Raw genomic sequence first — 55,240 nt, 5'->3', positions numbered from 1 at the left:
GGGGGTTCGCCGTGCCAGCGGATGGTCGCGTCGGCGTCCCGCTTGTCGACGCCCCCGCCGGGGAAGACGGTCATGCCGCCCGCGAAGGCCATTCCCAGCACCCGGCGGAGCAGGAAGACCTCCAGGCCGTCTCCGCCGGTCGTGCCGTCGCGGACCAGCACCACCGTCGCGGCGTCGCGCGGGACGGCGGGCGGTCCCGGCAGTTCCGGTGAGACGAACCCGTCCGGTAGGACCAACTCCTCGGGCAACTCGTGCACGATCTGACCTTAACGGGCGACGCTGCCCGACCAGGACACGAACGGAGCGCCGAATGCCCCACCCCGCCTACGGTGTATCGCGCCAGGTGACGCCGTTCGCCACCGTGCTGCTGGAGGACAACCCCGGCCCGTTGACGCTGGACGGCACGAACACCTGGCTGCTGCGGGCCCCCGGCTCCACCCGGTCGGTCGTCGTCGACCCCGGCGAGGCCGACACCCCGCACCTGGAGCGGGTGCTGGCCGCGGCCGGGGAGATCGACGCCATCCTGATCACCCACCACCACCTCGACCACGTCGGCGGCGCCACCTGGCTCGCGGACCGCGCGAACGCGCCCATCAGGGCGTTCGACCCCACCCTGTGCCGCGACGACGCCCCGCTGCGCGACGGTGACGTCCTGCGGCTCGCCGGGCTCGACCTGGAGGTCCTGCACACCCCGGGCCACTCTGCCGACTCGATCTGCTTCGCGATCGACCACGCGGGTAGCTCCGCCGTGCTCACCGGCGACACCATCCTGGGCCGCGGCACGACCGTCATCTCACCCCCCGACGGCAAGCTCGGCGCCTACCTGGATGCGCTAAGAGCTCTCGCCGACCGCAAACCGGGCACGGCGGTGCTGCCTGGCCACGGTCCAGAGCTGCCAGATCTCGTCACAGTGGCCCAGGACTACCTCGCCCACCGCGAACAGCGCCTAGAGCAGATTCGGGCCGCTCTGGCGCAGATAGGCCCAACAGCGACCCCTCGCCAGATCGTCGAGGTCGTCTACGCGGACGTGGACCAGTCCCTCTGGGGCCCGGCCGAGTGGTCCGTGCAGGCGCAGCTGGAGTACCTGCGCGACCAGCCGTGAAACGACGGAGACCGCCGGGCCATCAGCGGCCGGGCGGTCTCCGGGTTCACACGGTCTAGGGCACCGGCGGGATGATCGTGAACGTCGGATCACCCGGCCTGCCCGGTCCTGGTCGACCTGGTTGCCCGCCGCCGTTGTCGCCGGGGATCGTCGGATCCGTGCCGCCCGGCGGCGGGATGGTCGGGTCGGTCGTGCGCGGCGGCGGCACGTACCCGGTGCTGACCTGCAGCGTGATCGTCTCGCCCGCCAGCGCGGCACCCCGGGGCGACTGCCCGACGACGGTGCCCTTCTTGCGCGCGTCGTTGCGGTCCTTGACGACGACCTTGTACCCCGCCTCCTGCAGGACCCTGGTCGCCTCCTCCTGGCTGAGGTTGATCACGTCGGGCACCTTGATCTCCGGGCCGCCGTCGACGTAGCGCGGGTCGATCGGGGGCAGCTCGGCCCGCGGCTGGCCCTCCATGTACTTCTTCATCATCGAGAACCAGGTGCGCGCGGGCACCTTGCCGCCGTAGATGTTGCCGCCGGTGCCGCACAGCCGCGGCGGGTCGTAGTCGCAGATGCCCTGCGGCTTGGGGCTGTCGTTGAAGGTCAGCACCGCCGCGGCGTACTGCGGGGTGGCGCCGATGAACCCGGCCGACTTGTGCTCCTGGGTGGTGCCGGTCTTGCCCATCATCGGCCGGTCCCAGCCGACCGCCTGCGCCGCGGCGCGCGACGTGCCGCCCGCCAGGGTGTCGTCCTTGGACAGGCCGGTGACCAGCGTGTTCGCCAACGGCTCCGCGATGGCCTGCTCGCAGGGCTGCTCGTTGACGTCGACCTTCTTGCCGTTGCGGTCGAGCACCTCCAGCAGCGGCGACGGCGGGCACCAGACACCGCCGCTGACCAGGGTGGCACCGACGTTGGCCAGTTCCAGGGTGCTGACCGGGCCGGGGCCGAGGGTGAACGACGCCTTGCCCGCGCTGTTGCCGCTGGGCTTGAAGAAGTCGCTCTGGCTGAGCCGGTACTCGGCCTCGGTGCGGCTGGGGTCCGGGTCGACGCCGCCCATGCTCGACGCCATGGTCTCGCGCAGGCCGAGCCTGCTGGCCATGTCGACGACCGGGGCCATCCCGATGCGCTCCTCCAGCTGCACGAACGCGGTGTTCGGCGAGGTCGCGAGCGCGTCGGTGAGCAGCATCTTGTCGCTGTAGTTGCCCGCGTTCTTCAGGCAGTACAACCGGGTGTCGCCGTCGTTGGGCGCCGGGGTGCGCGGGCAGGTCTTACCGCCGCCGGTGAAGACGTTGGAGGTGAAGGTGCCCGGCACGTCCACGATGTTGTTGATGCCGCCGCCCTTCTCCAGGTAGGCCGCGGCGGTGAAGATCTTGAAGATGGAGCCCGCGCCGAACTTGTTGGCGATCCGGCTCGGCAGGCCGTAGGTGGTCTGGCCCGCGCCCGCGTCGAGCCCGTAGTCGCGGTTGGCGACCAGCGCGAGCACTTGGTGGCGCTCCTTGCCGGGGGCGACGATGGCCATCGTGTTGGCGATGCCCGGCTGGGTCTTGGGCACCTCGGCCTCGGCCGCCTCCTTGGCCAACTGGGTGGCGCGGGCGTCGAAGCTGGTTTTGATCGTGTAGCCGCCGGTCTTGATCTGGTCGTCGGTGAACCCGAGCTTGGCCAGGTACTCGAACACGTACTGGCAGTAGAAGCCGTACTGCGGTCCGGCGCCGACGCAGTTCGCGGCGGGCTTCTTCGGGCTGGGCAGGATGCCCAGCGGCTCCTTCTTCGCCGCCTCGGCCGCGTCCTGCGACAGCTTCTGGTTCTCGACCATCTTGTCGATCACGAAGTTGCGCCGCTGCAGCGTCTCGGCGGGCTTGCGCCACGGGTTGTAGAGCACCGGGTTGTTCACCGCGCCTGCCAGCAGCGCCGCCTGGGCCACGGTCAGCTTGTCGGGGGTGGTGCCGAAGTACGCGCTGGCCGCGGCGCCGATGCCGTAGACCTCGTAGGCGAACTCGACCACGTTGAGGTAGCCGGTGAGGATCTCTTCCTTGCTCATCTTCTGCTCGAGCTGGATGGCGATCCGCGCCTCGCGCAGCTTGCGCGCGATGGTCTGCTCCTGGGCCTTGCTCTGCTCGGTCTTGTTGTCCCGGTTGACCACGTTGATCAGGTAGTTCTTGACGTACTGCTGGGTCAGCGTGGAGGCGCCCTGGGTGTCGCTGCCCGCCTGGTTGGAGATGGCGGCGCGGATGGTGCCCTTCCAGTCGACGCCGTGGTGCTCGTAGAAGCGGCGGTCCTCGACCGAGATCAGCGCGGCCTTCATCGTCGGCGAGATCTGCTCGGCGGTGACCGGGATGCGGTACTGGTCGTACAGGGAGGCGATCGGGGCGCCCGCGCTGTCGGTGATCGTGGTGATCAGCGGCTGCGGCGTGGACACCAGATCGGCCGACACGCTGTCGATGGTGTCGCTGGCCCGGTTCGAGGCCACTCCGAGGGCACCGACGACCGGGAACATCATCCCGGCCACCAACACCCCCGCGAGCAGGCAGAGACCGAGCAGTTTCAACAGGCTGTCTCCCACACGCACGGGGACCAGCGTACGCGTGACCCAGTCGGACCACCGTGAAACCGTCACGCGAAGTGCCGTTCGGACGACACCACCTGGCGTATTGACTTTCTGTAACGCCTGCGTCCATTGCCGTACTGGATGGAACCGGGACCCGGTAAAGTTCGTCAACGTCTCACGACAGCGCCGAACAGGTCCCGCAGGTGGAGCTGGAAGGCACCGGTACCGGGGGGTATCGGGTTTCAGGGTCGCGACGACGACAGGGGTGGGGGATATGCATCTCGAAACTCAAGCGCAGGCCGACTGGCGTGTCCGGGCCACGTGCCGGGACGAGGACCCCGACGGGCTCTTCGTCCGGGGTGCGGAGCAGCGCAAGGCCAAGATGGTCTGCATCGCGTGCCCGGTCCGCACCGAGTGCCTCTCCGAGGCGCTGGACAACCGGATCGAGTTCGGCGTGTGGGGCGGTATGACCGAGCGGGAGCGCAGAGCGCTGCTCCGCCGCAGGCCAGACGTGGGCTCGTGGCGGGAACTGCTCGACGACGCCCGCCGCAGGCACACCTACGACGACGTGGACGCCGCGGTCGGCTGAGCCGACCGCGGACCACCGCCGCGCCCGCCGCAGGCAGGTGCGGGGAGCCGTCCCGCCCGCCGAGGGGCCGACCCGACGCGGGCCGGTGGCCTACCCGCGACCGTTCGCCAAAGCGATCGTTGTGCGGTGCCGTCGAACAATTCACCGGACAGATCCTGGACAGTTCCGGTGGGGCGACCACCGGGGGGTTGTTGCCCCACCGGGGCAATTCCGCGAATCGCGGTCATATCCGGTCCGGAGTCAGGCACCCGCTAGTTGATCACCGATCTCGCGCAGCCCGGCGAGGTCGTGCACATCGGCGGCCAACGCGGGAACGTGCGCGAGAGCGACCGCCGGATGTGCTTTCGTGAAGCGGGCGATCAACCGGCGTTCCCGCTGCGCGAGCGCGACCCGGTCGGCGTGCAGGCGCAGCACGGCGGCGGCCAGCGGCGCGCCACCGGCGGCCTCCAGGTTCTCCGCCGCGCCCAGCGCCTTGGCCGCAGGCAGCTCCGCCAGCACCGGGTGGGTGCGGTTGACCACCAACCCGGCCAGCGGCATCTCCTCGTCGGCCAGCCGCTCGACGAAGTAGCTCGCCTCGCGCAGCGCGTCCGGCTCGGGGGCGGCGACCACGACGAACGCGGTCCCGCTCGAGCGCAGCAGCTCGTAAGTGCGGCGGGCCCGCTCGCGGAAGCCGCCGAACATGCCGTCGAAGGCCTGCACGAACGCCGAGGCGTCGGCCAGCAGCTGACCGCCGACGATGGTGGACACGGCCTTGGCGAACAGGCCGAACCCGGCGCTGACCACCTTGCGGATGCCCCAGCCGCTGGCCCGGGCAGGCGCGGTCAGCAGCTTGATCATCCGGCCGTCGAGCGCGGTGGAGAGCCGCTGCGGCGCGTCGAGGAAGTCCAGCGCGGAGCGCGAGGGCGGGGTGTCGACCACGATCAGGTCCCAGGTGCCGTCCGCGGCGAGCTGGCCGAGCTTCTCCATCGCCATGTACTCCTGGGTGCCGGAGAACGACGACGAGATGGTCCGGTAGAACGGGTTGGCCAGCACCTCCTCGGCCCGCTTCTCCCCCGCGTGCGCCAGCACCATGTCGTCGAACGTGCGGCGCATGTCCAGCATCATCGCGCTGAGCGACCCTTTGGGCTCGAAACCCGCGACGCTGACCGACCTCGGGACGTTGCCCAGCTCGGCTAGCCCCAGAGCCTGCGCGAGGCGCCGCGCCGGGTCGATCGTGAGCACGACGGTCGCGCGACCGCGCTCGGCAGCCCTGACCGCGATGGACGCGGCCGTGGTGGTCTTACCCACACCGCCGGAGCCGCAGCAGACGATGACGCGGGTGTCGGGGTCGTCGATGAGCGAGTCGACGTCGAGGGTGCTCATCGGACCCCCTGGTCGACCAAGACCTCGGCCAGTTCGTAGAGCGTGCCCACGTCGATGCCGTCCACCTGCTCCGGTAGCTCTACCGCTGGCAGGTCGATCTCGGCTAGCTGCTCACGGGCTCGCTGTTCTGCCTGTACGCGGATCGCGTGCTCCACGGTCTCCTCGACCAACCCGTCCAAGTCCGCCTCGGACAGCGCCAACCCGGCCGCTTGCAACCCAGCGCGCACTCTCGACGCGTCAACCCTGCCGTCCGCGGCAGCGGTAACCGACCGCGCGGGCAGGCGGGGTGGACGGACCCGGTTGAGCAAGATCGCGCCGGGGCGGAGATCGGCGCCGTCGAGCTCCTCGACCGCCTCGATGGTCTCGCGCACCGGCATCTCCTCCAGGAGGGTCACCAGGTGCACGGCGGTGTCACCGGAGTGCAGCAGCCGCACGACACCGTCGCTCTGGCCCTTGATCGGCCCGACCTTGGCCAGGTCGGCCATCGCCTTGGTGACGTCGAGGAACTTCACGATCCGGCCGGTCGGCGGGGCGTCGACCACCACCGCGTCGTAGACGTGCCGCCCGCTGTCGTCGGTGCGCGTCACGCACTCCTTGATCTTCCCGGTGAGCAGCACGTCGCGCAGGCCGGGCGCGAGCGTGGTGGCGAATTCGATGGCGCCCATCTTGCGCAGCGTGCGGCCCGCGAAGCCGAGGCTGTAGAACATCGACAGGTACTCCAGCAGCGCCGCCTCGACGTCCACGTGCAGCGCCCGCACCTCACCGCCGCCCGGCGCGGAGGCGACCTTCTCCTCGGAGTACGGCAGCGGCTGGGTGTCGAACAGCGCGGCGATGCCCTGCCTGCCCTCGACCTCCACCAGCAGCACCCGCTTGCCGCCGGTGGCCAGCGCCAGCGCCAGCGCGCCTGCCACGGTCGACTTGCCCGTGCCGCCCTTGCCGGTCACCACGTGCAGCCGGGCTCGCGCGATCTGCTCGGTCCAGCCGACTACGGGGGTGGTCACCGATTCAGCGTAAATGCCCGGTTGCCCCGAGCGCCCCCCGAGTACCGGGTGATCAGCACCGCTTCTCAGCCCACCAGCAGCAGCGCGGAGGTGACCACGCCGACCACGATCACCGCGCCCCAGGCGACCCCGGCCGGGAGCACGGTGACGGTCAACACACACAGCAGCACCAGCGCGGTGAAGGCGACCGCGCCGGAGATGGCGACCGTCCCCGACCGCCCGCTGCGGTCGCGCACCTTGGCCATCGTCAGCAGCACCAGCACCAGGCCGCCGCCCCCGAGCAGCGCGGTGGCGATGATCCGCCAGGACTCCATGGTCGAACCGTACCGACCGGCGCCGGGGCGGTGGGTTCCACAGGTCGACGCGGGGTTCCACAAAGGCCGCCACCGACTAGGGTGAGCCCCGATCTGGTCGCTCGACCGGGTCGTCCGCGACGAGGTGAGGAACGGCGTTGGCTGAGTTGACCAAGTGGGAGTACGCCACCGTCCCGCTGCTGATCCACGCGACCAAGCAGATCCTCGACCAGTGGGGCGAGGACGGCTGGGAGCTGGTCTCCGTGCTGCCCGGCCCGACCGGCGAGCAGCTGGTCGCCTACCTCAAGCGCCCGAGGGGTGCCTGATGACCTGGAGCGCGCGACTGGCCGAGCTCGGCGTCGAACTCCCCCCGGTGGTGGCCCCCATCGGGTCGTACGTGCCCGCCATCAAGGCCGGGTCGCTGGTCTACACCGCCGGTCAGCTGCCGGTCGTCAACGGTGAGGTGATCGCGACCGGCAAGGTCGGCGCCGAGGTGAGCCCCGAGGAAGCCCAGCAGCTGGCCAAGCTCGCCGCCCTCAACGCACTCGCCGCCGTGCACGACCTGGTCGGCGTGGACGCCGTGGTGCGCGTGGTCAAGGTCGTCGGCTACGTCGCCTCCGCGGAGGGCTTCACCGGCCAGCCCGTGGTGCTCAACGGCGCGTCCGACTTCCTCGGCGAGGTCTTCGGTGACGCGGGCGCCCACGTGCGCTCCGCGGTCGGGGTGAGCGAGCTGCCGCGCGGCGTGCCCGTGGAGGTCGAGCTGGTGGTGGAGGTCGCGTGAGCGCGCACGAACTGCTCCTGCGGCTCGCCGGGCGGCTCAGCGACCGCCAGCTGTGGCGCTTCCGCGACTGGCTGGCCGCCGACGCCGTCGACGCGGTGGCCAGGGCGCTGCCGCTGACCCTGCTGCGCGAGCGGGTGGCGATCACCCCCGAGGAGTACCGGCTCGCGGTCAACGCCCTGATGAGCAACGGCGCGGACGCCGAGAAGCTCAACGCGCTCGCGTGGGTGGACGAAATCGCCGAACTCGACTACACCTTCTCCGCAGAGTCGCCCGAATGGGTGAGCATGGGTGACTCGGTGGCCGTGGTGCTCAGCGCGATGCTGCGCGGTCGACCCGAGGTGGTCGAGGCGCGGTCGAGCTGGCGCCGGGGCCGCACGGCCGGGTCGGTGGCGCGGGTGGTGCTGGTCACCACGACCGGGGACGCGCCGAGGCTGACCGGGGAGCTGCAGCGGGTGCTGCGCGCCCTGGGCACCTACGAGCCCGCCGTGGAGGTGCTGCCCAGCGGCACCGAGCTCCCCGGGTACCACCGGGCCGCCTTGGCGGCCTCGGAACCGCTGGTCGCCGAGGGCCACCTGGTTCCCAGCTAGGCGCTGCACGAGTGGGAGGGGTCAGAACGTGACGCAGGTCTCGCCAGGCAAGGGTTCGTGGGCGGGGGTGGCCCTGCCGATCCGGGTGCACGACCTCCTGCTCGTCTTCGCGGGCAGGCTCGACGACGACGCGCTCGCCGACGCCAGGGAGCTGCTGGCCTCCGCCGAGGTCGACCGCGCCCTCGAGCTGATCGCGGGCTGCCTGGTCGCCGGTCCGGTCGGGGTCGGCAAGGGCGAGCGCGACGAGCTGCTGTCGCTGTTCGCCGCCGCCAACGCCGACCCGACCGTGGTCGAGCGGCTGCGCCTGGTCGAGCCGGAGATGATGACCCGGCACCGGTTCGCCGCGGGCAAGGTCGACGGCATCGGCGCGGAGCAGGGGGTGTCCGACGCCATCAACCGGGTGCTCGACGCGCTGCCCGACATCCGCGCCGTGTGGGCCGTGTGGCGGCTCACCCCGGCCGGTGCCGCCACCGGGGCCGTCCCGCACCGGGTGATCCTCATCGGCGTCGGGCCCACCGGGTCGGCCGCCGCCACCGCGTACCGGGTCGAGCACGCGCTGCGCCGCGCCGGGCTCACCGCGTCGGTCGAGGTGCTGCGCGACGGCACCGAGCCGACCGACTACCACCACACCGCGATGCGCTACGCCACCGAGGTCCAGGTGCCCCGGACGCCGCCCGCGGTCGTGGCGAAGGTCGTGAAGAAGCCGGAGCCGTGGGTCACCGAGGAGCCGGTCGACGACTCCCTCAACGACCAGGAACTCGGCCTGCTGCGGCAGCTGCAGGAGGAACTGGCCCGCCGGGAGCAGACCGACCCGGCCCAGCCGGACTGGCACGGCGAGCTCGGGGCCGCGGAGGGCCAGTCGTTCGACTGGCACGAGGCCAACAGCTCGACCATGGTCAACGGGATGCCGTTGCAGCCACCGGACAACCGGAACTAGTCGTTCGTGGTCAGGGCAGGCACCTCAGGCGCCTGCCCTGATCGCTTTTCCCGGCGCGGTGGACCGTGGTCTGGCCAGTCCGAACTGGATCGCGGCCGGTGGCAGGCCCTCGCTCTCGCCACAGTGGAGACGACATCGCGGCGCGTGTCAGCCCGCGAGCTTCGCCTTGACGATCCCCGCGACCCTGCCCGCGTCAGCCCTACCGGCGACCTTGGCGCTGGCGGCCTTCATGACCTGGCCCATCTGCCGCTGCCCGGGAGCCTCACCCAGCTGGGTGGCGACCTCGGCGATGGCCTGCTCCACCAGGGCGGTGATCTCGGCGTCGTCGAGCTGCTTGGGCAGGTACTCGTTGAGGACCTCGGCCTCGTCCAGCTCCAACTGCGCCTGCTCGGCCCGGCCCGCGCCCGCGAAGGCCTCCGAGGCCTCCTTGCGCTTGCGGACCTCGCGGGCGAGGACCTTGAGGACCTCGTCGTCGGTCAACTCGCGGGCCTCGGTACCCGCGACCTCCTCTTTCGTGACCGCCGCCAACGCCATGCGCAGGGTCCCGAGCCGGATCTTCTCCTGGCCCTTCAACGCGGCGGTGAGGTCTGCCCTGAGGCGGTTCTTCAGCTCGGCCATGGGGGGAACAGTACTGATCGTCGAGTGCGGTCGCGGCGAACCCGTACGCTCGTGGGTGTGAGTGACGCAGTGAGGACCCTCGGTCGCATCGCCATCGGCACGACCGCGCTGGGCGCGGCCACCATCGCCTACGCGGCGGGGTACGAACGGACCAGGTGGACCCTGCGGCAGGCTACGCTGCCGGTGCTCGCCGAGGGCGCCCGACCACTGCGCATCCTGCACATCTCCGACCTGCACATGCTCCCCGGCCAGAAGTCGAAGCAGCGCTGGGTCGCCGCGCTCGACGAGCTGAACCCGGACCTGGTCGTCAACACCGGCGACAACCTCGCCCACAAGCAGGCCGTGCCCGCCGTGGTCCGCGCCCTCGGCCCGCTGCTCAACCGGCCCGGCGTGTTCGTCTTCGGCAGCAACGACTACTACGCGCCGAAGCCCAAGAACCCCGCGCGGTACCTGTTCCCGTCGAACAAGCGCATCCACGGCATCCCGCTGCCCTGGAAGGACCTCCGCGCCGCCATGCTCGAACGCGGCTGGATCGACCTCACCCACAACCGCACCCTCTTCACCATCGACGGCCGCCCCATCGCCGCCGCGGGCGTCGACGACCCCCACCTGCGCCGCGACCGCTACGACGAGATCGCGGGCAAACCCGACCGCCAGGCCACCCTGCGCCTCGGCGTCACCCACTCCCCCGAACCCCGGGTCCTCGACCGCTTCGCCGAAGACGGCTACGACCTCGTGCTGGCAGGCCACACCCACGGCGGCCAACTCCGCATCCCCGGCTACGGCGCCATCGTCACCAACTGCCAACTCGACCGGGGCCGCGCCCGGGGCACCTCCCGCTGGGGCGCCCACACCTGGCTCCACGTTTCCGCCGGCCTGGGAACCTCGCCCTACGCACCGGTCCGCTTCGCCTGCCCGCCCGAAGCCAGCCTGCTGACCCTCGTACCCCGCCTGACCAGCACCGATCCTGCCGTGGTCGGCACAAGGGGAGCCCGGTTCGGAGCCAGCGCACGCGTCCGTTAGACTTGCCGTCGTTCCACTATCGGGGTGTGGCGCAGCTTGGTAGCGCGCTTCGTTCGGGACGAAGAGGTCGCAGGTTCAAATCCTGTCACCCCGACGACCGACGGCCGACCCATGTTCGCGGAGAACGCGAACGGGGTCGGCCGTTTTCGTTCTGGGGGGCGACCCACCCAGGCCCCCACGGTGCGGTGGACCGGTGGCATTGGTGGGCGCCGGTGGAGTGGGCTCGCTCGGGCCTTCGGCCCTCACGTCGGGTATGTGACCAATGGGCTAGTCGCCCACGGTGCGGTGGACCGGTGGGCTTGGTGAGCGCGGCTTGGCCACGTGTGGCTGATGAGGCCCTTGGCACCGTGAGGTGTTGGGAGAGCGCGGCTTCTGGGGTGGGCGAGGGTTAGAGGGTGGGGGTCAGGGCTAGAGCGGTTTTGAGGGTAGTGGTGGCTTCGTGGAGGGCTTGGCGGAAGTGGGGGGCGGCCAGGAAGTTGATGTAGCCGTGGATGAGGTCTTGGTGGCGGGTGAGGATTGTGGGGACCCCGGCGGCGCGGAGGGCGTTGGCGTAGGCCTCGCCTTCGTCGCGGAGGGGGTCGAAGCCTGCGGTGGCTATGTAGGCGGGTGGGAGGCCGGTGAGGTCTTCGGCGCGGAGGATGGAGAAGCGGGGGTCGGCCCGGTGTTCCCGATGGGACGCGTAATGGTTGAGGAACCAGTCGATGTCGCGGTCGGTTAGGAAGTAGCCGGTGGCGAAGAGGTCACGAGAGCGGCGGCGCACTGTGGCGTCGGTGCCCGGGTAGAACAAGAGTTGGAACGCGGGCGCAGTGGCACCTGTGCGTACGGCCTGGTGGGCGGTGACGGCGGCTAGGTTGCCCCCGGCCGAGTCTCCGCCTACGGCGATGCGACTCGGGTCTACGCCAAGAGAGTCAGCGTTTTTAGAGGCCCAGACGTACGCGCTTAGGGCGTCGTCGGCCGCAGCAGGGAACGGGTGCTCTGGGGCTAGGCGGTAGTCGACGGAGAGGACCTTGACTTCGGCGTTCTTGGCGATGAAGCGGCTAGGGTTGTCGTGCGTGTCTAGATCGCCGAGGACCCAGCCGCCGCCGTGGTAAAAGACCAGGAGCGGAGCGCGTTCGCCGACGCCGTGAGGGGTGTAGAGGCGTGCAGGTATCCCGTCCACGTCCAGGCTTCTTACCTCTACCGGCTCGATCTGCTCGCCCGCGATAAGACGGCTGGACTTGCGCATGTCGACGCGGGACCGGTCGGGGTCGCGGTGGGCCATTCCGTCACCATTGGCCAAGCGGTTGAGGGTAAGAAGGAGTTGGGCGTCGAGCGCCAACTCTTGGCCGTCCACCCTGATAGGCCTGCCTGCGATGAGGCGGCGAATCGAGCGGGGCAGGGCGAAGACAGCCCGCACCGCGGCGGTCTGCACGTGGGTCGGGATCGCGTCCAGCAGCACCGGCGTCACGTTACTTGCCAGTAGTGACGTGGGCAACGCCATGTGGACCTCCACCGCGATGGAGGTCGTACCGTCACCCCCACCGGTGGAAGGATGGTCAGGTGACGGTCTCAGTGGTGGGAATCGGCGGGTCGCTGCGCGCGGACTCGCAGTCCGAGCGCGCGCTGCGCATCGCACTCGCGGGCGCAGCGGAGGCGGGGGCCAAGACGACCGCTCTCTCGGGTACCGACCTGGTGCTGCCGTTCTACGACCCCGCGGTGCCCGACCGCACCGACGCCGCCCGCAGGCTCGTCGACGAACTCCGCGAGGCCGACGGCGTCATCCTGGTCTCCCCCGGCTACCACGGCACCGTGTCCGGCCTGGTCAAGAACGCCCTGGACTACGTCGAGGACCTCCGCGAGGACGAACGCGTCTACCTCGACGGCCGTGCGGTCGGCTGCGTCGCCACCGCCGCAGGCTGGCAGGCAGCCGTCAACACCCTCACCGCCCTCCGCTCGGTAACCCACGCCCTCCGCGCCTGGCCCACCCCCCTCGGCGCCGCCATCAACACCATCGGCACCAAGTTCGACGAAACCGGCGGCTGCACCGACCCCAACGTCCCCACCACCCTGCGCACCATCGGCCTCCAAGTAGCCGAGTTCGCCCTATCCCGCGCCTGACCCGCACAGCAACCACGACCAAATCGACCGAGCGCGGCGCTGTCTCTTCCCTCGCTGGATCCAGTGATCGCAGATCAGCCACCGTCCATCACAGTGGAAGGTCGGGGGTCGCTCCACTAGGGCGGGTTGCCCGCTAGCGGTCTCGCCAAGTTAGTGGGGAGAGCGTCACAGCGGCTTCGGCTATGCGTCGGGCGGTCTCGGTGGTGAGGCCCTTGCGGGCTGAGTCGATCCACCCGTCGACGCGCTGAACTCCGGTTTCGCGGTACTCGATGGCTTGGAGCAGCATTTCGAGCTTGTCCGCGTCCTTCGCGCACAACGCCTCAGGGGTCTGCCGGTTCTCGAACTCGTCCACCGCTTCTCGGACCAGTTCGCGGGAGGCGTCGGGCAGGGCGGCGGTCTGGTCTGCGGTGATCGCGCGTGGGTCGGGCTTGGTCAGGTATTTGGTCGCGGTGTGCGGGATGTCCCCGGTGCGGGTTTCCTGTGTGTCGTGCCAGAGTGCGAGAAACGCGGCCCGCTCGGGCGAGGCGCCTTCTTCCGCGGCGAGCAGGGCGGCGATCTGCGCGGTCCGCAGGCTGTGTTCGGCCACGGATTCCGGGTCGCGAACACCGACGTGCCACCACCCGGCACGGCGGATGCGTTTGAGCAGCCCGAGTTCGTAGCCGAACGCAGCGAGTGCGGCGGGCTCTTCTGCCATCAGGTGTTCTCCCTAGCGAGCGGCGAGGCGAAGGGCGTAGCGGAGTCCGGTGACCTGGTTACGGCCGTCACCGGTCAGCACGTCGCCGGAGGTGAGGATGTCGAGTGCTCCCGCGAGCGCGTCTCGGCTGGCGGATCGTTCTCTCAACAGGGTGGGGCGACTGGCCACGAGCGAGTGGACAGTATGGAGGTTCAGCGGTAGATGCGTTGATGACGGGTCGAGACGGTTGACCAAGTGCTGGAAGAGCCGCACGCCAGACCAGGCCCTGGTGTCGTCCGCGGCCATGAAGGTGTCGTCGGTCTGGTCGTCGCCGAGTTCGCCGATCCAGTGTGCCCAGTAGTTGAGGTTCGCCAACTCCGCGCGGGTGTCGTTTGAGCGGGCAACGAAGTCGTGCAGGTGCGCGCCGTCGCCGGTTGAAGCGAGTGCGACCGATGCGGAGCGGGCTTCAAGCAGTTTGGTGACGTCGGCGATCGGGCGGCGACTGGCGCTGTTCCACTCACCGCGCAACCACGCGATCACCCGGGTGCGTTGGTCGAAGCCGAGTAGGTAGACCGCTTGTCGGCGGAGCAATGCCTCACCGGGGCGTACGCCGCGTTCGGCGACGGTCATCAAGTGGTCGAAGAACCGGGTCCGCTGGTCGGCACTCAGGACGGGGCCGGAAGCGGCTGGACCACGCCGGGGCACCTTCGATGTGAAGGCCCCAGTTCCGACGGTAGTTGCCCGGTGAACGGCCAGGTGATCAAGTTGGTCAGCGTCTTGCGGTGCACGCTCGCCGCGAGTGGGTGTACGTCCGAGTCCACCCATGCGCTACCGGCCGTGATCCCGGTCGATAGGACAAGATCTGCCTCGACCGCCGCACGGAGGTACCGACCGGTCGACGCGGGCGCACCGAGGCGAGGCAGCCGAGTCCACAGGCGGATGAAATCACCGGTGTTCATCGCCGCGAGCGGACGCCGCCCCGACTCCCAGCCCTGGACGGTGCTCACATCCACCGCAAGAAGGTCGGCGAATCGCTCCTGCGTCAACCCCGCCGCTTGGCGAGCGAGCTTGAGAACGTAACCGGACACAATGCCCGTAGACCGGGAACCCCGACTCCCGGTCAGTGTTGCCGATCTTCCGCCCACGGACGCTCCCAGGTCTGCCTGATTCTGGTCGAACCGCACCCGCACTCACGGTCCGTTCTCCCTGCTCCTCACCGATCGTAGCGTTGCACTCCGAAGTGGTGAGACCTCTTCTGTGCAGGCGGAACCGAAAGGAAAGCGACCAATGACGACCGGGACACGGGAAAGCCTGGCCACCATCGTCGCGGTTGACAGCCCGCTCGGGTCGGTCCTCTGTCCGGGCACCCGCCCTGGTATCTATAGATGACCGGTCGGGGCAGCGCCAATGCTGCTGCCGCCGCACTGACCGCCCATCCGGAACTACATCGCATGGTCGATATGGAAGGTGCTGGCTGGCACTTTGTGGCCCTTCGAGCCGAGGGCTGTGTGGTTCAGACCAAGGCTGTCCTCGTGTGGCCGGACTGCTGGACCGACGCGATTCTCATTCACAACCACGATGACGCCGGTGGTTTGCGTCTGGACCCAGACGGCGGCATTGTCGCCGAACACTCTGGCGGGATGGTCGAAGTGATCGATTTATTTCTCGACCTGCCCGCCCCCGGCGCACCTGGTGCCCCGTGGCTAGTCAAAGCGCGCGGCCCCGGACTCTGGGTTCCTCCCGGAATGGACCGCGCACGGTAGGCACTTGCGTGAGCCTAGATCTGGGACCTTTTCAAGCGGTGCTAGCCAAACTCAACGTGCCGACACTTGTCCGGACCGACTAGCTAGTTGCTGAACACTCTCAAGGAGAAGAATGAACACCCTCGCCATGGCCGGTTACGCTTCCATCATCTTCGCCGAGGTGGAATTTGCCGACATCAGGCACACCCTGTGCCCGGATGGTGTCGAGTTGTACTTCAACGACGGCGAACTCACGCTCAAGCTCACCGAGAAGGGCCTGGAAAAGCTCATCACCACGGCAACGACGGCCCGAGACAACTACAGCGAAAAGCCCAACGCGGCCATCTGACCTTGCGCGCGAGACGCGGACTCATCGAACCGGACTCGTCGACCGTTCGCGGATTTCTTGCCACACCCTTGAATCGTCAGCGGACTGGTCAATTGCGGCGAGGCCCTGTTCAACTCGTGAGCCACGATGTCATCACCAGATCAAGACGTTCTACAGCCGCTCGGTCGCGAAGACTGGGCGGCCGTGTCCAACGCCATCAACGAGCGCATGGAAGAGTTGGGGTGGAGGCAACGGATCCTCTCCGAGCGCCCGCAAGTCTCTCAATCCATCATCCGGGAGCTTCAATACAACACCGTCGAACGCAAGCGCAGCACTCGGACGCTTGAAGCACTGTCCACCGCGCTCGGATTCCACTCCGAGCACCTTTACAACGTCCTCCGCGGTGAAACGCCATCGCCTAGCGACGACCAATCTGTAAAACACGATAGCCTAGCGCAGCGACTCGAAGTCGCCATCGAACTGCTTCTGCACATCGCGGCCAGGATCGATGGTGTCGATGGCAGCATCCGCGACTGCTGGAGATCCAACCAACGCAGCGCTCGCGCCGGTGCATCCGCTTAGCGGACTGTGGACACAGTCCGCCGTCGCTGATAAACAGGGGCCCGTAGTCAAGCAGTTAGACAAGCACACGGACGAAATCAGGGGCCACCGAAAGCTTCGGTGGCCCCTGACCTGCGTCGGGGTGACAGGATTTGAACCTGCGACCTCTTCGTCCCGAACGAAGTGACCGCCTGGGGATGCGGGGAATCGTTGGGGCTAGCGGAGTTTGAGGGCTCGTAGGGCGAAGTGGACTTCGATGAGGGATTGCTTGATGGTCTCCGCTACGACGAGGGAGCCGTGACCTGCGTCGTATAGGTAGACCTCGTGGGGGTGGTTTTGGGTGGATAGTTGGGTCAGGTAGTTGTTGATCTGGCGGATGGGGCAGCGGGGGTCGTTCTCGCCGGCCAGGATGAGGATGGGGGCTTGGACTTGGGTTACGTAGGTTATGGGGGAGCATTCTTCGTAGAGGGGGCCCAGCTCTGCTGGGGAGCCGCCGAAGAGGGCTCGGTCGAAGGCTCGGAGGGGTTCCATTTCGTCTTCGTACGCAGCCAGGTAGTCGGCTACGGGGACTCCGGCAACGCCTGCGGCCCAGAGGTCTGGCTGGGTTCCTAGGGCCAACAGTGCCAGGTAGCCGCCCCAGGAGGCGCCGTTTACTACGCAGCGGGTGGGGTCTGCGAGGCCTGTTGAGACTGCCCAGGTGTGGACAGCGGCTACGTCTGCCAGTTCGGTCAGGCCCGGTTTGCCTTCGATCGCGTCGCGCCAGGCGGAGCCGTAGCCGGTGGAGCCTCGGTAGTTGACGTGGACCACGGCGAAGCCCGCGTCCAGCCACATGGCCCGATAGGCCGAGAACCGGTCTTCATCAGCGGCGTGGGGACCGCCGTGGAGGCTGAAGACCGTGGGCAGCGGGCCATCCGGGGCGTCCAGGGGGCGGGCGACCAGGGCGTGGACGGTGCCGTTCTCGGTTTCGACGAAGGCGTCGGTCAAGGGGGCGCTGACGGGGGCTCGGTCGCCCGGCGGGGTGAGGAGTACGCGGTCGGTGCCGTCGCTGAAGAGGGCGCGGACGGCCGAGGGTTCGGCGGCGCTGGACCAGGAGTACTCGACGGTGCCGTCCGGGCGGGTGTGGGCGGAGCCGATCGTCCCGAGTGGAGTGTCCAAAGTGGTCAACGAGCCGGTGGCGATGTCGTAGCGGTGCAGGGTGTTGCGGGCCTGGTGCGTGTGCGCGACGAGCAGCGCGGTGCCGTCGGTGTACCAGTCGGCCTCGACCTCGCCGGGGAGGTCGAGGGCGATCTCGTGCTCGGTGTCGGCCTCGACGTCCCAGATCAGGAGTTCCTCGCGGCCACGGCGCTCGTGCAGCACCAGCAGCCTGCTGTCGCCGACCACGGGGCTGAACGCGATACCGCTAAGACCCTTGCCCTTGCCGTCCCACTTCTCGGCGACGGTAGATCCATCCGCGACAGACAGCACGCGCAGCGCCGGGTGGCGGTTGTCGCCGTGCTCGGAGTGCGCGATGGCCAGCAGCCGCTCGTCGTAAGAGAGCGCGGCAACGCCACCGTCGTGCTCGTCTTGGTAGATCACCTCGGCCTCGGCACCGCCGCGGGACAGGTAGATCGTGGTGCCGTCGTCGTCGGCTACGCCGACCACCCGCACCTCGTCGCCGATCTCCAGGCCCGCCGGGTACCCGGCCTTCGCCCCCAGCACCGCGGGGCCCGCCTCGGTGCCCACCGGACGACCCGCGAACGGCTCGGCGACCCACGTGCCGAACTCGTCGCCATCGGTGTCGGCGAACCACCACACCTGCTCGCCGTCCGGTGACACGGTGGCGTGCAGGGTGCCGTTGGGGCGGTCGGTGACCTGGCGGTGGGTGTCGGTGGCCCGATCCCAGGCGTAGACCTCCCACACGCCGCTGGCGTTGGAGATGTACACGGTCCGGTCCGGCGCCGACAGCGCCCAGTCGGGCAGGCTGACCCGGGCGGCGTGGAAGCGCGCCCGCCAGCGGGCCTCGGCCTGCTCGTCGTCGAACAGGCGGTCCGGTACCTCGGCGACTGGATGAGTGCTCACCCGTCCGATCCTGCCAGGCCGTTAGACTGGCGTCGCCCGCTGATCGAGCGGGAAACGCACGTGACCTGGGGGCGGTGTCGCGATGTCCGAACAACCCTGGGCGGGTCACCACGGTGGGCTGCCGCCGGCAGGCGGCCACGGCTACACCCTGACGATCCCGCCGCGGCGGCGCAGGCCCTGGCTGTGGGTCACGCTGGGGACCGTGCTCGCGGTGCTGGCCGGGGCGCTGGTCTGGCTGGTGGTCGACACCGCGCCGGACGCCCCGCCCGCGGCCCGCGGCGAGGTGGGCCAGACCAAGGTCGTCCGGGCCAGCGACGGCAACAGCACGCTGGCCATCCCGGTCGACTGGGAAGAGCTGCCGGACGACTTCAAGGCCGAGGGCGCCTCGCTGACCTACGGGCAGATCTTCCAAGAGCGCTACCTGATGATGTTCACTGACGAGAAGTCCGACTACGACGACTTCGCCGACTACGAGGACAGCGCTGTCATGCTGATGGCCGACCTGCCCTCGGAAGCCACCAGGGTCGGCGACCGGGAGCCGGTCCGGGTCGGCGGGCTGTCGGGGGCGCGCTACGAGGTCACCGGGACCTTCGACGGCGAGCCGTGCGTGTTCTGGTTCACCCTGATCGAGGGCGACCGGCGGTACTACCACGTGATGACCTGGACGCTGGCCGCGCGCAAGGAGACCGCCGGGCCCGCGCTGGCGAAGGTGGTCGACTCGTTCCAGGAGTCGCCCTAGCCCGCCGCGGGTACCCCGCGCGCATGGCGAACTACCGCGAGGGCGCCCGCGTGAAGTGGAAGTGGGGCACGGGCTGGGCCGAGGCCAAGGTCGTCTCGGCGCACCCGGAGTCCATCACGCGCACGCTCAAGGGTGAGGAGATCACCCGCCACGGCACCGGCGACAACCCGGCGTACCTGCTCGAGCAGGACGACGGCGGGCGGGTGCTCAAGCTGCACAGCGAGCTGTCGAAGGCGTAGATCCGCCCAGGTCAGGCCGCACGATTCGAACACTTGTGTCATACCCCGGCGGTACGATGGAGATCGACACCGACCGAGGGAGAGCCGCGATGGGCACGACGGCACAGCGGGTGGACGGACAGGCCAAGACGGTGGTGACGAGCGCGACGGCGTTCGCGGAGTACGCGGCTGGCGGTCGGGCCAGGCGCACCGAGATCGTGGTGGCGGCGCACGAGCGCGAGGGCATCCCCGACCACTTCGGCCGGGTGTTCTACCAGCCGATCCTCGCCGCGATCGAGGTGGCGGCGCGCGCCGAGGACCCGGCCGCGGTCCTGGCGGAGGCCGTCGAGGCGGCAGAGCTGACCGGGCAGCCGCGGGCGTACGACGAGGTGGCGGCGGGCTTCCTGGCCTGGTGGCGCAAGGCCAGGCTGACGGCGGTCGACTGCGGCGCGACGGTGCTGCGGGTCGGCGGCGTGGAGTTGACGGTGGCGCCGCACCTGGCCGTGCGGGGCCGTTCCGGCGGGCTGCAGGTCGTGCTGTTCCACCTGAAGGAAGCGCCCCTGACCAGGGATGGGGCGAACGCGGCGCTGCGGGTGCTCGCGGTCTGCGCCGACGACCTGCTGGCGGGCGCCGAGCCGCTGGTGGTGGACCTGCGCCGGGCCAGGGAATACCGGCTGGCGCGCAACACCAATATCGACAACCTGGACGCCTGGCTGACCGCGGAGGCCGCCGCGTACGCCTCGCACTGGCATTCCACCGCGCCCTGATGCACCAATAGCGGCGAAAATTCACCCGCCGCCATGCTATTTTCTGAAGGCGTGAAATAAAGAGCCGGTAACCCGATCCGAGCGGGATCGGATTACCGGCTCTCCGTGCCACTATCAGCACACCAGTACTACTAGCGGGTCGGTCAGTGACCCAGCAGGCCACCGACGAGCGGCAGGCCACCGAGCAGGCCGGTCAGCAGGCTGGCACCCGGGATGGAGCTGGTCAGACCGCCGAGCAGGCCACCGGCACCGCCGGTCGCGCCACCGGTCAGACCACCGGTCAGGCCACCCACCAGCGGCAGGTTGCCCAGCAGGCCGGTCAGCGCGCCGAGGCCGGGCAGGCCACCGGTCAGGCCGCCGACGCCGGGCAGGCCACCGGTCACGCCGCCGAGCGGGAGGCCGCCGAGCAGCGAGGTCAGCAGGTTGGTCACGGTGTTGATCAGGCCCTGCAGGCCGCTGAGCCCGGGCAGCCCACCCGGGAGCCCACCCGGCAAACCGCCGGTCGCGCCACCGAGCAAGCCACCGAGGTCGGGAATCGGCAGCCCGGGCACGATGCCCTGCAACTCGCCGAGGGCAGCGTCGAGCTTGAGAGCCGTCTCGTCACCGGACTGGGCCAGCGACGAGCGGAGGTCGGCGAAGGCTACCTGGACGCCAGCGAGGTCCTCGTTGGTGACGGCCGTCAGCAGCGCGCTGTCGGCTGTGGCGATGCGCTCGACGGAAGCCGAAGAGATCGTGGCTGTTTCAGCCTGTGCCAATCCGGCACTACCGAGGGCGAGAACAGAACCCGAGACTGCCGCGGCGACGAAGCGAGCGATCTTGTTCATCGAGATTCTCCTTGTCGGTTGTCCGTGTGGACTATCAATTCAGTACCGGGGAAATCCGACGAGAACCATCGCTGAATCGGGAAATGCCTTTTTGATCAATCAGAGCGTGAGCGGAGTGCGATTCACGTTCTGAGAGGTTGGGTGACCAGGGGTGGCCACTCCATGACACTGCGTCGCCGTGGCCGAGAGGTTTGGATCGGCCTACCCCGACCGAAGGGCGGTCGTAGCCCGATCGGGGCCGATTACGGCGGAACCCGACCTGTCGGGTGACAGATCGGGCTCCGCGGTACCGCTTGGGGCTGACTGACCTACCCGTTCAGCCCAGTGGCGACCTTGTCGCCGAGGTTCTTGTCGACATTGCGCCAGTACTGGATCACGCGCTCCAGGACCGGCGCGCTCACATCAGCGGAGGCGTGGCCGACGATGTTGGCCGCGAGCCGCTCGCGCTGCGCGTCGTCCATCACCTCGCGCACGAGGGTGCCGGGCTGACCCCAGTCGTCGTCCTCGCTGTGCAGCTTGTACGCCGAGCGGATGACCTCGTCCTCGATGCCGTATGTCGACACGGTCTCGCTCGCGTAAGCGGCGTCAGCGTGCGGGCCGCCGTAAGAGTTCGGGGCGTACACGGGGTCTGCCGGGTTGGAGTAGCGCATCGCGCCGTCCTTGGCGTAGCTGTTCACCGGAGACTTCGCGGCGTTGACCGGGAGCTGGGTGTAGTTCGCCCCGATGCGGTAGCGGTGCGCGTCCGGGTAGGCGAAGAGACGCCCTTGCAGCATCTTGTCCGGAGAGGGCCCGATACCGGCCACCAGATTCGACGGCTCGAACGCGGCCTGCTCGATCTGGGCGAAGTAGTTCTCCGGGTTGCGGTCCAGCACGTACCGGCCGACCTTGATCAGCGGGTAGTCGCCGTGCGGCCAGACCTTGGTCAGGTCGAACGGGTTGAACCGGTAGTCGGCAGCGTCCTCGTACGGCATGACCTGCACGTGCAGGGTCCAGCTCGGGTGGTTGCCGGACTTGATCGAGGTGAACAGGTCCCGGATGTAGTGATCGGCGTCGTCGCCCGCGAGCTTGTCCGCGTCCGCTTGGGCCAGGTAGCCGATGCCCTGGTCGGTCTTGAAGTGGTACTTGACCCAGAACTTCTCGCCGCCCGCGTTCTCCCACAGGTAGGTGTGCGAGCCGTAGCCGTTCATCTCGCGCCAGTTCGACGGGATGCCGCGGTCGCCCATCAGCCAGGTCACCTGGTGCGCCGACTCGGGCCGCAGGGTCCAGAAGTCCCACTGCATGTCGGCGTCGCGCAGGTGGTTGTCGGCGCGGCGCTTCTGCGAGCGGATGAAGTCGGGGAACTTGATCGGGTCGCGGATGAAGAACACCGGGGTGTTGTTGCCGACCAGGTCGTAGTTGCCCTGCGAGGTGTAGAACTTCACCGCGAAGCCGCGCGGGTCGCGCCAGGTGTCCGGCGAGCCGCTCTCCCCCGCGACCGAGGAGAACCGGATCAGGCTCTCGGTGCGGGTGCCCGGCTGGAACACCGCGGCCTTGGTGAACTGGCTGACGTCCTCGGTCACCTCGAGGAACCCGAAGGCGCCGCCGCCCTTGGCGTGCACGACGCGTTCGGGGACCCGCTCGCGGTTGAACTGGGCGTTCTTCTCGATCAGGTAGTGGTCTTGCAGCAGGATCGGGCCGTTGGCGCCGAGGGTCAGCGAGTCGTTGTCGCTGCCGACCGGGATGCCGACGTTGTTGGTGGTGGGTCGCTGGTCGGTCATGGTGTCCCCTTTTCTGGAGTCAGTCCAGATAAGCCACCGTAGTGGTTAATGGGTTGACCCGCCGGGTGGACTCGGGTGCCATCGGGGCATGCAGCAGTACCGCCGGATGCTCGGCCTGCCGGGCGTTCGCGCGCTGATGGTGTTGATGCTCTTCGCCCGCATCCCGCTCGCCGCCACCTCGATGGTGTTCACCCTGCTCGTGGCGGTCGGCCTCGGCGGCAGCTACGGCGCCGCTGGGCTGGTCGGCGCGGCGAGCCTGGTCGGGGTCGCGGTCGGCGCCCCGCTGATGGGCCACGTCGTCGACCGGTTCGGGCTGCGGCCGATGGTGTTGTTGGCCACCCTGTGCGAGGGCGGCTTCTGGCTCAGCGCCCGGTTCATGTCGTACCCGGTGCTGCTCGGCACGGCGTTCTTCGGCGGGCTGCTCGCGCTGCCGACGATGTCGATCGCCAGGCAGGCCATCGCCGCGATGGTGCCTGAGGAGCTGCGGCGCACGGCGTTCTCCCTCGACTCGATCTCGGTCGAGCTCAGCTACATGGTCGGCCCGGCGGTCGCGGTGCTGCTGGCGACCCAGCTCTCCCCGCAGGCGGCCACCACGGCGCTCGGTTGCTCGGTGCTGGTCGTCGGCCTGCTCATCGTGGCGTTCAACCCCAGGGTGCGCGCCGACCACGAGCGGGCGGACACCGAGCGGATACCGCGCAAGGAGTGGCTGACGCCCCGGTTCATCGGGGTGCTGCTGGTCGGCGGCGGCGCGGTGTTCGTGCTGGCAGGCACGGACGTGACCATGGTCGCGGCGCTGCGCGAGAGCGGGCAGCTGGACTGGACCGGGCTGCTGGTGATCGTCATCTGCACCGCGTCGGCCGCGGGCGGGCTGGTGCACGGCGCGGTGCGGCGGTCGCTGCCCCAGGTCGTGCTGATGGGCTTGATGGGGCTGCTGACCATCCCGGCGGCGTTCTTCATCGGCGAGTGGTGGCTGCTCGCGCTGGCCCTGGTGCCCAGCAGCGCCCTGTGCGCGCCGACGATCGCCACCACGGGCGAGGAGGTGGCCCGGCTGGCCCCGGTGTCCATGCGCGGCGCGGCGACCGGCCTGCAGAGCTCCGCGTTCACCCTGGGGGCCTCGCTCGGCGCCCCGACGATCGGGTTCGTGGTCGACCACACCTCACCGGCCTGGGGGTTCGCCGTGGCGGGCCTGGGCGGGGTGCTCATCGCCGCGGTCGCCGCCGCGGCAGGCCGGTCCGGCCGCACCGGTCCACCGGCTCCCGGGGACTCAGCCGAGGCAGCGGACGGACAGCACCAGGCGGAGGTTGCCAAACCCTGACCCCGGCACACCGCGGACGTCGACCAGGGCCAGCTCGACCGCCCGCGACACCGCGCCGTCGCCGGTCAGGCACTCCGGCCTGCCGCCGACGTGCTTCTGCCCGGTCCGGTCGACCCACATCGGGTTGTCGAGCGGGTACTCGACCGCCACACCGCCGCCGTCCCTGGCGAAGGCGAACACCCCGCGCCCGTGGTCGACCCGCACCGCCACGCCCGACACCAGCGTCGGGTCCGGCACCCGGGCGGGCATGGCCGCCGCGACGAACCCCATCGCGACCACGACCAGTCCCGCGGTGCCCGCGACCAGCCACGGACGGCGGCGATCCGGGTCGGGCCGAGCAGCAGGCCGTCCGGTGGCGGCGAGGTGGGCCAGCACGATGAGTCCGACGCCGATCACCGCGGTGGCGGGCACGAGGTCGGGCAGGAAGCCTGCGAACTGCGCCAGCAGGTTCTCGGGGGCACCGGTTGAGCGCCAGACACCGAGCCGGGTCAGCAGGAAGACCAGCCAGGACACCGCGAACACCGCGCAGCCGACGGTGAACAGGACAGCGGCCCGCTGCCCCGCCCTGATCCGGCCGATCCCGAGCCAGACCCCCACGAGGGGGATGACCAACAGCAGCGCGCCGACAACCACGATGCCCCCGTTCCCTCAGCCAAGACCGCCGAGATGACGAAGGCCGGTGCCGGACGGGGGGAGTCCCCGTCTGACACCGGCCGGTCGGGCGTCGATGATCAGAAGGTCTTCGCGAGGGTCTCGGCGATCTCGTAGGTGTTGAGGGCGGCGCCCTTGCGCAGGTTGTCGCCGCAGACGAAGAAGTCCAGGGTGTTCGGGAAGTCCAGCGCCTGGCGGACCCGGCCGACGTAGGTCGGGTCGCCGCCCACGACATCGGCGGGCGTCGGGAACTGACCGTTCGCCGGGTCGTCGACCAGGACGATCGAGGGCTGGGTGCCGAAGATCGCGTGCGCCTGCTCGACGGTGACCGGGCGGGCGAAGGTGGCGTGGACGGCGAGCGAGTGGGTCGTCACGACCGGGACGCGCACGCAGGTCGCCGACACCTTCAGGTCCGGGATGCCGAGGATCTTGCGGGCCTCGTTGCGGACCTTGAGCTCCTCGCTGGCCCAGCCGTCGGCCTTGAGCGAGCCCGCCCACGGCACGACGTTGAGGGCGAGCGGGGCCGGGAACGGCGAGTCGTCCTGCGACAGCCCGGCCGCGGCCAGCGCCTCGCGGACGTCGCCAGCGCGGTTGCCGACCTCCTTGCCCGCGACGGCGGCGTACTCGGCGTAGAGCCGGTCGATGCCGTCCTGGCCCGCGCCGGACGCCGCCTGGTAGGAGGCGACGACCAGTTCCCTCAGCTCGAACTCGCGGTGCAGCGCGCCGAGCGAGGCCATCATCGACAGGGTGGTGCAGTTGGGGTTGGAGATGATCCCCTTCGGCCTGCTGCCGACCTCGTCGTTGTTGACCTCGGGCACCACCAGCGGCACCTCGTCGTCCATCCGGAACGCGCCGGAGTTGTCGACGGCCACCGCGCCGCGCTCGGCGGCGATGGGCGCCCAGTGCGCCGACACCTCGTCGGGCACGTCGAACATCGCGACGTCCACCCCGTCGAACACCTCGGGCGCCAGCGCGAGCACGGTCAGCTCCTCGCCGCGCACGGTGATCTTCTTGCCCGCCGAGCGCGGTGAGGCGATGAGCCGCACCTCACCCCACGGCCAGCTCTTCCTGCCGTTCATGATGTCGACCATCACGGTGCCCACGGCACCGGTGGCGCCGACCAGGGCGAGAACAGGTCCGGCCATCAACGACCACTCCCCGCGTAGACGACGGCGGCTTCCTCGCCGCCGAGCTCGAATGCCTGGTGGATCGCGCGCACCGCTTCGTCGAGCTGGGTGTCGCGGATCAGCACGGAGATGCGGATCTCCGAGGTGTTGATGATCTCGATGTTGACCCCCGCCTTGGCAAGGGCCTCACAGAAAGTCGCCGTGACCCCGGGGTGCGAGCGCATGCCCGCGCCGACCAGCGACACCTTGCCGACGTGGTCGTCGTAGAGCACCTGGGTGAAGCCGAGCTCCTCGCGGATCTTCTCCAGCGCGGCGACCGCGGTCGGGCCGTTGCTCTTGGACAGGGTGAAGGTGATGTCGGTCTTGCCGGACACGGTGCTGGACACGTTCTGCAGGACCATGTCGATGTCGATCTCGGTGTCGGCCACCGTGCGGAAGATCCGCGCCGCCACCCCGGCGGTGTCGGGCACGCCGACCACGGTCACCTTGGCCTCGGACCGGTCGTGCGCGACGCCGGTGATCATCGCCTGTTCCACGGTCAAGTCCTCCATTGACCCGGAGACGATCGTCCCCGGCTTGGTGCTGTACGACGAACGGACATGGATGGGCACGCCGTAGCGGCGGGCGTACTCGACGCAGCGCAGCATGAGCACCTTGGCCCCGCTGGCGGCCATCTCCAGCATCTCCTCGTAGGTGACCCGGTCGAGCTTCTTGGCGTCCGGGACGATCCTGGGGTCGGCGGAGTAGACGCCGTCCACGTCGGTGTAGATCTCGCAGACGTCGGCGTTGAGGGCGGCGGCGAGCGCGACGGCGGTGGTGTCCGAACCGCCCCGGCCCAGCGTGGTCACGTCCTTGGTGTCCTGGCTGACGCCCTGGAACCCCGCGACCAGCACGATGTGGCCCTGGTCGAGCGCCTCGCGCACCCGGCTGGGGGTGACGTCGATGATCCGGGCCTTGCCGTGCGTCGAGGTGGTGATGACGCCTGCCTGCGAGCCGGAGAAGGAGCGCGCCTCGGCGCCCAGGGCGCTGATGGCCATCGCCACCAGGGAGTTGGAGATGCGCTCGCCCGCGGTGAGCAGCATGTCCATCTCGCGCCCCGGCGGCACCGGGTTGACCTGTTTGGCGAGGTCGAGCAGCTCGTCAGTCGTGTCCCCCATGGCGGAGCAGACGACCACCACGTCGTTGCCCGCCTTGCGCGTGGCGACGATGCGCTCGGCCACGCGTTTGATCCGGTCGGCGGATTCGAGCGAGGATCCGCCGTACTTCTGGACGACGAGCGCCACTTGCGTGCAACCTCCTCATGCCGGTGCGCGTGCTCCCGGGAGGCCCTGAGCGCGTCGCACTGCGTCTGTGCGGGTGAGCGTACCTGCGCCATCACGCGGTTTTCGGCGCTCATGTGGCCCCCGCCACTGCGCGGGCGGTGCGACTACTGTGGGCACGCCGAGCCAGTCAGTCGGGGAGGATCGCCGGTGTCCGCCACGGACGTGAGCAGCACGGCCGTCGAGGCCGATGTCGATGAGCCCGGGACCGCCGAGCGGGGGCCGGGGTGGCGGGACCGGGTCACCCCGCCCCGCTTGCTGCGGTTGCTCGCCCCCGCCCTGGTCTTCCTGGGCGTGCGCGAGGTGGGGCTGCTGGCGCTGAGCTGGATGGCCGGGCGCAACGGGTCCTCGGCCGGTGACGCGCTGCGGTCGTGGGACGGGCAGTGGTTCCTGTCCATCGCGGCCAACGGGTACGCCGGGGTGCCGGGGAACCTGGTCGACGCGTTCGGCAAGCGCAGCGCGGAGACACCGCTGGCGTTCTTCCCGGGGTACCCGACGCTGGTCGGTTGGGTGCACGACCTGGGCTTCCGGCTGGTGCCGTCGGCGTTGGCGGTGACGATCGCTTTCGGCGTGGTGTGCGCCTACGGGCTGACCCGGCTGGGGACGATCATCCGCGGTGGGTCGCGCCGGGTGGGGCTGGTCCTGGTGGCGCTGTTCGCCGGGTCGCCGCTGTCGATCGTGCTGTCGATGGCGTACTCGGAGGCGATGTTCTGCGCGTTCGCGATCTGGGCGCTGGTGTTCGTGCTGCAGCGGCAGTGGCTGGAAGCAGGGCTGGCGTGCGCGGTGGCCGGGCTGGTGCGGCCGACCGCGGCGGCGCTGGTGCTGGCGGTCGGGCTCGCGGCGCTGGTGGCGATCACCCGGCGGCAGGACGGGTGGCGGCCGTGGGTCGGCGCGGCGATCGCCCCGTTCGGGCTGGTGCTGTACCTGGCCTGGGTGGGGGTGCGCACCGGGGAGTGGGACGGCTGGTTCGCGCTGCAGGAGCGCGGCTGGGACTCCGGGTTCGACGGCGGCGCGGCGACGGTGAAGTTCAGCATGGACGTCCTGGCCGATGGCCGGTCGGTGCTGGAGGTGGCGACAGTCGGGCTGATCGTGGGCGCGTTGGCGCTGCTGGCGATCGGTGTCCGGCGCCGGGTGGAGTGGCCGCTGCTGGTCTACACCGCCGGGGTGCTGGTGATGGACCTGTGCTCGAACGGCTTGATGAACTCCAAGGTGCGGCTGATGGTGCCCGCGATCGCGTTGCTGATCCCGATCGCGTTGGCCCTGGCGAAGCGGCGTCCTTCGACGGCGGTGGCCGTGTCGGCGGCGTTCGTGCTGACCGGGTCGTGGTTCGGTGCCTACGCTGTGACAGCGTGGGGTTATGCGATTTGACGAGCTGCATCCCCTGATCCGGGATCGCTGGAGCCCCCGCTCGCTCGACCCGGACGGCGTGGTGACGAAAGAGGCGCTGCACCGCCTGCTGGAGGCCGCGCGGTGGGCGCCCTCTTACGGCAACACCCAGCCCGCCCGGTTCTTGGTCGGGCCGCGCGGCACCGACACGTTCGACCGGATCCTGGCGCTTCTAGTCCCGGGCAACCAGAACTGGGCGCGCAACGCGGGTGCGCTGTTCGTGGCGTGCGCGGAGACCTCGAACGAGAAGGGCGAGGTCCCCTACGCCGAGTACGGGGTGGGGCTGGCTGCCCAGAACCTTGTCTTGCAGGCCGTGGCTGAGGGCTTGGTCGCGCATCAGATGGCCGGTTTCGACACCGCGGGCGTCTCGGCGGAGTTCGGCCTGCCGGACTCGATCCGCCCTCTTACCGCTATCGCCGTTGGGGTTCTGGGGTCGCCGGATTTGCTACCTGAGGAGAAGCGGGCTCGCGAAACCGCGCCCCGGCAACGCAACCCGATCTCGGGCACGGCGTTCACCGGTCGGTGGGGCGAGCCGTTCGGAGTCGACGGATGAGCTTGGCGACCACAGAGGACGCCACGAGCCAGAACACCGCCGCGATGCCGTAGTTGAGGAGCACACCGAGTTTGGTGTCCTCCAGGGTGAACAGGGACTTGAAGGCGAGCGCCAACACCCCGGCGACGCCGCGCACCTCCGCGGTGAGCAGGTTCGCCCTGGAGGCGTCTGCCATCACCAACACGATGTGCGCGACCAGGATCGCCGCGGCGATGAGCCCCACCCACCGGACGACGCCGGCCAGGACCCTGACAGTGCGCGACCACACGTGGTGGCGCTGTCGGGTGTCCTGGCCGGACACCTCGGTCAGCGGAGCAACCGGGCGATGAACCCGGCGACGACGAGCCAGAAGACGGCCGCCAGTCCATAGTTGACGATCACCGCGAGGGTGGGGTTGGCGATCGGGAAGAGACCGGGGAAGAACAGGGCGAGCGGTTCGGCCAGGGAGGCGATGAACCGCACGAACGCGTTCCCCGCGTTGGCGCCGAGGACGACCAGCAAGATGTAGACGACCTCGATGATCGCGAAGATCGCGCCGATAGCGGTGACGATCCGAGCAGCGGACCCGCGGGTGCTGGTGCCGTGCCATCTACGAGTAACCATGCCTGGAAAGTGCCCCTGACCAGGACACCTGTAACTACTCCGAACGGCCCAACACCGAGCGCGCCCACGATGTGGACCGTGGATTCCACACGGCCGCGCGGATGTGGTTAGGCTGGCCACGTGGCTCACGCTCTCCTGCTTCTCCGCCGCGACGGGGTCTGACCAGACCGGCTCCCCGTCGCGGAGTTCGGCGTTGCGCCGGTCGACACCCACCGTCGAACCCGGAGAACCCCTAGCGATGAGCACCCCAGACGCGATGGCGAACGGCCCCAGCCGCCTGCGCACCCCCACCCGCCCGGCCCCCGCCGAGCAGCCCGCCTGGAACACCCAGCGCGGTTCCGCGATGCCCGTGCACCGCTACCGCCCGTTCCACGAGCTGGTCGAGCCGGTAGACCTGCCCGACCGCACCTGGCCGTCGAAGCGGATCACCACCGCCCCGCTGTGGTGCGCGGTCGATCTGCGCGACGGCAACCAGGCGCTGATCGACCCGATGTCCCCGGCCCGCAAGCGCCGGATGTTCGACCTGCTGGTGCGCATGGGGTACAAGGAGATCGAGGTCGGGTTCCCGGCCGCGAGCCAGACCGACTTCGACTTCGTGCGCGAGATCATCGCCGAGGGCGCGGTACCGGAGGACGTCCGGGTGCAGGTGCTGACCCAGGCCAGGCCCGAGCTGATCGAGCGGACCTTCGAGGCGCTGGAGGGCGCGCACAGCGCCGTGGTCCACCTCTACAACTCGACCTCGATCCTGCAGCGGCGGGTGGTGTTCCGCTCGGACCGCGCGGGCATCAAGAAGATCGCGACCGACGGCGCGGAGACCGTGCTGGCCTTCGCCGAGAAGTACGGCGAGACCGACTTCCGGTTCGAGTACTCCCCCGAGTCCTACACCGGCACCGAGCTGTCCTACGCGGTCGAGGTGTGCGCGGCGGTGGCCGACGTGTGGCAGCCGACCCCGGACCGGCCGATGATCGTCAACCTGCCCGCGACCGTCGAGATGGCCACCCCGAACGTCTACGCCGACTCGATCGAGTGGATGCACCGCAACCTGCCCAACCGCGAGTCGCTGATCCTGAGCCTGCACCCGCACAACGACCGGGGCACCGGGGTCGCCGCCGCCGAGCTGGGCTACCTGGCGGGCGCCGACCGCATCGAGGGCTGCCTGTTCGGCAACGGCGAGCGCACCGGCAACGTCGACCTGGTCACCCTGGGCATGAACCTGTTCAGCCAGGGCATCGACCCGCAGGTCGACTTCTCCGACATCGACGAGATCCGCCGCACGGTCGAGTACTGCAACCAGCTGCCGGTCGCCGAGCGCCACCCGTGGGGCGGCGACCTGGTCTTCACCGCGTTCTCCGGCAGCCACCAGGACGCCATCAACAAGGGCCTGGACGCGCTGGCGGTGTCCGCGACCGCGGCCGGGGTGCCGATCGACCAGCACGACTGGGAGGTCCCGTACCTGCCGATCGACCCGAAGGACGTCGGCCGTTCGTACGAGGCGGTCATCCGGGTCAACTCGCAGTCGGGCAAGGGCGGCGTCGCCTACGTCATGAAGACCGAGCACCAGCTCAAGCTGCCGCGCCGCCTGCAGATCGAGTTCTCCCAGGTCATCCAGGCCGTGACCGACAGCGAGGGCGGCGAGGTGACGCCCAAGGAGATGTGGGACGTCTTCGCCACCGAGTACCTGGACCGGGTCACGCCGCTGCGCCTGCGCCGCCACAGCATCTCCGACGACGGCGAGGGCCGCGACGAGATCACGGCGGTCGTCGAGGCCGAGGGCGACGCGCACGACGTGCAAGGCGTGGGCAACGGGCCCATCGCGGCCTTCGTCGACGCCATCGCCTCGGTCGGGTACGACGTGCGGGTGCTGGACTACTCGGAGCACGCCCTCACCTCCGGCGACGACGCGCGGGCGGCGGCGTACGTCGAGTGCGCGGTCGGGGAGAAGGTCCTGTGGGGCGTGGCCGTGGACAGCTCCATCGTCACGGCATCGCTGCGCGCGGTCGTCTCGGCCGTGAACCGCGCCCTGCGCTAAGACGCGACCCGCGGGCGCCGGGTGTCCTGAGTGGACACCCGACGCTCAGCGGGGATCACCGGTGGGTGCCGATCACCGTGTAGGCGACGAGCACCGTGGTGGCCCACGCCCCGCCCGCGATGGTGAGGCAGGTGGCGACCGACTTGCCGTCCAGCTTAGCGACGAAGCCCGCCACCACCGCGACGACCGTCGCCACGGCGGTGACCAAGAGCAGCAGCAGAACCTGTTCCGTTGTCATGGCCGGAGGCTCTCCGTCCACCCCCGGCGTCCGGCTACAACTGCCCCAGAACTCGGCTGTGACCAGCGGGGTTGCTGGTGTCCAGTCGGCGGTGTCCGCCACCCGACCTCGATAGGGTGGACGGGTGGCGGCCGACTACTTCACCCTCGTCAAGCAACTCGACGCGGCGATCACCGGCCCGTTGAAGGGATACCTGAGCCAGAACGTGCTCGCGGGCAAGGTGGAGCGCAGTTCGACCACCGTGGGCAAGTGGCTGCGGGAGGGTGTGTTCCCCGATCGGCGGGACGACATCCTCGCCCTGGTGGCCGAAGTGCGCCGCATCGCCGAGCGACAGGGCCTCGCGCTGGAAGTCGCGCTCGACGAAGGCACCTGGCGAGCGGCATACGACCAGCACCGCACTGCCGTGGCCGCCATGGCAGGAGTCGCCGGGCAGGCCGGTAGGGCGCGGAAGGCGCTGGCGGACGATGTCGTCGGCAAGCCGGTGGCCGAGTACGCGGTGGATCCCCTGCTCCTCGGGGTTCGGCCCGCCATCGACCCCGGGCGTCGGGCCGAGGTCGACTCGCCGCTGCCGTCGTACGTGCGCAGGCAGCACGACGAGGACCTGGCCGAGGTCGTGCGGGCGGCGGTCGGTGGTCAGAACAAGATCGCGGTGCTCGTCGGCGACCCGGGAACGGGAAAGACCCGCGCCTGCTGGGAAGCCGTGCGCGAGTTGGACGACTGGCTCGTGTGGCACCCCAACGGCGCCGACCCCGGGCAGGCGCTGGTGGCGGGCCTGCGCCAGGTCCGGCCGAACACCGTCATCTGGTTGAACGAGACGCAGCGCTACCTGCACCACCCGGAGACCGCCGCCCGGCTGGCCGAACTGCTCACCGACCAGGCCGTCGCCCCGGTGCTCGTCCTGGGCACCTTGTGGCCGGACCGCTGGGCAGCCCTCACCGCCGAGGCCCGCCACGACGGTGACGACCCGAACTTCCACACCCGGGACCTGCTCCGGGCGCGCACCATCCCTTTACCCGCCGCGTTCACCCCGCTGGACCCGAGTGCCCTGCGCGCCGCCGCCCAGCGCGATCCCCGCATCGCCCGTGCGGTCGCGGAGGCAACCGACCGCGAGATCACCCAGTACCTGGCGGGTATCCCCGTGCTGGTCGAGCGCTACCGCAACGCCACACCCGCGGTGCGGGCGCTGCTGTGGGCCGCGATCGATGCGCGCCGTCTCGGGGTGAGCGAGGACATCCCGATCACGTTCTTGGAGGCAGCGGCTCCCGGCTACCTGTCGCCCGCCCAGTGGAGCTTGGCGCGGCAGTCCGAGGATTGGTTCCAGGCCGCTCTGGACACCGCAACCGAGCCAGCGCGTGGCGTACTGGGCCCGCTCACGCTCGACCCGGACAACAACGGGTATGTCCGCCTCGCTCCCCACCTGGAGGAACTCGGTGCCACCGAGCGCCGAGCGGCCTTACCTCCTGCGAAGTTCTGGGCAGCCAACACACATCTCGCGCCGCCGGACACGGCCCGGCTGGCGTGGGAGGCGCAATCGCGCGGCCTGTACCGAGTGGCCGTGCGGTTGCTGCGAGAGGCGGTACTCGGGGGTGCGTCCGAGGACGCCTATCGCTTGCACAGGCTCGTCGAGCGGGTCGACCCACAGGGTGTGGCAGGGGCGCGCGAGTGGCTGGCTGCCTACTTCCCAGTCGAAGGCAAGGGTTTGCGACAACTGGCGAGCACCCTCCACCACGTGGGCGATGTCGAGTCGGAGTCCGCTCTCGTGCTCCGGGCCGCCCAGGAGACCCCGCTCGCAGACGCCGTCGTGACAGCGGAAATCCTCGACTACGCGACGCGGCGGGGATTCCAGGACGCGGTCCACGCCCTGCTCGACCGCGACCTGGTGGCCAACACCCGACTGTCCAAGCCGCGCAGGGTGTGCGACCTGATCTACGCGCTGATGCGCTTCGGAGAAGCCGCTGTCGGGCAGGCCCGAACGCTGGCCCAGCGGTGTCTGGGGGCGGGGTCCGACCACGATGTCCTGCTGGCGAGCCGCGAACTGGCCGACGAGGACTGGTGGCACGAGGCCGCACTACAGGTCGTGCGCCAGGCGAGTCCGACCGACCTGTGGGACAGCTGCGTTCTCCTCGGGGCGGTCGACATCGCGACACTTGATGTCGCCGACCGCGTCGACATCACCAGCGACTCCCAGACCTGCCAGGTGCTGAACCACTTCACGAAGGTGGGCGCCGAGGAACCCTTGGCGCACCTGCTGGACCGCCTCCGCCGCCTCGTCCCCGAGCGGCCGCCGGAGTGGCCACTGCGGTTGCGGGACTTCGCAGTCGAGATGAGCTGCGCCGACAGCGTTGTCGCGCGCCTGCCCGAGCCCCCGGATGACATTGACCTGGACCTCGACAACACCACGATCCGGCACTGGTTCCTCAAGCGGCTCACCGACGCGGACCCGGCCCAGCGGGTCGAGCTCAGCGCCCGCTTGGTCTCCGCCGCGCGAGAGCTGACCAACCCGAATGTCCTCATCGGACTGCTGAGTGACCTGACGGCCAACGGGCCTGCCGGGGAAGTCGCCACTGTGCTCGGCTGCGGTCCGGCGCTGACGGGTCTTGATCTACGCCATCTCGTCCGCCTGCTGGAGTACGCGCGTGACACCGGTCAGGTGGCGCAGTTCGCCGGTGTGACGGCAAAGTTGGAGATCGCCTCGGCGCAGACCGAGTTGTTCGGCGTGTGGAACCTGGCGAAGCTGCTCGGCTTGCTGGTCGAGGCCGAGCACACCGGGGAAGCGGCGACCCTGGCCACGCGGATGGCGCAGGAGTGCGACCTCGCGGATCCCGACGCCGTGGCGACCCTGCTGAAAGCCTTTGGTGAGCACGGTTTCCCCGACCTGCGGAGGCGGTTGTTGGAGCGCGACCCGATCTCCTTCCCAGACGGGTTCGACCGGTTCAGCCTCAAGTACTCCGCGGCCGATCTCCTGCACATCCTCACCGAGATGGGCGAACCCGCTCTGGCTCAACGGTTCGCCACACGCGTGGTCACCGACGCCGACGCGGTGGGCAAGATGGCTCGCAACACAGCGGCGGCCCTGCTGGCGATCGGCCTACCGGAGTTGGCCGAGGACATGCTGGTCAAGGCTGCCAACAGCGGCTACTACTGGGTCTTCGCCGAGGTCCACCGCGAGGACTTCCCCTACGGCCGCGAACCCTCCGGCAAGGCGTCACCCCCCTGGCGGTGGGAGGAGCGGTAGAACGCGAACGGGGCCCGCGCCGTCTCCGGCGCGGGCCCCGTCCACATCGGACTCAAGCAGCCGACCCCGTGGGGTCGATGGTCAGCTTGGTGGTGTTCTCCGGGAAGTGGCACGCGGCCTGGTGTCCCGGGGCGAGCTCGGCCAGCGGCGGCTCGGTGGTCTTGCAGACCTCTTGCGCCTTCCAGCACCGGGTGTGGAACCGGCAGCCGGACGGCGGGTTGATCGGGCTGGGCACGTCGCCGGAGAGGCGGATGCGCTCCCGGTTGTCGCGCCGCGCGGTGTCCGGGATGGGGACCGCGGAGAGCAGGGCCACCGTGTACGGGTGCATGGGGCGCTCGTACAGCGAGGTCCGGTCGGCCAGTTCCATGATCTTGCCCAGGTACATGACCGCGACCCGGTCCGAGACGTGCCGGACCACGGACAGGTCGTGGGCGATGATCACGTAGGTCAGGTCGAACTCGTTCTGCAGGTCCTCCATCAGGTTGACCACCTGGGCCTGGATGGAGACGTCCAGCGCGGACACCGGCTCGTCGGCGACGATCACCTTGGGCCGCAGCGCGAGCGTGCGGGCGATGCCGATGCGCTGGCGCTGGCCGCCGGAGAACTCGTGCGGGTAGCGGTTGTAGTGCTCGGGGCTGAGCCCGACCAGCTCCAGCAGCTCCTGCACCGCGCGCTTGACGCCGTGCTCGGTCTTCACCTTCTGCAGGCGGAACGGGGCGCCGATGATGGCGCCGACGGTGTGCCTGGGGTTCAGCGAGCCGTACGGGTCCTGGAAGATCATCTGGATGTCGCGGCGCAGCGGGCGCATGGCACCCGCGGACAGGTGCGTGATGTCCCGGCCGTCCAGGGTGATCTTGCCGCCGGTCGGCTCGATGAGCCTGGTCAGCAGCCGACCGGTGGTCGTCTTGCCGCAACCGGACTCGCCGACCAGCGACAGCGTCTCGCCCCGCTTCACCGAGAAGGTGAGGCCGTCGACCGCCTGCACGGCGCCGACCTGGCGCTGCAGCAGGCCGCGCCGGATGGGGAAGTGCTTCTGCAGGTCGGTGGCGACCAGCAGGTCCTCGCCGAGGCGGCGGTCGGCCGCTGCGGTCTCAGTCTTGGTGCTCACGGCGTCCTCGCTCACAGCTTCGGCCTGATCTCGGTCTCCCAGATGCGCTGGCGGTCCTGCGCCTCCAGGTGGCAGGCGATGTGGTGACCGCCGCCGACGTCGCGGAACTCCGGGCGGACCGTGAAGCTCAGGTCGCCGTTGGTGCCCGCGTACGCGCACCGGGGGTTGAACGGGCACCCCTCCGGCACGTTGATCAGGCTCGGCGGCGTGCCCTTGATGGGCTGCAGCCGCTCGGTGCGCTCCCGGTCGAGCCGGGGCATGGACCCGAGCAGGCCCCAGGTGTAGGGGTGCTGCGGGGAGTTGAAGATGTCGGCGGCCGAGCTGTACTCGACCGCGCGACCGGCGTACATGACCATGATGTCGTCGGCGAGCTCGGCGACCACGCCCAGGTCGTGGGTGATGATCACGACGGCGGAGTTGAACTCGGCCTGCAGGTCCCGGATCAGGTCCAGGATCTGCGCCTGCACGGTCACGTCGAGCGCGGTGGTCGGCTCGTCGGCGATGAGCAGGTCCGGGTCGCACGACAGCGCCATCGCGATCATGGCGCGCTGGCGCATGCCGCCGGAGAACTGGTGCGGGTAGTCGTCCACCCTGGACTTGGGGTTGGGGATGCCGACCCGGTCGAGCAGGTCGATGGCGTGCTTGCGGGCCACCGCCTTGGTGACCTTGTTGTGGATCCGGTACGCCTCGATGATCTGGCTGCCCACCGTGTAGAACGGGTGCATCGCCGAGAGCGGGTCCTGGAAGATCATCGCCATCCGCTTGCCGCGCAGCTGGCGGACTCGGTCCGGCGCCATGCCGACGAGGTTCTGCCCGTCGAGCAGGATCTCGCCGGTGATCTTGGCGGTGCCCTTCTTGTGCAGGCCCATGATCGACAGGCTGGTCACGCTCTTGCCGGAACCGGACTCGCCGACGATGCCGAGGGTCTTGCCCCTGGCGACGCTGAAGGACAGGTCGTCGACCGAGCGCACCACGCCGTCATCGGTGGGGAAGTGCACGCGCAGTTCGCGGACCTGCAGGAACGCGCCGTTGTCCGCGGGGGGCCGGGTCGCGGCACCGCCGAGGGTGTCTTCTTGCTGGGTCACTTGGCACGCACCCTCGGGTCGACGACGGCGTAGAGGAGGTCAACGACCAGGTTGGCGAGCACGACGAAGAACGCCGCGAGGATCGTCACGCCCATGACCTTGGGCAGGTCGTAGTTGGTGATCCCGTCGATGGCGTACTTGCCGAGGCCCTGCAGGGAGAACGCGCTCTCGGTGAGGATCGCGCCGCCGAGCAGCAGGCCGACGTCGAGGCCGAAGATCGTCAGGATCGGGGTGAGCGCGCCGCGCAGGCCGTGCCGGACGACGACCGTCCGCTCGGTCAGGCCCTTCGCGCGCGCGGTCCGGATGAAGTCCTCGTTCATCGTCTCCAGCATCCCGGCGCGGGTGAGCCGCGCGTACTGCGCGGAGAACAGCAGCGCCAGGGTGATCCACGGCAGCAGCAGGTTGTAAGCCCACTCACCCGGGTTGTCTAGGAAGGGGACGTACGAGCCGCCGACCGCGGTCCAGCCGAGGCCGTAGCTGAAGATCGACAGGGACAGCAGACCGGTGAAGAAGATCGGGAGCGACACGCCCGCGAGCGAGATGCTCATCGCGGCGCGGTCGAAGATGGTGCCCTTGCGCAGGGCGGACAGCGTGCCGACGGCGACGCCGCCGAGCAGCCACAGCACCGCGGCGCCGACGGCCAGCGACATCGTGACCGGCAGCCGGTCCATCAGGTCGGGGAACACGGGCTGGTTGTTGCGGAACGAGTAGCCGAGGCACGGCGCGGGGCAGTGCTCGACGCCGGTGCCGTAGCTGTAGTCGGCGCCGACGAAGATGCCCTTGGCCCAGTCCCAGTACTGCACGTAGATCGGGTCGTAGAAGCCGAGCCGCTCGGCGGTCTCGCGGACGGTGTCGGCGGTGGCGGCGCGGCCGACGTAGCGCGTCGCCAGGGTCTCCGGCGATGCCCCGACCAGCTTGGGCATGAGGAAGAAGATCGCGAACGTCACCGCGCTGACGACGAACAACAGCACGATGGCCGCGAAAAGCCGCCTGATGATGTATGTGATCACAGTGGCCGGCAGGCGGAGAACAGGCCCGGGAGGTCGTCCCGGGCCTGTTCCCCTGTCGCCTTCACCTACCTAACGTCAACAGTCACAGGGAGGGTCTACGCAACACCGAAGGACAGGTAGTCGTACTGGCCGTACGCGGCGGAGACGAAGACGTTGGTCAGCTTCTTCGGGCGGACCAGCAGCGCCTTGGCGTGCACGCCGGGCAGGATGACCGCCTCTTCCATGACGCGCTTGTCGATGGCGCCCCAGTCGGACTCGCGCTTGGACTTGTCGGTCTCGCCGATCGCCTCGTCGAGCATCTTGTCGACGTCGGGCACGCGAACCGAGACGTTGGACGAGCCACCGGTCTCGCGGATGACCCGGCTGTCCACGATCTGCGACAGGAAGCCGAAGCCGTCCGACCAGTCCGCCTGCCAGCCGTTGAGCGCCAGGCCCAGCTTGTTGGCCACGACGTAGGGCGGGTTGCCTGCGAACTGGGAGAAGTAGTCACCCTGCGGGAAGGCCTTCAGCGTCAGCTTGATGCCGACCCGGCCGAGGGACTGCTGCAGCGCCTCGGCGGCCGCCTTCTCCTTCGGGCGCTCGGCCCGGTAGGCGATGTTGGTCTCGAAGCCGTTGGGCTGGCCGCACTCCTGCAGCTTCGCCTTGGCCTTCTCGACGTCACCCTTGTTGTCGGCACCGGCCGGGTACAGGTCGAACTTGGACGCACCCGGGATCTGCGGCGGGAGCAGGTTGGTCGCGATGTCGCCGCCGGAGAACGTGCCGCCGTAAGCGGTCTGGTAGCCGGTGCGGTCGACCGCGTACTGCACGGCCTCGCGGCACGCCTTGTTGTCGAACGGCGCGACGGTCGGGGAGATGCTGGTGTACCAGAGGCGGGCCGAGGACGGGTTGTCCGCGCCTGCCTTGAGCGCCGGGTCGCCGAGCACGCGGCTCAGGGACGCGGGCTGCACGCCGGTGCCGGTGATGTCGAGGTCGAGGTCACCGGAGATGACCCGGTTGTCGATGTCGTCGGCGTTGACGTTCATGGTGACCTGGTAACCGTCCGGCAGCGCCTTGCGGTTCGGGTCGGTCGCGGCGTCCCACTGGTCGTTGCGGACCAGGGTGAAGCCCTTGTCGATCTCGTTCTTGTCGAACTTGTACGGGCCCGTCGCGATGACGTGCTCCTTGTACTTCGCGCCGGTGTCCTTGGCCTCGGGGACCGGGGCCGTCTGCGGCATCATCGCGAAGTAGTCGAACCCACCGAAGGGCTGCTTCAGGTGGAAGACGATGGTCTGGTCGTCCGGGGTCTCGATCGCCGAGTTGGTGTCGACGCCCTTGGACTTGTACGGGCCCTTGTAGCCCTCGGGCAGGTTGAGGTAGCCCTCGAAGTACGCCGGACCGTTGGGGAAGGTCTCCTTGTCGGTCGAGCGCAGCACCGCGTACTTGACGTCCTTGGACGTCACGACGCTGCCGTCCTCGAACTTGACGCCCTTGCGGATCTTGTAGGTCCAGGTCTTGCCGCCGTCGCTCGCCTCGCCCAGGCTCTCCGCCAGGTCGGGCACCAGCTCGGACGAGCCGTCGCCGGGGGCGGGCTTGAACATCACCAGGGTGCGGGCGTAGGTCCTGGCGAAGTTCCAGGAGTAGCCGTAGTAGGTCTCACCCGGGTCGAGGGAGTCCCACGTACCCGCGTTGGCGACCCGGACGGTTCCGCCCTTCTTGTCGGAAGGGTTGAAGATGGTCGTCATGGCCGCGTTGAAGGCCGGGGTGTTTGTGCCCCCGTTGCCCCCGGTGCTGCCGCCGCTGGAGCTCGTTCCGCCGCCACAGGCGGACAGCCCCATCACGACAGCCGCGCCCGCGGCGACCGCGGTTACCAAGCGCTTGCTGTTCATTGTGCTGTTGCACCCTTTCTTCCAGGAGCAATTCCGGGACTACAACTCACCTATCGGGCACGGGGGTCGAGCGCGTCGCGCAGGCCATCGCCGAACAGGTTGAACGCGAGCACGGTCACGAAGATCGCGAGACCGGGCCAGAGCATGAAGTGCGGCATCGTGTAGAAGCGCGACGCGTCCGAGAGCATGCCGCCCCAGGTCGCGGTCGGAGCGTTGATGCCGACTCCGAGGAAGGAGAGAGCCGACTCGAACAGGATGTTCGTCGGGATGAGCAGCGTCGCGTAGACCAGGATCGGCGCGACGAGGTTGGGCAGCAGTTCGCGGAAGAGGATGTACGGGCCGCGCGCGCCGAGGCTGCGGGCGGCGTCGACGAACTCCCGCTCGCGCAGGGACAGGGTCTGCCCGCGCACGATGCGGCCGATGTAGGGCCAGTTGAAGAAGCCGATGATGAAGATCAGCAGGCTGATCCGGACCATCTCCGGCGAGAGCCCGAACGCGGTGTCGGGCAGCACGCCGACCAGCGCCATCGCGAAGACCAGCAGCGGGAAGGCGAGGAAGACGTCCATCAACCGGCTGATCAGGGTGTCGACCCAGCCGCCGAAGTAGCCCGCGATGATGCCCATCGTGGTGCCGATGACCACCGAGAGCACGGTCGCCAGGCTCGCGATCAGCAGCGAGATCCAGGAACCGGCGAAGATGCGGGCCAGGATGTCGCGGCCGTTGACCGGTTCGATGCCCAGCGGGTGGTCACCGGAGATGCCGCCGAAGGTGCCCAGCGGCGCCAGGGTGCCGTTCTCGGTGTCGATCAGGTCTTGGTGGAACTCGTTGGGGTGCACCACGTCGAAGACGCGGTCGAGCAGCAGCGCGGCGATCGCGACCAGGATCAGCAGCACGATCACGATCGCACCGCCGATCGCGACCTTGTCGCGCTTGAGCCGCAGCCAGGCGATCTGACCGAGTGACCGGCCCTGGATCGCCTTCTTGCCCACGCCCTTGAGACTGGCCTCCGGGTCCGCTTCCGCAGCGGTTCCGGAGACGTCCGGTGGAGCCGTCATGCCGCCGACCGTCCCCGTCCGGGCGACTGCGCGACAAGTCGTGGGCGGCTGGTGTTGCCGCCCGGTCGACCGGTTCGCGCGGATCGCTGGTAAGCCATCACGCACTCCTCGTGTCCGGTTCACTGACTCCGGGATCTCACCGTGTGGTGGCCGACCATAGCCGCTCAGATCACCATCCCTTAGCTACGGGAGGTCACGATCCGGCCAACTGCCATACACAGAATCACCGGTACGCGATCAAAATGACACACAGAGTAAGAGCTGGCCCCGATTTGTCCGCTCAACGGACGGAAGAGGTACGTGACCGGTCACACAGCACCACGATCGACGCACGGTCCCTGGTTCGGTCGACGGGGTACCAACCGGACTCGAAAGCCTGCCAGCGCAGCAGTTCCGCGCGCGAGTCGGCGCCGTCGCGGGCCACCGCGCGTTCCAGGCGGCGCAGGGGGTCGGGCAGTTCGCACCAGATCAGCGCGGACAGTGACGACATGATCGACCGGCGGCCGGAGGACACCCCTTCGACCAGCAACGTCCCGGGAACCGGCACGTCGACCCAGTCGCCCGGCCCGGGTTTTCCGTTCACCCACTGTGTTCGGCGGTATCGACCGGGTCGGCCTGCCCCGAGCGGGTGGAATACACCAGCCACCAGCCTCGGCCACCACGCGATCGGGTCGTCCCAGGTGGCGAAGTCGTCGGTGGAGACGAGCCGGGAGTCGGGGATGCGCTCGGCCAACTCGGCGGCGTAGGTGCTCTTGCCTGAGCCGGACGGACCATCGATGGCGACCAAGCGGACCCGGCCGAGGCGCGGTGGTGCGGCGCGAACGGCGGCGGCGACCTGTTCCACCCCTAGCGGGTGACCCCTGCGCCGTTCCCAGTCATCCACAGTATTGGGCATGACAGCGAGCCACTGCGTCCTTTGTGGAGGGTCAGACCGCGCGGCGGCCGGACAGCGCCCGACCCAGGGTCAGCTCGTCGGCGAACTCGAGGTCGCCGCCCATCGGCAGGCCGGAGGCGAGCCGGGTGACGGTGAGCCCGGGGAAGTCGCGCAGCATCCGCACCAGGTAGGTCGCGGTCGCCTCGCCCTCGGTGTTCGGGTCCATCGCCAGGATGACCTCGGTGATCTCCTGGGCGGAGATCCGCGACAGCAGCTGCCGGATGCGCAGCTGCTCGGGACCGACGCCGGAGAGCGGGTCCAGCGCGCCGCCGAGCACGTGGTAGCGGCCCTTGAACTCGCGGGTGCGCTCGATCGCCAGCACGTCCTTGGGCTCCTCGACCACGCACACCGCGGTCGGGTCCCGGCGCGCGTCGCGGCAGATGCGGCAGGTGGCCTCCTCGGACACGTTGCCGCAGACGTCGCAGAAGACCACGCCCTCCTTGACCTTCTGCAGCGCGTCCTGCAACCGGCCGACATCGGCCGGCTCGGCGGCCAGCAGGTGGAAGGCGATCCGCTGGGCGCTCTTGGGACCGACGCCGGGCAGCCTGCCGAGCTCGTCGATCAGATCCTGGACCGGTCCCTCGTACACCGCGCCCTCACAGCCCCGGCAGGCCGAGGCCGCCGCCGCCGAGACCACCGGCGAGCGGGCCCATCTTCTCCTCGGCCAGGCGCTGGGCGTTGTTGCCCGCGTCCCTGACCGCGGCGACGACCAGATCGGCCAGCGTCTCGGTGTCCTCGGGGTCGACCACCTTCGGGTCGATGACCAGGGCCTTGAGCTCGCCTGCACCGGACACCGTCGCGGTCACCAGACCACCGCCCGCGGTGCCGGTGACCTCGGCGTCGGCCAGTTCCTGCTGTGCCGAGAGCAGTTGCTCCTGCATCTTCTGCGCCTGCGCCAGGATCGCCTGCATGTCGGGTGCGCCGCCTCCGGGAAACACCGCGGCCCCTCTCGTCTCGGGTTGGTGCCGTACCCAGCTTAGAGGGCCGCGCTCTATGGCATCGTGGGCCCGTGCTGAGACGACGTGCCGGGCTGGCCCTCGGCTGTGTGCTCGCGGTAGTGCTGTCCGGTTGCGGTGGGCAGGAGCCCGCTCAACCACAGACATTGGGGACGAGTTCGTCAATCCCGACTACCACCACCACGACCTCGACCAGCTCCTCCACTACGACTCCCCCACCTTCTTCTACGACGACAACCACGACCACCACCAAGCCCAAGGCGACGACCACGACCACCAAGCCGCCCGTGAAGGCGGTCCCCGGTGGGAAGGTCGTAGTGCTCGACCCGGGGCACAACGGCGGCAACGCAAGCCACGCGGCTGAGATCAACCGGCTGGTGCCAGCGGGTCGTGGTCGGACCAAGCCGTGCAACACCACCGGTACGGCTACCGCGGGCGGTTACGCCGAGCACGCCTTCACCTGGGATCTCGCGATGCGTGTGCGTGACGCGTTGACAGCCCGGGGCGTCAAGGTAGTGCTGACCAGGCCGGACAACACCGGCGTCGGCCCTTGCGTCGACCGGCGTGCGGCTATCGGGAACGACTCCGGCGCGGACGCCGTGGTCTCCCTGCACGCGGACGGTTCGACGAGCGCGGGCGCGCACGGTTTCCACATCGCCTACTCCTCACCCCCGCTCAACGACGCCCAGGGCGAGCCGTCGATGCGGCTGGCCAGGTCACTGCGCGACGGCATGGTCGCGGCCGGGCTGGCGACCTCCACCTACATCGGCTCGCAGGGCCTGTCGGCGCGCGACGACCTGGGTGGGCTGAACCTGTCGACCCGGCCCATCGCGCTCGTCGAGTGCGGCAACATGCGCGATCCGGCGGAGGCCGCGGTGCTCTCCAGCGCGCAGGGCAGGCAGCGCTACGCGGAGGCGATCGCGAACGGGGTCCTCGGGTACCTGGGCTGACCTCCCTGTGACAAGGTGGAGATCATGTCCGGGATGCGGGTGCTCGACGTCGACGAGCAGGAGCGGGTGCTGATCGCGCTGCCCACTGGTGGCGCGCGGGCCGCGGGTGGTGCACCGTCCACAGGCGGCGAGGTCCGCTTGGTCGAGGTCGACGCGAAGGGCAAGAGCCGGGAGCTGGCCGCGGTGGCGGATGCCGCCGCGGCGCGCTACCTGCCCGGTGAGCGCAAAGTCGTGGTGCAGCACGGAACCCCGGCTCGGCTGTCGCTGGTCAAGGTCGGCGGCAAGCTCACGCCGCTGGTCGGGTCCGACGACCACGCCAACGAGCTCCTCGGGGTCCTGCCCGGCCGGATCGTGTACCGCACCAACAGGAAACACCGTCTGCTCTACAGCGTCGTGATCCGCAACGTGCTCGTAGGCGAGGAACAAGCCGTCTACGACCGCGGCGGTGCGGTTATAGAGTCAGCGGTCAGCCCCAACAGCCGCTACATCGCGATTCGCTTGCCGCGCAAGCTGCTCCTGGTCGACACCATGCCGGTGACCGAGGACGACCACGTCCGGCTGATCTCCGCCGAGCCCGCCACCCGCGGTCGGGTGAACCTGAGCTGGCTGCCGGACTCCGCGCGGCTCACGGCGGTGGAGTACGAGCCGGAGTCGGCCAGGGTGGTCCGCTTCGACGTGGCCAGCGAAAGTTGGCACCCGCTGGTCGTGTCGCTCGACCCGGCCGCCAGGGGCTGGACGGCGCCGGACGGCCGCCGGGTCGCGGTGGCGGTCGGCAATGAACTCTCGCTGTACCAGACCGACAACGGGCGCTTCCTGCGATCCACCACTGTGGACGGTGAGATCGAGGACTTCCGCTGGTCGCCCGACTCCCGCGCGATCGCGCTGCGCACGACGACCGGGCACGTCGCCGTGGTGCGGGCGGAATCCGCGGCCACCCGCCTGGTCCAGCTGGGCTGAGCAGGCCGCTACTCGACCGGGCGCGCGCCCAGGGTGTCGGCGAGGAGCTTGAGCATGACCGCCTCCGGGTCCTGCTGACGCGTCGAGGCGTCGTTGGGGTCCGGCTTGACGGCGGCCTGGGCCATCATCTCCTCTTCGTCCTCCGGCTCGGGCGGGAGGTCGGGCTCCGGCGGCTCAGGCGGGGGGATCTCGTCCGCTGGCGCTGCCGTCGCCGGTGGGGGGACCTGGCGCCGAGGGGGCTCATAGGTACGGGTGGGCTCCGGCGCCGGGCGGGACTGGCGGGCGGGCTGCGCGGCCGCGGCACCGGGCTCGGCGTGGACGCAGCGGACCTGCCACCGGCCGCCGAGGACCGAGACCAGGGCCTGGGCGATGGCGTCGGTGTTGCGCGGGTCGGCGAGCCTGCGGGCCAGCGGCGCGGCGGGGTGCGCGATCACCACCGTCTCCCCCTCGACCGACTGGACCGTCGCGTTGGTCAGCATCGCCTCGGTGCTGCGGCTGGACGAGCGGACGGCCGAGAGCAGCTCGGGCCAGACCCGGCGGATCGCCGCGGCGTCCAACCCGCCGGGGGCACTGGTCTGCTCCGGTGCGGGTTCCGGGGTCGGCGCGGGCGTCGGTTCGACGGCGCGGGGAGGCTCTGGCGCGGGTTCGGGTGCTCGGGTGCGCGGCGGCTCGGGGGCTGGTTCAGGGGCACGCGCGGGCTCGGGGGCGCGCACGGGCGGCGCGGCTCGAACGGGTTCGCGGGCGGGTTCCGGCGCGCGCTGCGACGGTCGGGGGGCGACCGGGCGCGCGCTGGGTTCGGCGACGGGCGCGGCGGACAGCCTGCGCTCCACCTGCTCCAACCGCTGAAGGACGGCCGAGTCGGCCGCCGCGTCCGTTGGCACCGCGCCCGGTAGGAGCATGCGGGCGCACAGCAGCTCTAGCAGCAACCTCGGCGCGGTGGCGCCACGCATCTCGACCAGGCCGGTGTGCACGATCTCGGCGTACCGCGCCAAGGTGGCGGCACCGAGCCGTTCGGCCTGACCGACCATCCGGACGAGTTCGTCCTCCGGCGCGTTGACCAGCCCTCGGCTGGCCGCGTCCGGCACGGCGCGGATCAGGACCAGGTCGCGCAACCGGTCGAGCAGGTCGGAGGCGAACCGGCGCGGGTCGTGACCGGCCTCGACCAGGCGGTCCACCGTGCTGTAGACCGCCGACGCGTCGCCCGCGCCGAGACCGTCGACCATGTCGTCGATCAGTGCCACGTCGGTGACGCCGAGCAGCGACACCGCGCGCTCGTAGGTGACCCCCTCTGGGCCCGCGCCCGCGAGGAGCTGGTCGAGCACCGACTGGGTGTCGCGCGCCGAACCGCCGCCCGCCCGGATGACCAGCGGGAAGACCGCGGGCTCGATCTTGGCGTTCTCGGCGGCGCAGTTGCGCTCCAGCAGCTCGCGCATCGAGCTGGGCGGGATGAGCCGGAACGGGTAGTGGTGGGTGCGCGACCGGATGGTCGGCAGCACCTTCTCCGGCTCGGTGGTGGCGAAGATGAAGACGAGGTGCTCCGGCGGCTCCTCGACGATCTTGAGCAGGGCGTTGAAGCCCTGCGTGGTGACCATGTGCGCCTCGTCGACGATGAACACCCGGTAGCGCGAGCTGGCGGGCGCGTAGAAGGCGCGGTCGCGCAGCTCGCGGGCGTCGTCGACACCACCGTGGCTGGCCGCGTCGAGCTCGACGACGTCGACGGTGCCCGGGCCGTTGGGGGCCAGGCCGACGCACGAGTCGCACACGCCGCACGGCTCGTCGGTCGGGCCCTCGGCGCAGTTGAGCGACCGGGCCAGGATGCGCGCGCTGGAGGTCTTGCCGCAGCCGCGCGGCCCGGAGAAGAGGTAGGCGTGGTTGACCCGGCCTGCCGCCAGCGCCGTGCGCAGCGGGATGGTGACGTGTTCCTGTCCGACGACCTCGGCGAAGGTCGCAGGCCGGTACTTGCGGTAGAGGGCGAGCGCCACGTCGCGACACTACCGGTCGGCACCGACAGGCCGGGAATCCGACCGCCCCCGGCTGCGTTGGTCGGTACGTGCCTATCCCGTACTCGGTCCTCGACCTCGCCCCGGTGGCCAGTGGCTCATCGGAGACCACGGCGCTGCGCAACAGCCTCGACCTCGCCAGGGCAACCGAACGGCTCGGGTACCACCGGTACTGGGTCGCCGAGCACCACAACATGCCCGGCATCGCCAGCTCCGCGCCCGCGGTGCTGCTCGCGCACATCGCGATGGCCACCGAGCGCATCCGCGTCGGGTCCGGCGGGGTGATGCTGCCCAACCACGCGCCGCTGGTGGTGGCCGAGCAGTTCGGGATGCTGGAGGCGCTGCACCCCGGCCGGGTCGACCTGGGGATCGGCCGGGCGCCGGGCACCGACCAGGTGACGGCGCGGGCGTTGCGGCGCACGGAGGGTTCGCTGTCGGCCGACGACTTCCCCGAGCAGCTCATCGAGTTGGCGAACTACTTCACCGGTCGTGACTCGAACGGGGTCACAGCCGTACCCGCATTGGGCAACCAGCCCACGATCTGGTTGTTGGGCTCTAGCGGCTACAGCGCCCAGGCGGCCGGGTACCTCGGCCTGCCCTTCGCGTTCGCCCACCACTTCAGCTCGGAGAACACCCTCCCCGCGCTAGAGCTGTACCGGGAGAAGTTCAAGCCCTCGGCCATCTTGTCCCAGCCGTACTCGATGATCGCGGTCAACGTGGTCTGCGCCGAGGACGACGAGACGGCACTACGCCTCGCCGAGCCCGCCGCGCTGCAGTTCCTCCAGTTGCGCAAGGGGTCCCCGGGGCGCCTGCCCTCGCCGGAGGAGACCGCCGCGTACCCCTACAGCGAGCTGGACCGGCTGTTCATCGAGGAGCGGATGTCCAGCCAGATCGTCGGCGGGCCGGAGACGGTGCGCCGCAAGATCGAGGACCTGCTGGCCAAGACCGAGGTGCACGAGCTGATGATCACCACGAGCGTGTTCGAGCACGCCGATCGGGTGCGCAGCTACGAGCGCGTGGCCGAGATCGTGGGATTGGCCGCCGCGACGGTGGCGTAAGACGAAAGGGGACCCCGCGCACCTGCCAGAGCCCGCTTATCCTTGCTGCCTTCCGGCCCTGGGGAGGTTCGCGAGATGAACACCGCGCGGGGTCCTCGGTCAGTGTAGCGGGAGTCGGGCAACGCCACCCCCGGCGGGGCCGGTAGTCCTAACACCTGCGGGAACACCCGACGGACAAGACAAGACCTGGACATCTGCCCACCAGAGGTGTGATTCAGACCACGAACTCCGCTCGTACGGCGGTACCCTGTACGCCCTGAGGCGACCTATCGGGAGCAGGGCGTGTCTCATTCCACGGACAAGCACACGAGCATCCTGGCCGTCGACGTCGAGAGCTACGGCGACGTCCGGCGCACCGACCGGCACCAGAGGGTGGTCAGAGACGGCCTCTACGCCGCTCTTCACCGCGCGCTCGACCGGGCCAAGCTGCCGTGGGGCTACCACGAGGACCGCGGCGACGGCCTGTTCCTGCTCATCCCGGACGTCCCCAAGGGCGAGTTGGTGGCGTCCCTGCCGCACGAGTTGGCAGCGGCGCTGCGTGAGCACAACGCCGACCACGGGCCGGAAACGCAGATCCGGCTCAAGGTCGCCATCCACGCTGGCGAGGTCGGTAGCGACGACAACGGCAAGCACGGCACGGACCTGAACCACGCCTTCCGACTCCTGGAGTCGCAACCGCTGCGTAGCGCACTCGCTGGTTCCCCCGGCGTTCTCGCTCTAGCGGTGTCGGACTGGTTCTACGAGCACGTCGTGAAGCACCAGCCTGCCGCGAACCCAGCCATCTACCGGTCTCACACCGTGCAGCAGAAGGAAACCAAGACCACGGCGTGGATCTGCACGCCGGACTATCCCCGTCCGGTTACACCAACGCCCACTTTTCGCCTGCCTACGGTGCAATGGCCAAAACTGCCCAAGATCCGGCTACCTAGGCCGAGGTGGCAGGCGGTCGTTCTTACCGCGCTGCTGCTGCTCGCCCCCATGACCAACCTCTTGGCCGGTGCGGCCGCACCCGTCACGCGCTGCGCTAACCCCGTGCAGCTCAACGTGCTCACATCGACGGAAATGGCGCCAGCACTACGACTTCTCGCGTTGAACTTCGAGCGGAAGTCCTATCAGGCCGATGAGAACCGGTGCAGGCAAGCGCGCGTGCTGGTCGTGGCCGATACCTACGGCGGCGCGGTCGACGCACTCGGGCAGGGTTGGTCCGGTCGCAACGACCTGCGCGACCACGGGCCGGAGCCGCACGTGTGGATCCCCGACTCCAGTGTCGATATCGACCACGTAGCCGCCAGGCTGGCGAGAGTGCCCGGGATCGGCGCGACGCTAGAGCCCAGGCCGGGCATCGCGCGGTCACCGATCGTTCTCGCGGCACCGAAGGCGATGGTCGACGCACTACGACCAGTCGACGGCAAATGGGTCACCTGGCAGTCCATAGCGCTAGCGGCGAGCAGCGGCGATGGGTTCACCAGGCCGGACCCGCGTTCGTCCAGCGCGGGGATGCTCGCGACGATCGCGTACTACCGGCACCGCTTGGAGCAGCCTGAGCTCACGTCGAAGGTGATGACCGGGGAATCGGTGCCGCGCATCGCGCACAGCGCGGAGCGGGAGATCCCCTACGCGCCCGAGCTCGACAGCGGGAACCTGCTGTGCGCCATACGCAACACGCCGGGGCAACCGGCCGCGTTGGTGTCGGAGAAGGCGGTCATCGACTACAACCGGGGCAGGCAGCTCGGGAGCGACTGCTCGGCGTCAGCGCGTCCGGAAGCGCTAACGCCGTTCTACCTGCAAACAGAGTCACCGGTCCAGGACTACCCTTTCGTGGTCGTGCGCTGGACCGACCGACCCGAGCACCACCAGCGCCGCCAGGTGATCGACCGGTTCTACGAGTACCTGATGAGCCCGCCTGCCGCCGCCGACCTGCGCAACTCGGGTTTCCGCGACCGGGACGGGCGCGGCGAGGGGCCGGTGCTGTCAACGGCGTTGCCGGTCAACCCAGCGACCGCGTTCGACCTGCTCCAAGGCGCGGCGGCGGTGGGGAGCACGCACCCGAGGGTGCTGTTCGCGGTCGACGCCGGGCAGTCGATGGGGGCGCCGTTCCAGCAGGGGACTCGGATCCAGACGGCGAACGAGCTGGTGCGCAGGTTGCTCCAACAGTTCCGGGACGACGACGAGGTCGGCCTGCTGACCTTCGGCACGACTACGCAAGACGTCGTGCCGCTAGGGCCTGAACAGACGAACGCGATCCGCAAGGCCGCGCGGCCCGACTTCCCTCTTACCCCAGGCGACTCCGACGTCTATGGCGCTATCGAGGCGGGTATGGACCGACTCAGGGCAGACAAGAAGGCCCGCGGTACCGACCTCCTCGTCATCATCACCGATTCCGCTACCGCCGACGTGAGCCAGACAGACATGCCCGCACTGAAGATGAAGGTGACCGGACAGGACCCACGGGTCACGCGGCTTCTCGTGGTCAACCTGCTGGCGGGACGGTGCGAGTCAGCTGGGCTTACCGAGCTGGCGAAGGCCGCAGCCAGCAGCTGCGTAGACCTCACCTCGGTCGAGGACGACATACCGAAGTTGGCCAACCTGGTCGCGGCTGGACTCTGGAGGCAGGGATGAACAAGCTCCTCTATGCAGGCCTGGCGGTGGTTCTAGCAGCCTCGGGTGCGTGCGCGACCCAACCCGCTGGGGACGACCGCGTCCACGCTAGAGGGCCGATCACCTTCGTGGACGGCCGTGACACCACTCAGGACCGTCAGGTGGAACGGTTGGTGGAGCGGTGGAACAACCGCCGCGGCATCAAGGAACAGGTGACGTTCGTCGAGCAGTCGCCGTCCTCCGACTCGCACCGGGCCTCCCTGGTGGCAGCGGCCCAGGACGGCGCGCTGCCGGGAGCGCGAGGTAGGTGCAACGACGTCATCGTCGTCGACGCGGTGTGGACCGCGGAGTTCGCCAGAGCCGGGTACCTGCTGCCGTTGAACCCGGACGAGTTCGACATCGGCAAGTTCCTACGCGTACCGGTCGAGAACGCCACTGTGGACGGCAAGCTCTACGCAATCCCGGGCCGCACAGATGCGGGGCTTCTCTTCTACCGCAAGGACTACCTGGACGCGCAGGGGTTGCGTCCGCCTAAGAGCTGGGATGAGCTCATAGCGATCGCGAACAAGCTGAGGCCCATCTACGGCATAGACGGCTACGTGGGCCAGCTACAGCGGTACGAGGGTCTTACCGTCAACGCCCTAGAGGCCATTTGGTCCAAGGGCGGCAACCTGACCACCGACCACGCCATCACCATCAACTCACCGCAGGCCAAGCAGGGTGTCGAGATGCTCGCCATGGGCCTGCGCGACGGCTGGATCCCGCGCGCGGCCACCGGGTTCAACGAGGAACGCAGCCGCGAGCACTTCCAGGCGGGCAAGGCCCTGTTCATGCGCAACTGGCCCTACGTGTACCCGATCATGACCGCCCCCGACTCCCCCATCGCCGCCGCGGTCGGCGTGACCACCCTCCCCGGCCCCAGCGCTCTCGGCGGTTGGAACCTGGCCATCTCCCCCTGCTCCCAGCACCAGGAGACGGCCCGCGACTTCATCCGCTTCTACACCGAAGAGTCCGAACAACGAGAACTGTTCGCCAAGGGCGGCTTCGCCCCCACCGTCCGCAGCCTCTACGCCGATCCGGTGCTGCGCAGCAAGTTCCCCTACCTCGAACACCTCCACCACAGCCTCGACACCGCCCGCGACCGAGTCCAAACCCCCCAGTACGACCGCGTCTCCGACCTGATCCAGGAGAGCCTGCACAACGCCCTCGACCGCCCGGAAGGCGTCCCCCTCCGCCTCGACCAACTGGCCGACGACATGCGCACCACCCTGCGCTGAACGACCGAAGCGCCGGTCACCCAGGGTGACCGGCGCTTCCGGTGGCGGAGGATGGGGGATTTGAACCCCCGAGGGTTTTAACACCCAACACGATTTCCAATCGTGCGCACTAGGCCACTATGCGAATCCTCCGCCTGAGAGGATACCGGACACCAGCACAGGCAGCCAAAACGGGGGTCCGCACCCGCCACCACCAGCGCGAACGCCGCCAACCGCGGTGCGGCCCGAATGCGGCCTCTTACCGGTTTCGGGTGTGTTGCGGGAATTGGCTACGCGTTGATGACGTGGGTGGTGCCCCAGTTGCCGAGGGGGGTCAGGGCGTTGTTGAGGGCCTGGCCCGCAGGGGTGAGGGAGTACTCGACGCGGGGTGGGGATTCGGGGTGGGAGTGGCGGTGGACTATGCGGTGGGCCTCGAGTTCGCGCAGGTGGGTGGTGAGGACCTTCTCGGTGATGCCGGGCAGGTGGCGGCGGAGTTCGCCGAAGCGGCAGGGGTGGTCCTTGAGTGCCCAGAGGATGAGCACCTTCCACTTGCCGCCGATGACGTCCATGGCCGCGTCGATGCCGCACTGGTAGGGGCCGCCGGGGCGTGGGGTCGTGGCCATGGTTCCAGGGTGCCGCAGGCCGGTCGCGGCGCGCCACGCACTTCGAAGTGCGTACTTGATCACCGGGGTGGGCCGGACCAGCCTGGGGGCATGGCAGTCACCCTTCTCGGACTCGGCGCGATGGGCTCGGCGATCGTGCGGGCCTGGCTCGCGGCGGGCATCACGCCGACGGTCTGGAACCGGACCCCCAAGTCGCCAGCGGGCGCTGTCGTGGCCGACACCGCGGCGGCGGCGGTCGCGGCGAACCAGCTGGTCGTCGTCTGCCTGCTCGACGACGACTCGGTCACCGAGGTGCTCGACGGCGTCGAACTGGCAGGCAAGGACCTGGTCAACCTCACCACCAGCACCCCTGAACAAGCCCGTGCCCGCGCGCAGTGGGCTACCGACCGCGGCGCCCGTTTCGTCGACGGCGGGATCATGGCCGTACCTCCGATGATCGGCGCAACAGGCGCGTTCATCTTCTACAGCGGCTCGCAGGCTCTCGTCGAAGAGCACACCACCGTGCTCGCAGCACCAGCACGCATCCACTACGTCGGCGAGGACGCCGGTCACGCGGCGCTCTACGACATCGCGCTGCTCTCTGGCATGTACGGCATGTTCGCGGGCATCACGCACGCTTTCGCCCTGCTACGCGCGGACGGCATCGACCCGGTCGCCTTCGCACCGCTGCTCGTCGACTGGGTCACTACGACAACCGCATCCGCCTACGGCGTCGCCCAACGACTACACACAGGCAACCACACCACCGACGTCACGTCCAACCTGGCCATGCAGGTAGCGGGCATCCCCACGTTCCTCGGCACGGCCAAGGCCCAGGGCGTCGACCCGCGCCTGCTCACCCCGTTCTTCGACCTCATGGCCCGACGCGTCGAGGCGGCAGGGGGCAACGAGGACATCGCGGCCCTGGTCGACTTGCTAGCTGGCCACGCGCCGGTGGGGGTGTAGGTCGGCGAGGTCGGCGGCGGCCAGGCCCGCGGTCCAGCCGGAGGGGTTGGTGGCGGTGGTGCGGCGGGTGCGGATTCCGGGGAAGAGGGCGGCGAACTTGGCGTCGACCGCGGCTTCCCGGGAGGCGAGGACCGGGACCAGCGCCGTGGAGTGGGGGCGGACCTGGGCCGCGGCGTCCACCAGCCGCTGGTGGACGCGGTGGGCGTAGGCGACCAGGAAGGCCTGGCGGTACGCCCGGGTGCGGCCGGGAGCGCAGGCGAGCGCCCGGGTGGACTGGGTGGCCAGGGAGGTGGCGAGCAGTTCGGTGATCTCCAGGTCGGTCTCGTGGCCGACCAGGCCGACGCAGCCGAGGCGGGGGTAGAAGACCGAGCGGCAGCGGTTGGCGCCGGCCACGGCCTCGACCAGTTGGGCCTTCGGCGCCTGGTACGGCCCGCTCAGCCACAGCCTGCGGGCGGTGGCCTGCTGCGGGTGGTCCGCGGTGATGACGGCCTGTTCGAAGGCGTAGCGGGACATCAGCTCCTGGGCCTTGGCCGAGAGCGCCTCGGCCTCGGCGGCGAACGGGGTGGACTCGGCCTTGGTCAGCAGGCCGCGCACCTTCGCCATCACCCGGGGATCGACCCCGGCCGCGCTGGTCCGCACCTCGGCCTCGCACGGACCGGGCACCAACCTGGGCAGTTGCGGCAGCGACATCAGCACCGCGACCAGCTCGACGATCCGGCGCAACCCGGGGACCAGCGGCTCGGCCAACTCCACCGGCGCGGTGTCCAAAGAGGCCAACTGCGCGCGCCACACCGGGTGCAGGCGGGCGGTCGGGTAGCGACGGCACTCGTGCCCGATAGCGGCGGTGACCAGCGCGGTCAGCGGCTTGGGGACCGCGGCGACGGCCTCGCCCGGCAGCCAGCCGCGCTGCCAGAGCAGTTCCAGTGCCCGCGACAGCGACGCCACCGAGGCGGCCGTCGCCAGCTCGCCGCCCTGCGCGGCGACCTGCTGGATCCGGTCGAGAGCGGCACCCGGCCCGAGCGCGGCGGCCTCGGTCAGCCGGGCGGCGAGCAGGGCCACCGACCCGCGCGCCTCTCGATCAGGTGTTCGCATGGTGCCCATACTGCACCCTGGGCACCGGTTCGTTCAAACACCTGTTCGAACCCGGGCGAGGCGCGGCGCGCGGCCGCGCCCCACCCGGCGCTCACTCGTCCTCGGGTGCCGCGTGGTCGGGCTTGCCCGGGTTCGGGTCACGGGACAGGTCGATCAACGGGTGCCGCTCGGCGCCCTCCGGCGCCGAGTGCTTCCCGGTCCCCTCCGGTCGCTCGTCGTGGTCGGTCACGACGTCCCTCCTTCATCCCCTGTCTACAACGGACCCGAGGCTACCCCCGCCGCTGCCGTACCCACTCGGTGATGCCGTCCGCGGTGATGGGCAGCGCGTCGGAGATCACATCGGCGCCGGTCGCGGTGACCACCAGGTCGTCCTCGATGCGCACGCCGACGCCGCGCAGCTCCGGCGGGACGGTCAGGTCGTTCGGGTGGAAGTACAGGCCGGGCTCGACCGTCAGCGCCATGCCCGGTTCGAGGGTGCCCTCGTGGTAGGCGGCGGCGCTGGCCCTGGCGCAGTCGTGCACGTCCATGCCGAGCAGGTGGCCGATGCCGCAGACGATGTAGCGGCGGTGGTGCTGCCCGTTGAGCTCGAGCGACTTGTCGACCGACCCGGGCAGCAGGCCCCAGTCGTGCAGGCCCTCGGCGAGCACGCGCATGGCGGCGTCGTGGAAGGCCTTGTACTCGCGGCCCGGCTTGACCTCGGCGATC

At 69.7% G+C, this 55,240-nt stretch carries 57 protein-coding genes, 2 tRNA genes and 1 other RNA gene (2 of these 60 cut by a window edge); 26 read left to right on the top strand and 34 right to left on the bottom strand.

Annotated features, from left to right (window positions below):
- On the bottom strand, nucleotides 1–257 hold the beginning of the coding sequence (locus BMY07_RS30515) for an NUDIX hydrolase (RefSeq protein ID WP_092786214.1). It extends 562 nt beyond the left edge of the window; only the first 257 of its 819 coding nucleotides appear in the window; its start codon is at nucleotides 255–257; its stop codon lies beyond the left edge, outside the window.
- Between the two features lie 53 nt (nucleotides 258–310).
- Between BMY07_RS30515 and BMY07_RS30510 the strand changes: the two genes are divergently transcribed.
- Entirely contained in the window at nucleotides 311–1,102 is a 792-nt protein-coding gene (locus BMY07_RS30510; protein ID WP_092786212.1) for an MBL fold metallo-hydrolase, read from the top strand.
- Nucleotides 1,103–1,157: 55 nt separating this feature from the next.
- Here BMY07_RS30510 and BMY07_RS30505 read toward each other — a convergent pair whose 3' ends face one another.
- A complete protein-coding gene (locus BMY07_RS30505; protein WP_177215888.1) occupies nucleotides 1,158–3,653 on the bottom strand; it encodes a penicillin-binding protein in 2,496 nt (831 codons plus the stop codon).
- Between the two features lie 253 nt (nucleotides 3,654–3,906).
- Here BMY07_RS30505 and BMY07_RS30500 point away from each other — a divergent pair, with 253 nt between their 5' ends.
- Entirely contained in the window at nucleotides 3,907–4,221 is a 315-nt protein-coding gene (locus BMY07_RS30500; RefSeq protein ID WP_092786208.1) for a WhiB family transcriptional regulator, read from the top strand.
- A gap of 240 nt (nucleotides 4,222–4,461) precedes the next feature.
- Here the strand turns inward: BMY07_RS30500 and bagB are convergent, their stop codons facing one another.
- The 3 genes from bagB to BMY07_RS30485 form a co-directional block, all read right to left on the bottom strand.
- Complete coding sequence (bagB, locus tag BMY07_RS30495) at nucleotides 4,462–5,583, bottom strand: ATPase BagB (RefSeq protein ID WP_092786206.1); 1,122 nt, start codon at nucleotides 5,581–5,583, stop codon at nucleotides 4,462–4,464.
- Entirely contained in the window at nucleotides 5,580–6,584 is a 1,005-nt protein-coding gene (gene bagA / locus BMY07_RS30490) for an ATPase BagA (RefSeq protein WP_092786204.1), read from the bottom strand. The genes bagB and bagA overlap by 4 nt, the downstream gene beginning before the upstream one ends.
- Nucleotides 6,585–6,649: 65 nt before the next feature.
- Entirely contained in the window at nucleotides 6,650–6,898 is a 249-nt protein-coding gene (locus tag BMY07_RS30485) for a hypothetical protein (RefSeq protein WP_092786202.1), read from the bottom strand.
- Between the two features lie 146 nt (nucleotides 6,899–7,044).
- Between BMY07_RS30485 and sp36 the strand changes: the two genes are divergently transcribed.
- The 4 genes from sp36 to BMY07_RS30465 are packed head-to-tail and all read left to right on the top strand — an operon-like array spanning nucleotide 7,045 to nucleotide 9,182.
- Entirely contained in the window at nucleotides 7,045–7,203 is a 159-nt protein-coding gene (sp36, locus tag BMY07_RS30480; protein ID WP_211346500.1) for a Sp36 family protein, read from the top strand.
- Complete coding sequence (locus BMY07_RS30475) at nucleotides 7,203–7,658, top strand: RidA family protein (RefSeq protein ID WP_092786198.1); 456 nt, start codon at nucleotides 7,203–7,205, stop codon at nucleotides 7,656–7,658. Before sp36 ends, BMY07_RS30475 begins: the two co-directional genes overlap by 1 nt.
- The gene (locus BMY07_RS30470; protein ID WP_092786196.1) at nucleotides 7,655–8,245 is read left to right on the top strand and encodes a hypothetical protein; all 591 of its coding nucleotides are present in this window, start codon (nucleotides 7,655–7,657) and stop codon (nucleotides 8,243–8,245) included. The genes BMY07_RS30475 and BMY07_RS30470 overlap by 4 nt, the downstream gene beginning before the upstream one ends.
- A gap of 28 nt (nucleotides 8,246–8,273) precedes the next feature.
- A complete protein-coding gene (locus BMY07_RS30465) occupies nucleotides 8,274–9,182 on the top strand; it encodes a hypothetical protein (RefSeq protein ID WP_092786194.1) in 909 nt (302 codons plus the stop codon).
- A gap of 147 nt (nucleotides 9,183–9,329) precedes the next feature.
- Here BMY07_RS30465 and BMY07_RS30460 read toward each other — a convergent pair whose 3' ends face one another.
- Nucleotides 9,330–9,800, bottom strand: a complete 471-nt coding sequence (locus BMY07_RS30460) for a GatB/YqeY domain-containing protein (protein ID WP_092786192.1) — start codon at nucleotides 9,798–9,800, stop codon at nucleotides 9,330–9,332.
- 69 nt (nucleotides 9,801–9,869) lie between these two features.
- Between BMY07_RS30460 and BMY07_RS30455 the strand changes: the two genes are divergently transcribed.
- Complete coding sequence (locus BMY07_RS30455; protein WP_245782748.1) at nucleotides 9,870–10,823, top strand: metallophosphoesterase; 954 nt, start codon at nucleotides 9,870–9,872, stop codon at nucleotides 10,821–10,823.
- A 20-nt stretch (nucleotides 10,824–10,843) separates the two neighbouring features.
- Nucleotides 10,844–10,917, top strand: a tRNA-Pro gene (locus BMY07_RS30450).
- 294 nt (nucleotides 10,918–11,211) lie between these two features.
- Here the strand turns inward: BMY07_RS30450 and BMY07_RS30445 are convergent.
- Nucleotides 11,212–12,303: an alpha/beta hydrolase gene (locus tag BMY07_RS30445; protein WP_092786253.1), complete on the bottom strand. Its 1,092-nt coding sequence runs from the start codon at nucleotides 12,301–12,303 to the stop codon at nucleotides 11,212–11,214.
- Nucleotides 12,304–12,362: 59 nt separating this feature from the next.
- On the opposite strand from BMY07_RS30445, the gene BMY07_RS30440 reads away from it, so the two are divergent.
- Nucleotides 12,363–12,920 carry an NADPH-dependent FMN reductase gene (locus BMY07_RS30440; protein WP_092786188.1) on the top strand — a complete coding sequence of 186 codons (558 nt, stop codon included), beginning with the start codon at nucleotides 12,363–12,365 and terminating at the stop codon, nucleotides 12,918–12,920.
- Between the two features lie 133 nt (nucleotides 12,921–13,053).
- On the opposite strand, the gene BMY07_RS30435 is transcribed toward BMY07_RS30440, so the two are convergent.
- Genes BMY07_RS30435 through BMY07_RS36300 form a run of 3 tightly spaced genes read right to left on the bottom strand, consistent with a single transcriptional unit; the run spans nucleotide 13,054 to nucleotide 14,681 of the window.
- The gene (locus BMY07_RS30435) at nucleotides 13,054–13,614 is read right to left on the bottom strand and encodes an HD domain-containing protein (protein ID WP_092786186.1); all 561 of its coding nucleotides are present in this window, start codon (nucleotides 13,612–13,614) and stop codon (nucleotides 13,054–13,056) included.
- 12 nt (nucleotides 13,615–13,626) lie between these two features.
- On the bottom strand, nucleotides 13,627–14,223 hold the full coding sequence (locus tag BMY07_RS30430; RefSeq protein WP_143073722.1) for a hypothetical protein: 597 nt from the start codon (nucleotides 14,221–14,223) through the stop codon (nucleotides 13,627–13,629).
- Nucleotides 14,224–14,258: 35 nt separating this feature from the next.
- A complete protein-coding gene (locus tag BMY07_RS36300) occupies nucleotides 14,259–14,681 on the bottom strand; it encodes a helix-turn-helix domain-containing protein (RefSeq protein ID WP_425426374.1) in 423 nt (140 codons plus the stop codon).
- 297 nt (nucleotides 14,682–14,978) lie between these two features.
- On the opposite strand from BMY07_RS36300, the gene BMY07_RS33955 reads away from it, so the two are divergent.
- The 3 genes from BMY07_RS33955 to BMY07_RS33950 all read left to right on the top strand — a co-directional run bounded on the left by BMY07_RS33955 (nucleotide 14,979) and on the right by BMY07_RS33950 (nucleotide 16,245).
- Nucleotides 14,979–15,356, top strand: a complete 378-nt coding sequence (locus BMY07_RS33955; RefSeq protein ID WP_143073721.1) for a hypothetical protein — start codon at nucleotides 14,979–14,981, stop codon at nucleotides 15,354–15,356.
- 112 nt (nucleotides 15,357–15,468) lie between these two features.
- Nucleotides 15,469–15,684, top strand: a complete 216-nt coding sequence (locus BMY07_RS30420; protein WP_092786180.1) for a hypothetical protein — start codon at nucleotides 15,469–15,471, stop codon at nucleotides 15,682–15,684.
- 126 nt (nucleotides 15,685–15,810) lie between these two features.
- On the top strand, nucleotides 15,811–16,245 hold the full coding sequence (locus BMY07_RS33950) for an XRE family transcriptional regulator (RefSeq protein ID WP_245782743.1): 435 nt from the start codon (nucleotides 15,811–15,813) through the stop codon (nucleotides 16,243–16,245).
- Nucleotides 16,246–16,440: 195 nt separating this feature from the next.
- Here BMY07_RS33950 and BMY07_RS30415 read toward each other — a convergent pair whose 3' ends face one another.
- Entirely contained in the window at nucleotides 16,441–18,282 is a 1,842-nt protein-coding gene (locus tag BMY07_RS30415; RefSeq protein WP_092786178.1) for a S9 family peptidase, read from the bottom strand.
- Nucleotides 18,283–18,364: 82 nt separating this feature from the next.
- Here BMY07_RS30415 and BMY07_RS30410 point away from each other — a divergent pair, with 82 nt between their 5' ends.
- The 3 genes from BMY07_RS30410 to BMY07_RS30400 all read left to right on the top strand — a co-directional run bounded on the left by BMY07_RS30410 (nucleotide 18,365) and on the right by BMY07_RS30400 (nucleotide 20,006).
- The gene (locus tag BMY07_RS30410) at nucleotides 18,365–19,021 is read left to right on the top strand and encodes a hypothetical protein (RefSeq protein WP_092786176.1); all 657 of its coding nucleotides are present in this window, start codon (nucleotides 18,365–18,367) and stop codon (nucleotides 19,019–19,021) included.
- Between the two features lie 23 nt (nucleotides 19,022–19,044).
- Entirely contained in the window at nucleotides 19,045–19,260 is a 216-nt protein-coding gene (locus BMY07_RS30405; protein WP_092786174.1) for a hypervirulence associated TUDOR domain-containing protein, read from the top strand.
- 89 nt (nucleotides 19,261–19,349) lie between these two features.
- On the top strand, nucleotides 19,350–20,006 hold the full coding sequence (locus tag BMY07_RS30400) for a hypothetical protein (protein ID WP_143073719.1): 657 nt from the start codon (nucleotides 19,350–19,352) through the stop codon (nucleotides 20,004–20,006).
- Nucleotides 20,007–20,149: 143 nt separating this feature from the next.
- Here the strand turns inward: BMY07_RS30400 and BMY07_RS30395 are convergent, their stop codons facing one another.
- Together BMY07_RS30395 and BMY07_RS30390 are read right to left on the bottom strand one after the other, a co-directional pair.
- Nucleotides 20,150–20,830, bottom strand: coding sequence for a hypothetical protein (locus tag BMY07_RS30395; protein ID WP_092786170.1), 681 nt, complete (start codon nucleotides 20,828–20,830; stop codon nucleotides 20,150–20,152).
- A 308-nt stretch (nucleotides 20,831–21,138) separates the two neighbouring features.
- Nucleotides 21,139–22,587, bottom strand: a complete 1,449-nt coding sequence (locus BMY07_RS30390; protein WP_092786168.1) for a catalase — start codon at nucleotides 22,585–22,587, stop codon at nucleotides 21,139–21,141.
- A gap of 88 nt (nucleotides 22,588–22,675) precedes the next feature.
- Here BMY07_RS30390 and BMY07_RS30385 point away from each other — a divergent pair, with 88 nt between their 5' ends.
- A complete protein-coding gene (locus tag BMY07_RS30385) occupies nucleotides 22,676–23,902 on the top strand; it encodes an MFS transporter (protein ID WP_092786166.1) in 1,227 nt (408 codons plus the stop codon).
- Here the strand turns inward: BMY07_RS30385 and BMY07_RS30380 are convergent.
- From BMY07_RS30380 to BMY07_RS30370, 3 genes are all read right to left on the bottom strand, one after another.
- Entirely contained in the window at nucleotides 23,852–24,535 is a 684-nt protein-coding gene (locus tag BMY07_RS30380; RefSeq protein ID WP_092786164.1) for a hypothetical protein, read from the bottom strand. The two genes, BMY07_RS30385 and BMY07_RS30380, sit on opposite strands and share 51 nt — an antisense overlap.
- Before the next feature lie 98 nt (nucleotides 24,536–24,633).
- On the bottom strand, nucleotides 24,634–25,698 hold the full coding sequence (locus BMY07_RS30375; protein ID WP_092786162.1) for an aspartate-semialdehyde dehydrogenase: 1,065 nt from the start codon (nucleotides 25,696–25,698) through the stop codon (nucleotides 24,634–24,636).
- Nucleotides 25,698–26,963 (bottom strand): aspartate kinase, encoded by a 1,266-nt coding sequence (locus tag BMY07_RS30370; RefSeq protein ID WP_092786160.1) that lies wholly within the window; start codon nucleotides 26,961–26,963, stop codon nucleotides 25,698–25,700. The genes BMY07_RS30375 and BMY07_RS30370 overlap by 1 nt, the downstream gene beginning before the upstream one ends.
- A gap of 186 nt (nucleotides 26,964–27,149) precedes the next feature.
- Between BMY07_RS30370 and BMY07_RS30365 the strand changes: the two genes are divergently transcribed.
- A complete protein-coding gene (locus BMY07_RS30365) occupies nucleotides 27,150–28,367 on the top strand; it encodes a glycosyltransferase family protein (protein ID WP_245782742.1) in 1,218 nt (405 codons plus the stop codon).
- Nucleotides 28,357–28,938, top strand: a complete 582-nt coding sequence (locus BMY07_RS30360) for a nitroreductase family protein (RefSeq protein ID WP_092786158.1) — start codon at nucleotides 28,357–28,359, stop codon at nucleotides 28,936–28,938. Before BMY07_RS30365 ends, BMY07_RS30360 begins: the two co-directional genes overlap by 11 nt.
- On the opposite strand, the gene BMY07_RS30355 is transcribed toward BMY07_RS30360, so the two are convergent.
- Nucleotides 28,898–29,239 (bottom strand): hypothetical protein, encoded by a 342-nt coding sequence (locus BMY07_RS30355; protein WP_143073718.1) that lies wholly within the window; start codon nucleotides 29,237–29,239, stop codon nucleotides 28,898–28,900. The genes BMY07_RS30360 and BMY07_RS30355 overlap by 41 nt on opposite strands.
- A gap of 5 nt (nucleotides 29,240–29,244) precedes the next feature.
- On the bottom strand, nucleotides 29,245–29,541 hold the full coding sequence (locus tag BMY07_RS30350) for a hypothetical protein (protein ID WP_092786154.1): 297 nt from the start codon (nucleotides 29,539–29,541) through the stop codon (nucleotides 29,245–29,247).
- Nucleotides 29,542–29,779: 238 nt separating this feature from the next.
- Between BMY07_RS30350 and leuA the strand changes: the two genes are divergently transcribed.
- On the top strand, nucleotides 29,780–31,570 hold the full coding sequence (gene leuA, locus BMY07_RS30345; RefSeq protein WP_177215886.1) for a 2-isopropylmalate synthase: 1,791 nt from the start codon (nucleotides 29,780–29,782) through the stop codon (nucleotides 31,568–31,570).
- Nucleotides 31,571–31,625: 55 nt separating this feature from the next.
- On the opposite strand, the gene BMY07_RS30340 is transcribed toward leuA, so the two are convergent.
- Nucleotides 31,626–31,808, bottom strand: coding sequence for a hypothetical protein (locus BMY07_RS30340; protein WP_092786152.1), 183 nt, complete (start codon nucleotides 31,806–31,808; stop codon nucleotides 31,626–31,628).
- Between the two features lie 124 nt (nucleotides 31,809–31,932).
- Between BMY07_RS30340 and BMY07_RS30335 the strand changes: the two genes are divergently transcribed.
- Entirely contained in the window at nucleotides 31,933–35,043 is a 3,111-nt protein-coding gene (locus tag BMY07_RS30335) for a hypothetical protein (protein ID WP_092786150.1), read from the top strand.
- Between the two features lie 52 nt (nucleotides 35,044–35,095).
- On the opposite strand, the gene BMY07_RS30330 is transcribed toward BMY07_RS30335, so the two are convergent.
- The 8 genes from BMY07_RS30330 to BMY07_RS30295 all read right to left on the bottom strand — a co-directional run bounded on the left by BMY07_RS30330 (nucleotide 35,096) and on the right by BMY07_RS30295 (nucleotide 43,011).
- Complete coding sequence (locus tag BMY07_RS30330; protein WP_425426372.1) at nucleotides 35,096–36,151, bottom strand: ABC transporter ATP-binding protein; 1,056 nt, start codon at nucleotides 36,149–36,151, stop codon at nucleotides 35,096–35,098.
- Between the two features lie 11 nt (nucleotides 36,152–36,162).
- Nucleotides 36,163–37,236 (bottom strand): ABC transporter ATP-binding protein, encoded by a 1,074-nt coding sequence (locus BMY07_RS30325; RefSeq protein WP_092786146.1) that lies wholly within the window; start codon nucleotides 37,234–37,236, stop codon nucleotides 36,163–36,165.
- Nucleotides 37,233–38,246: an ABC transporter permease gene (locus BMY07_RS30320; RefSeq protein ID WP_092786144.1), complete on the bottom strand. Its 1,014-nt coding sequence runs from the start codon at nucleotides 38,244–38,246 to the stop codon at nucleotides 37,233–37,235. The genes BMY07_RS30325 and BMY07_RS30320 overlap by 4 nt, the downstream gene beginning before the upstream one ends.
- Before the next feature lie 95 nt (nucleotides 38,247–38,341).
- Entirely contained in the window at nucleotides 38,342–40,111 is a 1,770-nt protein-coding gene (locus BMY07_RS30315; protein WP_092786142.1) for an ABC transporter substrate-binding protein, read from the bottom strand.
- Nucleotides 40,112–40,161: 50 nt separating this feature from the next.
- Nucleotides 40,162–41,166, bottom strand: a complete 1,005-nt coding sequence (locus BMY07_RS30310; protein ID WP_092786140.1) for an ABC transporter permease — start codon at nucleotides 41,164–41,166, stop codon at nucleotides 40,162–40,164.
- A 280-nt stretch (nucleotides 41,167–41,446) separates the two neighbouring features.
- Nucleotides 41,447–42,010, bottom strand: coding sequence for a uridine kinase family protein (locus BMY07_RS30305; RefSeq protein WP_425426371.1), 564 nt, complete (start codon nucleotides 42,008–42,010; stop codon nucleotides 41,447–41,449).
- Between the two features lie 82 nt (nucleotides 42,011–42,092).
- The gene (gene recR, locus BMY07_RS30300; protein ID WP_092786247.1) at nucleotides 42,093–42,689 is read right to left on the bottom strand and encodes a recombination mediator RecR; all 597 of its coding nucleotides are present in this window, start codon (nucleotides 42,687–42,689) and stop codon (nucleotides 42,093–42,095) included.
- Between the two features lie 7 nt (nucleotides 42,690–42,696).
- A complete protein-coding gene (locus BMY07_RS30295) occupies nucleotides 42,697–43,011 on the bottom strand; it encodes a YbaB/EbfC family nucleoid-associated protein (RefSeq protein ID WP_218150838.1) in 315 nt (104 codons plus the stop codon).
- A 98-nt stretch (nucleotides 43,012–43,109) separates the two neighbouring features.
- Here BMY07_RS30295 and BMY07_RS30290 point away from each other — a divergent pair, with 98 nt between their 5' ends.
- The gene (locus tag BMY07_RS30290; protein WP_245782741.1) at nucleotides 43,110–44,006 is read left to right on the top strand and encodes an N-acetylmuramoyl-L-alanine amidase; all 897 of its coding nucleotides are present in this window, start codon (nucleotides 43,110–43,112) and stop codon (nucleotides 44,004–44,006) included.
- Between the two features lie 24 nt (nucleotides 44,007–44,030).
- Nucleotides 44,031–44,963: a hypothetical protein gene (locus BMY07_RS30285; protein WP_092786134.1), complete on the top strand. Its 933-nt coding sequence runs from the start codon at nucleotides 44,031–44,033 to the stop codon at nucleotides 44,961–44,963.
- Nucleotides 44,964–44,971: 8 nt separating this feature from the next.
- Here BMY07_RS30285 and BMY07_RS30280 read toward each other — a convergent pair whose 3' ends face one another.
- Nucleotides 44,972–46,945, bottom strand: coding sequence for a DNA polymerase III subunit gamma and tau (locus BMY07_RS30280; RefSeq protein WP_092786132.1), 1,974 nt, complete (start codon nucleotides 46,943–46,945; stop codon nucleotides 44,972–44,974).
- A 74-nt stretch (nucleotides 46,946–47,019) separates the two neighbouring features.
- On the opposite strand from BMY07_RS30280, the gene BMY07_RS30275 reads away from it, so the two are divergent.
- The gene (locus BMY07_RS30275; RefSeq protein ID WP_092786243.1) at nucleotides 47,020–48,021 is read left to right on the top strand and encodes an LLM class flavin-dependent oxidoreductase; all 1,002 of its coding nucleotides are present in this window, start codon (nucleotides 47,020–47,022) and stop codon (nucleotides 48,019–48,021) included.
- 3 nt (nucleotides 48,022–48,024) lie between these two features.
- Here BMY07_RS30275 and ffs read toward each other — a convergent pair.
- Nucleotides 48,025–48,119, bottom strand: an RNA gene (ffs, locus tag BMY07_RS30270) — signal recognition particle sRNA small type.
- 184 nt (nucleotides 48,120–48,303) lie between these two features.
- On the opposite strand from ffs, the gene BMY07_RS30265 reads away from it, so the two are divergent.
- Together BMY07_RS30265 and BMY07_RS30260 are read left to right on the top strand one after the other, a co-directional pair.
- Nucleotides 48,304–50,640 (top strand): vWA domain-containing protein, encoded by a 2,337-nt coding sequence (locus BMY07_RS30265; RefSeq protein ID WP_092786130.1) that lies wholly within the window; start codon nucleotides 48,304–48,306, stop codon nucleotides 50,638–50,640.
- Nucleotides 50,637–51,896, top strand: coding sequence for an ABC transporter substrate-binding protein (locus BMY07_RS30260; protein ID WP_092786128.1), 1,260 nt, complete (start codon nucleotides 50,637–50,639; stop codon nucleotides 51,894–51,896). Before BMY07_RS30265 ends, BMY07_RS30260 begins: the two co-directional genes overlap by 4 nt.
- 42 nt (nucleotides 51,897–51,938) lie before the next feature.
- Here the strand turns inward: BMY07_RS30260 and BMY07_RS30255 are convergent.
- Nucleotides 51,939–52,028 (bottom strand) — tRNA-Ser (locus BMY07_RS30255).
- Nucleotides 52,029–52,165: 137 nt separating this feature from the next.
- Entirely contained in the window at nucleotides 52,166–52,498 is a 333-nt protein-coding gene (locus tag BMY07_RS30250; RefSeq protein ID WP_092786126.1) for a winged helix-turn-helix transcriptional regulator, read from the bottom strand.
- Nucleotides 52,499–52,588: 90 nt separating this feature from the next.
- On the opposite strand from BMY07_RS30250, the gene BMY07_RS30245 reads away from it, so the two are divergent.
- Nucleotides 52,589–53,443: an NAD(P)-dependent oxidoreductase gene (locus tag BMY07_RS30245; protein WP_092786124.1), complete on the top strand. Its 855-nt coding sequence runs from the start codon at nucleotides 52,589–52,591 to the stop codon at nucleotides 53,441–53,443.
- Here BMY07_RS30245 and BMY07_RS35725 read toward each other — a convergent pair.
- The 3 genes from BMY07_RS35725 to BMY07_RS30230 all read right to left on the bottom strand — a co-directional run.
- Nucleotides 53,414–54,535: a DUF2786 domain-containing protein gene (locus BMY07_RS35725; protein ID WP_177215885.1), complete on the bottom strand. Its 1,122-nt coding sequence runs from the start codon at nucleotides 54,533–54,535 to the stop codon at nucleotides 53,414–53,416. The two genes, BMY07_RS30245 and BMY07_RS35725, sit on opposite strands and share 30 nt — an antisense overlap.
- A 91-nt stretch (nucleotides 54,536–54,626) precedes the next feature.
- On the bottom strand, nucleotides 54,627–54,764 hold the full coding sequence (locus tag BMY07_RS34670) for a hypothetical protein (protein ID WP_092786120.1): 138 nt from the start codon (nucleotides 54,762–54,764) through the stop codon (nucleotides 54,627–54,629).
- A gap of 40 nt (nucleotides 54,765–54,804) precedes the next feature.
- Nucleotides 54,805–55,240, bottom strand: partial view of an aminopeptidase P family protein gene (locus BMY07_RS30230; RefSeq protein ID WP_092786241.1) — the end only. The gene runs 980 nt beyond the window's last position; 436 of the gene's 1,416 nt are visible here — the last part of the coding sequence; its start codon lies beyond the right edge, outside the window — the gene reads right to left on this strand; it ends in the stop codon at nucleotides 54,805–54,807.

The organism is Actinokineospora terrae, from assembly GCF_900111175.1.
Lineage (GTDB): Bacteria > Actinomycetota > Actinomycetes > Mycobacteriales > Pseudonocardiaceae > Actinokineospora > Actinokineospora terrae.
Note: the sequence above shows the minus strand (reverse complement) of the source record. Positions and strands in the feature narration are given on the sequence as shown.

Bases quoted from the DNA above. Each gene is read 5' to 3' on its own strand.
- BMY07_RS30510 (WP_092786212.1), top strand. From the start codon at position 311: ATGCCCCACCCCGCCTACGGTGTATCGCGCCAGGTGACGCCGTTCGCC.
- BMY07_RS30500 (WP_092786208.1), top strand. From the start codon at position 3,907: ATGCATCTCGAAACTCAAGCGCAGGCCGACTGGCGTGTCCGGGCCACG.
- bagB (WP_092786206.1), bottom strand. From the start codon at position 5,583: ATGAGCACCCTCGACGTCGACTCGCTCATCGACGACCCCGACACCCGC.
- BMY07_RS30485 (WP_092786202.1), bottom strand. From the start codon at position 6,898: ATGGAGTCCTGGCGGATCATCGCCACCGCGCTGCTCGGGGGCGGCGGC.
- BMY07_RS30475 (WP_092786198.1), top strand. From the start codon at position 7,203: ATGACCTGGAGCGCGCGACTGGCCGAGCTCGGCGTCGAACTCCCCCCG.
- BMY07_RS30460 (WP_092786192.1), bottom strand. From the start codon at position 9,800: ATGGCCGAGCTGAAGAACCGCCTCAGGGCAGACCTCACCGCCGCGTTG.
- BMY07_RS30445 (WP_092786253.1), bottom strand. From the start codon at position 12,303: ATGGCGTTGCCCACGTCACTACTGGCAAGTAACGTGACGCCGGTGCTG.
- BMY07_RS30435 (WP_092786186.1), bottom strand. From the start codon at position 13,614: ATGGCAGAAGAGCCCGCCGCACTCGCTGCGTTCGGCTACGAACTCGGG.
- BMY07_RS30430 (WP_143073722.1), bottom strand. From the start codon at position 14,223: ATGACCGTCGCCGAACGCGGCGTACGCCCCGGTGAGGCATTGCTCCGC.
- BMY07_RS33955 (WP_143073721.1), top strand. From the start codon at position 14,979: ATGACCGGTCGGGGCAGCGCCAATGCTGCTGCCGCCGCACTGACCGCC.
- BMY07_RS30420 (WP_092786180.1), top strand. From the start codon at position 15,469: ATGAACACCCTCGCCATGGCCGGTTACGCTTCCATCATCTTCGCCGAG.
- BMY07_RS33950 (WP_245782743.1), top strand. From the start codon at position 15,811: ATGTCATCACCAGATCAAGACGTTCTACAGCCGCTCGGTCGCGAAGAC.
- BMY07_RS30410 (WP_092786176.1), top strand. From the start codon at position 18,365: ATGTCCGAACAACCCTGGGCGGGTCACCACGGTGGGCTGCCGCCGGCA.
- BMY07_RS30405 (WP_092786174.1), top strand. From the start codon at position 19,045: ATGGCGAACTACCGCGAGGGCGCCCGCGTGAAGTGGAAGTGGGGCACG.
- BMY07_RS30400 (WP_143073719.1), top strand. From the start codon at position 19,350: ATGGGCACGACGGCACAGCGGGTGGACGGACAGGCCAAGACGGTGGTG.
- BMY07_RS30395 (WP_092786170.1), bottom strand. From the start codon at position 20,830: ATGAACAAGATCGCTCGCTTCGTCGCCGCGGCAGTCTCGGGTTCTGTT.
- BMY07_RS30390 (WP_092786168.1), bottom strand. From the start codon at position 22,587: ATGACCGACCAGCGACCCACCACCAACAACGTCGGCATCCCGGTCGGC.
- BMY07_RS30385 (WP_092786166.1), top strand. From the start codon at position 22,676: ATGCAGCAGTACCGCCGGATGCTCGGCCTGCCGGGCGTTCGCGCGCTG.
- BMY07_RS30375 (WP_092786162.1), bottom strand. From the start codon at position 25,698: ATGGCCGGACCTGTTCTCGCCCTGGTCGGCGCCACCGGTGCCGTGGGC.
- BMY07_RS30360 (WP_092786158.1), top strand. From the start codon at position 28,357: ATGCGATTTGACGAGCTGCATCCCCTGATCCGGGATCGCTGGAGCCCC.
- BMY07_RS30350 (WP_092786154.1), bottom strand. From the start codon at position 29,541: ATGGTTACTCGTAGATGGCACGGCACCAGCACCCGCGGGTCCGCTGCT.
- leuA (WP_177215886.1), top strand. From the start codon at position 29,780: ATGAGCACCCCAGACGCGATGGCGAACGGCCCCAGCCGCCTGCGCACC.
- BMY07_RS30340 (WP_092786152.1), bottom strand. From the start codon at position 31,808: ATGACAACGGAACAGGTTCTGCTGCTGCTCTTGGTCACCGCCGTGGCG.
- BMY07_RS30315 (WP_092786142.1), bottom strand. From the start codon at position 40,111: ATGAACAGCAAGCGCTTGGTAACCGCGGTCGCCGCGGGCGCGGCTGTC.
- BMY07_RS30310 (WP_092786140.1), bottom strand. From the start codon at position 41,166: ATGACGGCTCCACCGGACGTCTCCGGAACCGCTGCGGAAGCGGACCCG.
- BMY07_RS30295 (WP_218150838.1), bottom strand. From the start codon at position 43,011: ATGCAGGCGATCCTGGCGCAGGCGCAGAAGATGCAGGAGCAACTGCTC.
- BMY07_RS30285 (WP_092786134.1), top strand. From the start codon at position 44,031: ATGTCCGGGATGCGGGTGCTCGACGTCGACGAGCAGGAGCGGGTGCTG.
- BMY07_RS30260 (WP_092786128.1), top strand. From the start codon at position 50,637: ATGAACAAGCTCCTCTATGCAGGCCTGGCGGTGGTTCTAGCAGCCTCG.
- BMY07_RS30250 (WP_092786126.1), bottom strand. From the start codon at position 52,498: ATGGCCACGACCCCACGCCCCGGCGGCCCCTACCAGTGCGGCATCGAC.
- BMY07_RS30245 (WP_092786124.1), top strand. From the start codon at position 52,589: ATGGCAGTCACCCTTCTCGGACTCGGCGCGATGGGCTCGGCGATCGTG.
- BMY07_RS35725 (WP_177215885.1), bottom strand. From the start codon at position 54,535: ATGCGAACACCTGATCGAGAGGCGCGCGGGTCGGTGGCCCTGCTCGCC.